The organism is Palleronia sp. LCG004 (assembly GCF_032931615.1).
In the GTDB taxonomy this organism is placed as follows: Bacteria; Pseudomonadota; Alphaproteobacteria; order Rhodobacterales; family Rhodobacteraceae; genus Palleronia.
The window spans coordinates 791,688-847,833 of the sequence record NZ_CP136759.1; the positions used below are offsets into that span (position 1 = coordinate 791,688).

55 protein-coding genes, 1 tRNA gene and 3 pseudogenes (1 of these 59 running past the window's edge) are annotated in these 56,146 nt (G+C 64.3%); 26 read left to right on the forward strand and 33 right to left on the reverse strand.

Annotation, left to right across the window (positions count from 1 at the left end):
* Positions 1-1,436: the 3' portion of an ATP-dependent RecD-like DNA helicase gene (locus tag RVY76_RS03755; protein WP_317375951.1), read on the forward strand. Its footprint begins 100 nt before the window's first position; the window shows 1,436 of its 1,536 coding nt (coding positions 101-1,536); the start codon falls outside the window, past its left edge; its stop codon occupies positions 1,434-1,436.
* Here the strand turns inward: RVY76_RS03755 and RVY76_RS03760 are convergent, their stop codons facing one another.
* From RVY76_RS03760 to trpS, 13 genes are all read right to left on the reverse strand, one after another.
* Entirely contained in the window at positions 1,437-2,234 is a 798-nt protein-coding gene (locus RVY76_RS03760; protein ID WP_317375952.1) for a purine-nucleoside phosphorylase, read from the reverse strand. It lies immediately after the preceding gene.
* A 2-nt stretch (positions 2,235-2,236) separates the two neighbouring features.
* Positions 2,237-3,202, reverse strand: a complete 966-nt coding sequence (locus RVY76_RS03765; RefSeq protein ID WP_317375953.1) for an ABC transporter permease — start codon at positions 3,200-3,202, stop codon at positions 2,237-2,239.
* Positions 3,203-3,286: 84 nt separating this feature from the next.
* Positions 3,287-4,396: an ABC transporter permease gene (locus RVY76_RS03770; protein WP_317375954.1), complete on the reverse strand. Its 1,110-nt coding sequence runs from the start codon at positions 4,394-4,396 to the stop codon at positions 3,287-3,289.
* Positions 4,396-4,686 carry a hypothetical protein gene (locus RVY76_RS03775; protein WP_317375955.1) on the reverse strand — a complete coding sequence of 97 codons (291 nt, stop codon included), beginning with the start codon at positions 4,684-4,686 and terminating at the stop codon, positions 4,396-4,398. Before RVY76_RS03775 ends, RVY76_RS03770 begins: the two co-directional genes overlap by 1 nt.
* On the reverse strand, positions 4,683-6,269 hold the full coding sequence (locus RVY76_RS03780; protein WP_317375957.1) for an ABC transporter ATP-binding protein: 1,587 nt from the start codon (positions 6,267-6,269) through the stop codon (positions 4,683-4,685). Before RVY76_RS03780 ends, RVY76_RS03775 begins: the two co-directional genes overlap by 4 nt.
* A gap of 65 nt (positions 6,270-6,334) precedes the next feature.
* Positions 6,335-7,336, reverse strand: a complete 1,002-nt coding sequence (locus RVY76_RS03785) for a BMP family ABC transporter substrate-binding protein (RefSeq protein WP_317375958.1) — start codon at positions 7,334-7,336, stop codon at positions 6,335-6,337.
* Between the two features lie 163 nt (positions 7,337-7,499).
* Positions 7,500-7,901, reverse strand: a complete 402-nt coding sequence (locus tag RVY76_RS03790) for a GNAT family N-acetyltransferase (protein WP_317375959.1) — start codon at positions 7,899-7,901, stop codon at positions 7,500-7,502.
* 11 nt (positions 7,902-7,912) lie between these two features.
* On the reverse strand, positions 7,913-8,557 hold the full coding sequence (gene tsaB, locus RVY76_RS03795) for a tRNA (adenosine(37)-N6)-threonylcarbamoyltransferase complex dimerization subunit type 1 TsaB (protein WP_317375960.1): 645 nt from the start codon (positions 8,555-8,557) through the stop codon (positions 7,913-7,915).
* Positions 8,550-9,110: a NifU family protein gene (locus RVY76_RS03800; RefSeq protein WP_317375961.1), complete on the reverse strand. Its 561-nt coding sequence runs from the start codon at positions 9,108-9,110 to the stop codon at positions 8,550-8,552. Before RVY76_RS03800 ends, tsaB begins: the two co-directional genes overlap by 8 nt.
* A 76-nt stretch (positions 9,111-9,186) precedes the next feature.
* Positions 9,187-9,873 carry a heparan-alpha-glucosaminide N-acetyltransferase gene (locus RVY76_RS03805; protein ID WP_317375962.1) on the reverse strand — a complete coding sequence of 229 codons (687 nt, stop codon included), beginning with the start codon at positions 9,871-9,873 and terminating at the stop codon, positions 9,187-9,189.
* Entirely contained in the window at positions 9,873-10,328 is a 456-nt protein-coding gene (locus tag RVY76_RS03810) for a universal stress protein (RefSeq protein WP_317375964.1), read from the reverse strand. The genes RVY76_RS03805 and RVY76_RS03810 overlap by 1 nt, the downstream gene beginning before the upstream one ends.
* Positions 10,329-10,403: 75 nt before the next feature.
* Positions 10,404-11,267: a branched-chain amino acid aminotransferase gene (locus RVY76_RS03815; RefSeq protein WP_317375965.1), complete on the reverse strand. Its 864-nt coding sequence runs from the start codon at positions 11,265-11,267 to the stop codon at positions 10,404-10,406.
* A 27-nt stretch (positions 11,268-11,294) separates the two neighbouring features.
* Entirely contained in the window at positions 11,295-12,311 is a 1,017-nt protein-coding gene (gene trpS / locus RVY76_RS03820) for a tryptophan--tRNA ligase (protein ID WP_317375967.1), read from the reverse strand.
* A gap of 77 nt (positions 12,312-12,388) precedes the next feature.
* Between trpS and RVY76_RS03825 the strand changes: the two genes are divergently transcribed.
* Complete coding sequence (locus RVY76_RS03825) at positions 12,389-13,069, forward strand: rhomboid family intramembrane serine protease (RefSeq protein WP_317376704.1); 681 nt, start codon at positions 12,389-12,391, stop codon at positions 13,067-13,069.
* A gap of 90 nt (positions 13,070-13,159) precedes the next feature.
* Here the strand turns inward: RVY76_RS03825 and murJ are convergent, their stop codons facing one another.
* From murJ to RVY76_RS03840, 3 genes are all read right to left on the reverse strand, one after another.
* Positions 13,160-14,704, reverse strand: a complete 1,545-nt coding sequence (murJ, locus tag RVY76_RS03830) for a murein biosynthesis integral membrane protein MurJ (RefSeq protein ID WP_317375969.1) — start codon at positions 14,702-14,704, stop codon at positions 13,160-13,162.
* Between the two features lie 67 nt (positions 14,705-14,771).
* A complete protein-coding gene (locus RVY76_RS03835; protein ID WP_317375970.1) occupies positions 14,772-17,588 on the reverse strand; it encodes a [protein-PII] uridylyltransferase in 2,817 nt (938 codons plus the stop codon).
* Positions 17,548-18,729, reverse strand: a complete 1,182-nt coding sequence (locus RVY76_RS03840) for a penicillin-binding protein activator (RefSeq protein ID WP_317375971.1) — start codon at positions 18,727-18,729, stop codon at positions 17,548-17,550. Before RVY76_RS03840 ends, RVY76_RS03835 begins: the two co-directional genes overlap by 41 nt.
* An 89-nt stretch (positions 18,730-18,818) precedes the next feature.
* On the opposite strand from RVY76_RS03840, the gene rsmI reads away from it, so the two are divergent.
* The 3 genes from rsmI to gshB all read left to right on the forward strand — a co-directional run bounded on the left by rsmI (position 18,819) and on the right by gshB (position 21,044).
* Positions 18,819-19,673, forward strand: coding sequence for a 16S rRNA (cytidine(1402)-2'-O)-methyltransferase (gene rsmI, locus RVY76_RS03845; RefSeq protein ID WP_317375972.1), 855 nt, complete (start codon positions 18,819-18,821; stop codon positions 19,671-19,673).
* A 4-nt stretch (positions 19,674-19,677) separates the two neighbouring features.
* The gene (locus RVY76_RS03850) at positions 19,678-20,028 is read left to right on the forward strand and encodes a YraN family protein (RefSeq protein WP_317375973.1); all 351 of its coding nucleotides are present in this window, start codon (positions 19,678-19,680) and stop codon (positions 20,026-20,028) included.
* Positions 20,029-20,096: 68 nt separating this feature from the next.
* Positions 20,097-21,044, forward strand: coding sequence for a glutathione synthase (gene gshB / locus RVY76_RS03855; protein ID WP_317375974.1), 948 nt, complete (start codon positions 20,097-20,099; stop codon positions 21,042-21,044).
* On the opposite strand, the gene RVY76_RS03860 is transcribed toward gshB, so the two are convergent.
* A complete protein-coding gene (locus tag RVY76_RS03860; RefSeq protein WP_317375975.1) occupies positions 21,041-21,655 on the reverse strand; it encodes a response regulator transcription factor in 615 nt (204 codons plus the stop codon). The genes gshB and RVY76_RS03860 overlap by 4 nt on opposite strands.
* A 181-nt stretch (positions 21,656-21,836) precedes the next feature.
* A complete protein-coding gene (locus RVY76_RS03865) occupies positions 21,837-22,415 on the reverse strand; it encodes a GcrA family cell cycle regulator (RefSeq protein WP_317375977.1) in 579 nt (192 codons plus the stop codon).
* Positions 22,416-22,541: 126 nt separating this feature from the next.
* On the opposite strand from RVY76_RS03865, the gene RVY76_RS03870 reads away from it, so the two are divergent.
* From RVY76_RS03870 to argF, 4 genes are all read left to right on the forward strand, one after another.
* Positions 22,542-23,345: an ABC transporter permease gene (locus tag RVY76_RS03870; protein WP_317375978.1), complete on the forward strand. Its 804-nt coding sequence runs from the start codon at positions 22,542-22,544 to the stop codon at positions 23,343-23,345.
* Positions 23,346-23,449: 104 nt separating this feature from the next.
* The gene (locus tag RVY76_RS03875; protein WP_317375979.1) at positions 23,450-24,325 is read left to right on the forward strand and encodes a DUF2189 domain-containing protein; all 876 of its coding nucleotides are present in this window, start codon (positions 23,450-23,452) and stop codon (positions 24,323-24,325) included.
* Between the two features lie 193 nt (positions 24,326-24,518).
* The gene (locus tag RVY76_RS03880) at positions 24,519-25,691 is read left to right on the forward strand and encodes an aspartate aminotransferase family protein (RefSeq protein ID WP_317375980.1); all 1,173 of its coding nucleotides are present in this window, start codon (positions 24,519-24,521) and stop codon (positions 25,689-25,691) included.
* A 74-nt stretch (positions 25,692-25,765) separates the two neighbouring features.
* Positions 25,766-26,671, forward strand: coding sequence for an ornithine carbamoyltransferase (gene argF / locus RVY76_RS03885; protein ID WP_317375983.1), 906 nt, complete (start codon positions 25,766-25,768; stop codon positions 26,669-26,671).
* A gap of 75 nt (positions 26,672-26,746) precedes the next feature.
* Here the strand turns inward: argF and RVY76_RS03890 are convergent, their stop codons facing one another.
* Positions 26,747-28,417 carry a BCCT family transporter gene (locus RVY76_RS03890; RefSeq protein WP_317375985.1) on the reverse strand — a complete coding sequence of 557 codons (1,671 nt, stop codon included), beginning with the start codon at positions 28,415-28,417 and terminating at the stop codon, positions 26,747-26,749.
* A gap of 135 nt (positions 28,418-28,552) precedes the next feature.
* Entirely contained in the window at positions 28,553-30,937 is a 2,385-nt protein-coding gene (gene hrpB / locus RVY76_RS03895; RefSeq protein WP_317375987.1) for an ATP-dependent helicase HrpB, read from the reverse strand.
* A 63-nt stretch (positions 30,938-31,000) separates the two neighbouring features.
* Between hrpB and meaB the strand changes: the two genes are divergently transcribed.
* Both meaB and rpmB read left to right on the forward strand, forming a co-directional pair.
* On the forward strand, positions 31,001-31,984 hold the full coding sequence (meaB, locus tag RVY76_RS03900; RefSeq protein ID WP_317375988.1) for a methylmalonyl Co-A mutase-associated GTPase MeaB: 984 nt from the start codon (positions 31,001-31,003) through the stop codon (positions 31,982-31,984).
* Between the two features lie 123 nt (positions 31,985-32,107).
* Positions 32,108-32,395 carry a 50S ribosomal protein L28 gene (gene rpmB / locus RVY76_RS03905; protein WP_317375989.1) on the forward strand — a complete coding sequence of 96 codons (288 nt, stop codon included), beginning with the start codon at positions 32,108-32,110 and terminating at the stop codon, positions 32,393-32,395.
* 150 nt (positions 32,396-32,545) lie between these two features.
* Here rpmB and RVY76_RS03910 read toward each other — a convergent pair whose 3' ends face one another.
* Together RVY76_RS03910 and RVY76_RS03915 are read right to left on the reverse strand one after the other, a co-directional pair.
* Positions 32,546-33,679, reverse strand: a complete 1,134-nt coding sequence (locus RVY76_RS03910; protein ID WP_317375990.1) for a DcaP family trimeric outer membrane transporter — start codon at positions 33,677-33,679, stop codon at positions 32,546-32,548.
* 182 nt (positions 33,680-33,861) lie between these two features.
* On the reverse strand, positions 33,862-34,548 hold the full coding sequence (locus RVY76_RS03915) for an NAD-dependent deacylase (protein WP_317375992.1): 687 nt from the start codon (positions 34,546-34,548) through the stop codon (positions 33,862-33,864).
* Between the two features lie 51 nt (positions 34,549-34,599).
* On the opposite strand from RVY76_RS03915, the gene RVY76_RS03920 reads away from it, so the two are divergent.
* Positions 34,600-35,061 (forward strand): low molecular weight protein-tyrosine-phosphatase, encoded by a 462-nt coding sequence (locus RVY76_RS03920; protein ID WP_317375994.1) that lies wholly within the window; start codon positions 34,600-34,602, stop codon positions 35,059-35,061.
* On the opposite strand, the gene RVY76_RS03925 is transcribed toward RVY76_RS03920, so the two are convergent.
* Positions 35,049-35,348, reverse strand: a complete 300-nt coding sequence (locus RVY76_RS03925; protein WP_317375995.1) for a hypothetical protein — start codon at positions 35,346-35,348, stop codon at positions 35,049-35,051. The two genes, RVY76_RS03920 and RVY76_RS03925, sit on opposite strands and share 13 nt — an antisense overlap.
* Before the next feature lie 114 nt (positions 35,349-35,462).
* Positions 35,463-35,729 (reverse strand): acylphosphatase, encoded by a 267-nt coding sequence (locus RVY76_RS03930; protein WP_317375996.1) that lies wholly within the window; start codon positions 35,727-35,729, stop codon positions 35,463-35,465.
* An 85-nt stretch (positions 35,730-35,814) separates the two neighbouring features.
* Here RVY76_RS03930 and lepA point away from each other — a divergent pair, with 85 nt between their 5' ends.
* On the forward strand, positions 35,815-37,617 hold the full coding sequence (lepA, locus tag RVY76_RS03935; protein ID WP_317375997.1) for a translation elongation factor 4: 1,803 nt from the start codon (positions 35,815-35,817) through the stop codon (positions 37,615-37,617).
* 68 nt (positions 37,618-37,685) lie between these two features.
* The gene (locus RVY76_RS03940) at positions 37,686-38,489 is read left to right on the forward strand and encodes a hypothetical protein (protein ID WP_317375998.1); all 804 of its coding nucleotides are present in this window, start codon (positions 37,686-37,688) and stop codon (positions 38,487-38,489) included.
* Between the two features lie 36 nt (positions 38,490-38,525).
* Here RVY76_RS03940 and RVY76_RS18660 read toward each other — a convergent pair whose 3' ends face one another.
* Positions 38,526-38,663 (reverse strand): entericidin A/B family lipoprotein, encoded by a 138-nt coding sequence (locus tag RVY76_RS18660; protein WP_410796009.1) that lies wholly within the window; start codon positions 38,661-38,663, stop codon positions 38,526-38,528.
* 650 nt (positions 38,664-39,313) lie between these two features.
* Between RVY76_RS18660 and RVY76_RS03945 the strand changes: the two genes are divergently transcribed.
* Entirely contained in the window at positions 39,314-39,868 is a 555-nt protein-coding gene (locus RVY76_RS03945) for a VPLPA-CTERM sorting domain-containing protein (RefSeq protein WP_317375999.1), read from the forward strand.
* A gap of 114 nt (positions 39,869-39,982) precedes the next feature.
* On the opposite strand, the gene RVY76_RS03950 is transcribed toward RVY76_RS03945, so the two are convergent.
* The 4 genes from RVY76_RS03950 to glyA form a co-directional block, all read right to left on the reverse strand.
* Entirely contained in the window at positions 39,983-40,168 is a 186-nt protein-coding gene (locus RVY76_RS03950; protein ID WP_317376001.1) for a hypothetical protein, read from the reverse strand.
* 306 nt (positions 40,169-40,474) lie between these two features.
* A complete protein-coding gene (locus RVY76_RS03955; protein ID WP_317376003.1) occupies positions 40,475-40,618 on the reverse strand; it encodes an entericidin A/B family lipoprotein in 144 nt (47 codons plus the stop codon).
* Positions 40,619-40,675: 57 nt separating this feature from the next.
* Complete coding sequence (locus RVY76_RS03960) at positions 40,676-41,428, reverse strand: alpha/beta fold hydrolase (RefSeq protein WP_317376004.1); 753 nt, start codon at positions 41,426-41,428, stop codon at positions 40,676-40,678.
* Positions 41,425-42,720 carry a serine hydroxymethyltransferase gene (glyA, locus tag RVY76_RS03965; RefSeq protein WP_317376005.1) on the reverse strand — a complete coding sequence of 432 codons (1,296 nt, stop codon included), beginning with the start codon at positions 42,718-42,720 and terminating at the stop codon, positions 41,425-41,427. Before glyA ends, RVY76_RS03960 begins: the two co-directional genes overlap by 4 nt.
* 162 nt (positions 42,721-42,882) lie before the next feature.
* Between glyA and RVY76_RS03970 the strand changes: the two genes are divergently transcribed.
* Entirely contained in the window at positions 42,883-43,644 is a 762-nt protein-coding gene (locus RVY76_RS03970) for an NAD kinase (RefSeq protein ID WP_317376007.1), read from the forward strand.
* Between the two features lie 6 nt (positions 43,645-43,650).
* Here the strand turns inward: RVY76_RS03970 and RVY76_RS03975 are convergent, their stop codons facing one another.
* Entirely contained in the window at positions 43,651-44,643 is a 993-nt protein-coding gene (locus RVY76_RS03975) for a DUF2125 domain-containing protein (protein ID WP_317376009.1), read from the reverse strand.
* Positions 44,644-44,700: 57 nt separating this feature from the next.
* On the opposite strand from RVY76_RS03975, the gene RVY76_RS03980 reads away from it, so the two are divergent.
* From RVY76_RS03980 to RVY76_RS04015, 8 genes and pseudogenes are all read left to right on the forward strand, one after another.
* A complete protein-coding gene (locus RVY76_RS03980) occupies positions 44,701-45,243 on the forward strand; it encodes a gamma-glutamylcyclotransferase (RefSeq protein WP_317376011.1) in 543 nt (180 codons plus the stop codon).
* Between the two features lie 68 nt (positions 45,244-45,311).
* Positions 45,312-46,490 carry a biopolymer transporter ExbB gene (locus RVY76_RS03985; RefSeq protein WP_317376705.1) on the forward strand — a complete coding sequence of 393 codons (1,179 nt, stop codon included), beginning with the start codon at positions 45,312-45,314 and terminating at the stop codon, positions 46,488-46,490.
* Positions 46,491-46,494: 4 nt separating this feature from the next.
* A complete protein-coding gene (locus tag RVY76_RS03990; RefSeq protein WP_317376012.1) occupies positions 46,495-48,465 on the forward strand; it encodes a peptidoglycan -binding protein in 1,971 nt (656 codons plus the stop codon).
* A gap of 1,430 nt (positions 48,466-49,895) precedes the next feature.
* Positions 49,896-49,985: transfer RNA gene (locus RVY76_RS03995), tRNA-Ser, on the forward strand.
* Between the two features lie 455 nt (positions 49,986-50,440).
* Positions 50,441-50,683: a hypothetical protein gene (locus RVY76_RS04000; protein ID WP_317376013.1), complete on the forward strand. Its 243-nt coding sequence runs from the start codon at positions 50,441-50,443 to the stop codon at positions 50,681-50,683.
* 79 nt (positions 50,684-50,762) lie between these two features.
* Positions 50,763-51,200 carry a hypothetical protein gene (locus tag RVY76_RS04005; protein WP_317376016.1) on the forward strand — a complete coding sequence of 146 codons (438 nt, stop codon included), beginning with the start codon at positions 50,763-50,765 and terminating at the stop codon, positions 51,198-51,200.
* Positions 51,178-51,429, forward strand: a pseudogene (locus RVY76_RS04010) (P27 family phage terminase small subunit); the annotation flags it as partial. The gene RVY76_RS04005 and the pseudogene RVY76_RS04010, both read left to right, overlap by 23 nt.
* 107 nt (positions 51,430-51,536) lie before the next feature.
* Positions 51,537-51,924, forward strand: a pseudogene (locus RVY76_RS04015) (IS5/IS1182 family transposase); the annotation flags it as partial.
* A gap of 257 nt (positions 51,925-52,181) precedes the next feature.
* Here the strand turns inward: RVY76_RS04015 and RVY76_RS04020 are convergent.
* Positions 52,182-53,240, reverse strand: a complete 1,059-nt coding sequence (locus RVY76_RS04020; protein ID WP_317376017.1) for a fatty acid desaturase — start codon at positions 53,238-53,240, stop codon at positions 52,182-52,184.
* Positions 53,241-54,002: 762 nt separating this feature from the next.
* Here RVY76_RS04020 and RVY76_RS18665 point away from each other — a divergent pair.
* Together RVY76_RS18665 and RVY76_RS18670 are read left to right on the forward strand one after the other, a co-directional pair.
* Positions 54,003-54,215, forward strand: a complete 213-nt coding sequence (locus tag RVY76_RS18665) for an IS3 family transposase (RefSeq protein WP_410796018.1) — start codon at positions 54,003-54,005, stop codon at positions 54,213-54,215.
* Positions 54,216-54,370: 155 nt separating this feature from the next.
* Positions 54,371-54,778, forward strand: a pseudogene (locus tag RVY76_RS18670) (hypothetical protein); the annotation flags it as partial.
* Between the two features lie 271 nt (positions 54,779-55,049).
* Here the strand turns inward: RVY76_RS18670 and RVY76_RS04025 are convergent.
* Both RVY76_RS04025 and RVY76_RS04030 read right to left on the reverse strand, forming a co-directional pair.
* Complete coding sequence (locus tag RVY76_RS04025) at positions 55,050-55,574, reverse strand: DUF421 domain-containing protein (protein ID WP_317376019.1); 525 nt, start codon at positions 55,572-55,574, stop codon at positions 55,050-55,052.
* A gap of 305 nt (positions 55,575-55,879) precedes the next feature.
* Complete coding sequence (locus RVY76_RS04030) at positions 55,880-56,077, reverse strand: hypothetical protein (RefSeq protein WP_317376020.1); 198 nt, start codon at positions 56,075-56,077, stop codon at positions 55,880-55,882.
* Positions 56,078-56,146: the final 69 nt, after the last annotated feature.

A 56,146-nucleotide genomic window follows, 5' to 3' on the forward strand; every position in this document is an offset into this window, starting at 1 on the left:
ATGCCGCGCCGCTCAAGGAAGGCCGCTCTGCCGTCATGGCGATCACCGGCAAGGCCGGATCGGGCAAGACGCTGCTGCTCGCGCAGCTCGCGCAGGCCCTGCGCGATGCCGGGGTCGACGTGATCTCGGGCGATTACGAGGCGCGGCGTCGCAAGGATCGCCGCACGCTCGCCATTCTTGCGCCGACGAACAAGGCGGCGTCGGTTCTGCGCACCCGCGGGGTGCCTGCAACGACGATCCACCGGATTCTCTATACGCCCGTCTACGATCCCGAATACGAACGGATCGCGCAGTGGCTGTCGGGCGAGGGCGAGCGCCCGGTCATCGAAGAGCTGACCGAACTCGCGCTCGACCGCGCGCATGCCTTCTATCAGCAGAACAATTCCATTCCCGGCGCGCTCGCCGCGGCAGGCCTGCGGGGGTCCGATTTCATCACCGGCTGGAAGCGCCGGGAGGAGCCGCTCGATATCGGGATGGTCGACGAATCGTCGATGCTCGACAAGAAGCAGTTCGAGGACCTGCAGGAAATCTTTCCCACGCTCCTGCTCTTCGGTGATCCAGCACAGCTCGCCCCCGTGCAGCAATCGGGCTCCATGGTGTTCGACGATCTTCCCGAGGGCAGCGTCGCGCATCTGGCGCGCGTTCACCGCCAGGACGCCGACAATCCGATCCTCGATCTTGCCCACGCGCTGGCCGACCCGGACCTGACCTTCGAGACGTTCGAACGCATGATCGAGGATGCCGCGGCGCGCGACGACCGCGTCGTGATGGGCAGCCGGGTCGAGGCGGCCAAGATGGCCCGCAGCCCCGTCCTCGTCTGGCGCAACGCGACGCGGATCCGCCTGATCCATGCCTTCCGCGCGGCCTATGGCGCGCCGTCCGATGCGCTGCTGCCGGGCGAGCCGCTCATCTGCGACGGGATCGAACTGCCGCTCAAGCATCGCAAGAAGCGCATCGACCTCGAGGCGCGCGGCCTCATCAAGGGGGCGCAGGTCATCTATCTGGGCGAAGGGACCCGTGCCGGCTTTTCGCGCCTGCATGTGGTGGGCGCACCCGATCCGAGGGTGAATGTCGCCTCCATCGTCAAGATCGAGATGCCGGAGGAGGACGAGCCCTTCATCCCCTTTGCCGCACGGATGGGGGCCACATTCCTGCACGGTGCCGCCGTCACGATCCACAAGGCCCAAGGCTCGCAATGGCCCGAAGTGCAGGTCTTTGCGCCGGACCTCTGGGCTGCCGCGCGGGTCGGCCGGATGGAGGCGGGCGTGCCGCTCTGGAAGCGGCTCGCCTATGTCGCGATCACGCGCGCGGAGGAGCGGCTCTTCTGGGTCATGCGCAACCGCCTTGCCCGGCCGGACGAGCCCCTCGGGATCGAGGATCTGACGACCCCCGCCGCCGCGCTGGAGCTTACCTCCGAGGATCCGCCAAGGGGCTGATTATTGCATGTTGGCGAGGAAGTTCCGCAGGATCGCCTCGAGCTTGGCCGCGCCGAGCGGGGCCATCTCCTTGGTATGGGCGTGGCCGATCTTCTCGTCGCTCATGCCTGCGGCCATGTTGGTGATGGCCGAGATCGCCGAGACGCGCAGCCCCATGAACCGGGCGAGGATCACCTCGGGCACCGTCGACATGCCGACGGCATCCGCGCCGAGCATCCGGATCGCCCTGATCTCGGCCGGTGTCTCGAAGGAGGGGCCGGAATACCAGGCATAAACGCCCTGAGAGAGCGGCGTGCCCGTCGCATCTGCCGCCGCGACAAGCCCGCGCCGCCAGTCCGGATCGTAGGCATCCGTCATCGGAACGAAGCGCGAGTCGTCGGGCTCGCCGATCAGGGGATTCAGGCCCGAAAAGTTGATGTGATCGGTCAGTAGCATCGCGCTGCCGGTCGGCATCTCCGGGTCGAGCGACCCGGCGGCGTTGGTCGCAATCACGCCTTCGGCCCCGAGCGCCTTCAACACTTCGAGCGGCAGACGCATCGCCTTGGGGTCACCGGCCTCGTAGTAATGCGCCCGCCCGCCGAGTACCGCGATCCGCTGCCCTTCGAGCGTACCGATCGTGAGCTTCGGGCTGTGGCCGGACACGCCTGCATGGGGAAAGCCCGGCAGATCGGCATAATCGATCGAGACGCCATCGACCGCGTCCGCGACATGGCCGAGCCCCGATCCGAGGATCAGCCCCAGCCGCACGGGCGCGTCGCCCGCGCGGTCGCGGATCGTGGCGAGAATGTCGTCGGTCATTGTCAGCGTTCCTTTACGTAGGGTTCGCCGCCGGCGCGCGGCGGCACCGCCTTGCCCACGAAGCCCGCGAGGATCACGACCGTCAGGATGTAGGGCAGGGCGAGGACGAATGCGTTGGGGATCTCGATGATGCCGAGATCGATGGAGGAATAGCGGTTCGACACGGCCTGCAGCAGACCGAAGAGCAGGCACGCGCCAAGCGCATGCCACGGCCGCCATTTCGCGAAGATGAGTGCGGCAAGCGCGATGTAACCGCGCCCCGCGCTCATGTTCTGGGTAAAGCTCGCCGCGAGGCCGGTCGCAAGATAGGCCCCCGACAGCCCGCAGAGCACGCCGCAGATCAGCACGGCGGAATAGCGCAGGCGCGTGACGCTGACGCCCGCCGTATCGACCGCGCCCGGATTCTCGCCCACGGCCCTGAGCCGCAGGCCGAACCGCGTGCGAAAGAGAATGTACCACGTCAGCGGAACGGTCAGCAGCCCCGCATAGACGAGGATCGAATGCCCCGAGATCGCCTCCGAATAGAGCGGCCCGAGAAACGGCACGCCCGCAAGCGCATCGGCAAAGGGCAGGTCGATGGTCGCGAACCGCGCCCCGCCCGCAAGTGTCGGCGTCCGGCCCCCCTGGGCGAACCAGTCCTGCGCGATCAGCACGGTGAGGCCCGCGGCCAGGAAGTTGATCGCCACGCCCGAGATGAGCTGATCGCCCCGGAACGTGATCGCGGCGAGGCCGTGGATGCCCGAAAAGACGACCGAAGCGAGGATCCCCGCCATGAGGCCCAGCCACACCGATCCGGTCATCGCGGCGACAGCGGCCGAGAAGAAGGCCGAGATCAGGATCTTTCCCTCGAGCCCGATATCGAAGACGCCCGCGCGCTCGGAGAACAAGCCCGCGAGACAGGCAAAGAGCAGCGGCGTCGCGAGCCGGATCGTACTGTCGAGGATCTGGACGATATCGAGATAGTTCATGCGAGACCGTCCTTCTCGAATGCGTTGATGGCCGGGCGGAACACGAAGGAGGGCCGCGGCACGTTGAGTTCCTGCATCATCCGTCTATTCCGCCGCGATTTCGGGTGCGGGCTTGCGCCGTCCGAACCGCAGGAATGTCCGTTCCAGCGGTGAGCGGACCATTCCGTCGAGCGCGCCGGTGAAGAGGATGACGAGGGCCTGGATCACCACGACCATCTCGCGCGGGACGCTCGTCTCGAATTCGAGTTCGGCCCCGCCCTGATAGAGCGCGCCGAAGAGGATCGCGGCGAGGAACACACCGACCGGATGCGAGCGGCCCATCAGCGCCACGGCGATCCCGACGAAGCCCGCGCCCTGAACGTTGTCCTGCAGAAGGCGTTCCTGTTCGCCCATCACCGCGTTGAGAGCCATCATGCCCGCGAGCGCCCCCGAGATCAGCATGGCGATCATCGTGATCCTGACGGGGTTGATCCCGGCATAGATCGCCGCCGTCTGCGAATGTCCGAAGGCCCGGATCTCGTATCCGAGCCGCGTCCGCCAGAGCAGCAGCCAGAGCCCGAACCCGGCGGCGAGCGCGACGAGGAAGCTGAGGTTCAGGGGCGTCCGTGCGAAATCGACGCCGATCACGGCGAACATGTCGCGTGCCGTGGGCAGGTGGCTTCCGTCCGGAAAGCGCGAGGATTCGGGGGCCATGCCCGGTGCCTTGAGCGCGCCGATCAGAAGATAGACGAGCAGCGCCGAGGCGATGAAATTGAACATGATCGTGGTGATCACGATATGGCTGCCGCGCTTGGCCTGCAGATAGGCCGGGATCGCGGCCCAGGCCGCTCCGAACAGCGCGCCGCCGACGATCGCCACCGGCAGCGCAACGCTCCAATGGGGCCATGGCAGCGCGAGGCAGACGAGCGCCACGCCGAGACTGCCGAGCGTGGCCTGTCCCTCTCCGCCGATATTGAAGAGCTTTGCCTGAAAGGCGATCGCGACGGCGAGGCCCGTGAAGATGAAGTTCGTCGCGTAGTAGAGGGTGTAGCCCCAGCCATAAGTCGATCCGACCGCGCCCTCGACCATGATTGCAAGCGCCTCGAACGGGTTCTGCCCGATGAAGGCCAGCACGATACCCGACACGATCAGGGCAAGCGCCAGGTTGATGAGCGGAATGAGGGCTATGTCGGCCCATCTCGGCAGCTTTTCCATCAGGATTGCCCCATGAAAACGAACATGAAGCCCAGGGCCATGCCAAGCGCCACGCACACGAAGGCCGAGCCGATCCCGTAGAGAAGGTACGAACGTATATCGACGCTCGCCATCAGATCTCCGTCGTTGCGCAACCTTGCTATCGCTTGCTCCACCTTCTTCCAATTGGGGTCTGTGCGATGAGGCTCGCTGGACGCACCCGGCCTGACGCGGTCCCGAGCCACCGGTTCGACGCGTTCCTCGAGCCTTGCGATGCGTTTCTCGAGCGGCGTCATGCGGTCGTCGTTCATCGGGCATCCTCCCGCGATCGGTTCAGGTTCTGCTCGATCTCCTCCGTCGAGGGATTGCGATCGGTGTCGGTGATCCCGGCCATCATCAGTCCCAACTCGCGCTCGTCCGTCTTTTCCGGGCGACGCTCGCCCATGATGCGACCGTCGAAGATCACCGCGATGCGATCCGACAGGGCAAGGATCTCGTCGAGCTCGACCGAGACGAGAAGCACGGCCTTGCCCGCATCGCGCAGGGCGACGATCTGCTCGTGGATGAACTCGATCGCGCCGATATCGACACCGCGCGTGGGCTGGCCGACGAGGAGCAGATCGGGGCTCCGTTCGAGCTCGCGCGCGATGACGATCTTCTGCTGGTTCCCGCCCGAGAAGTTCCGGGCCTTCTGCCAGCAATCGTCGGGCCGGATGTCGAACCGCTCGATCTTGGCACGCGCATCCTCGCGCAGCGCGTCGTTGTCCATGAGGAGCCCGCGCTGGTAGCGCGGATCGTCGTGATAGCCGAAGGCCACGTTCTCCCAGGCGTGGAAGTCGAGGATCAGGCCCTCCTCCTGACGGTCCTCGGGGATGTGCCCGATACCGCTGCGGCGCCGCGCACGGGCATCCGCCCCCTTGCCGCCGATCGGCAGGTCGCGACCGTTGAGCGTCACGCGGCCTTCGCCCGGGCGCATGCCGCCCAGAACCTCGAGCAGCTCCGATTGCCCGTTGCCCGCAACGCCGCAGATGCCGAGGATCTCTCCCGCCCGTACGTCGAGCGAGATGCCGCGAAGCCGCTCCACGCCGGTGCCGTCGACGACACGCAGCTTGTCGACCGCAAGGATCACATCGCCGGGGCGGGCGGGTTCCTTCTCGACACGGAGCAGCACCTTGCGTCCGACCATGAGCTCGGCCAGTTCCTGCGGCGAGGTCTCGGACGTCTTGACGGTCGCGGTCATCTGGCCGCGCCGCATGACGCTGACCGTATCCGTCGCCTCCATGATCTCGCGCAGCTTGTGCGTGATGAGGATGATCGTCTTCCCCTCGCGCTTGAGCCCGTCGAGGATCCGGAAGAGGTGATCGGCCTCGGCGGGCGTCAGCACGCCCGTCGGCTCGTCGAGGATCAGGATATCCGCCTGCCGGTAGAGCGCCTTGAGGATCTCGACCCGCTGCTGCATGCCCACGCCCAGATCCTCGATCCTGGCGTCGGGATCGACGTGCAGCTCGTATTCCTCGGAAAGCTGCTTGAGAAGCTTGCGCGCCCGCCCGAGCGATCCCTTGAGAAGCGCCGCATCCTCCGCGCCCAGCACGATGTTCTCGAGCACGGTGAAGTTCTGGACGAGCTTGAAGTGCTGGAACACCATGCCGATGCCCGCGCGGATCGCGGCCTGGCTGTCGGTGATCTCCGCGCGTTTGCCGTGCACGAAGATCTCGCCGCTATCGGCCTTGTAGAAACCGTAGAGGATCGACATCAGCGTGGACTTGCCCGCGCCGTTCTCGCCGATGATGCCGTGGATCGTTCCGGGCATCACCCGGATCGAGATGTCCTTGTTGGCCTGAACCGGCCCGAACGCCTTCGAGATGCCTTGGAGCTCGATCGCGGGGTCTGTCATGGGGCGTCCGTCTTGTCATCGTAGTGGCCCCCCTGGCGGCGCATGCCGAAAGGGGGGCCGTCATCTCAGAACGTCAGTGCGGGGCAGCTGTCGTCGTCGTAATAGTCGTGGACCTCGATCTCGCCCGCGATGATGGCGTCGCGCGCCTCCTGAACCGCGGTCAGCATCTCTTCGGTCACGAGATCCTCGTTGAACTCGTCCATCGCGACGCCCACGCCGTCATCGGCCAGGCCCTTGGTCTGGAGCCCGGGTTCGATCTGTCCGTCGGTGCCCGCCATGAACGTATCGTAGACCGCGTTGTCCACCCGCTTGACCATCGAGGTCAGCATGGTGCCCGGATGCAGGTAGTTCTGGTTGCTGTCGACGCCGATGGCGAGGATGTCCTCGTCCTCTGCCGCCTGCAGGACACCCACGCCGGTGCCGCCCGCGGCGGAATAGACCACGTCGGAACCCTGACCGATCTGGCTGCGGGTCAGCTCGCCGCCGCGCACGGGATCGTTCCAGGCAGCGGGCGTCGTGCCGGTCATGTTGGCCACGACGTCGATGTTCTCGTCGACCGACTTTGCCCCCTGGGCATAGCCGCAGGCAAAGCGCCGGATGAGCGGCACGTCCATGCCGCCGACGAAGGAGACGGTGCCCGTCTCGGACGCCATTCCGGCCATGATGCCCACGAGGTAGGAACCGGTATGCTCGTCGAACATGATCGACTGGACGTTCGGCTGGTCGACGACCGCATCGATGATGACGAAGGTCGTCTCGGGATAGTCGGGGGCCACCTGTTCGAGCGTCGAGGCGTTCGCAAAGCCCATCGTGACGATCGGGTTCGCCCCGCGATCGGCCATGCGGCGCATGTTCTGCTCGCGCTGCGCCTCGGAGGTCAGCTCGGTTTCCATGTAGTCGCCGCCGGTCTCTTCGGCCCAGCGCTGCGCACCGTTATAGGCACCTTCGTTGAAGGACCGGTCGAACTTGCCACCGAGGTCGATGATGAGGCCCGGTTCGGCAAACGCCGCGCCAGTGGCGAGGGCGCAGACGCCCGCCGCGCCCAGAAATGTCTTGGTCATGCTCATAGGGTCGTTCCCTTCCTGTCTTCGGCGATGACGGATGCGGTCGTGAGGGTGCCGCAATGCGAAGTCGATTAAGGAGGTCCGCGCACCGAAGATCAAGGGCAGACTGGTCGCCGACGGGCCGCTGGTCCGGCCGGTGACGCGCTTTTTCGAGGGTGACGTTCGGTCAGCCCGCGAATTCGTGACGAAGGATCAGCGCATCGACCGCCGGGCCCTCCCCGGGCCTGTAATATCCACGCCGCCGCCCGATCTCGGAATAGCCCGCACCTGCATAAAGCGCACGCGCCGCTGCGTTGTTTTCCGCCACTTCGAGAAAGACCTCCGTCGCGCCCGCTGCCTCTGCCGCGACGTGGAATCGCGCCAGGCAATCGCGTCCGCGACCATGCCCCTGTGCCTCGGGCGCGATGGCGATGGTCAGAAGCTCCGCCTCGCCGGCGATCACCCGGCCAAGCGCGAAGCCCTCGGCGACCGTCACCGAGAACGCGCCTCTGCCCGCGAGGAGGCTCTCGATCTCGGACGCGCTCCAGGGACGGGGCAGGGTCATGGCCCGCGCGTGGATCGCGGCCATCTCGGCCGGTTTCATCTGACGGGCGGGACGGGACGGGCGGGGGCCGCATCGGCCTCCCGGATATAGAGCGGGGCAGGCGGCGCGATGTCCTGCCCGCTGGCCAGGATCGCCTCCGCCCGGCGCGCCATGCGCCGCAGGCGTTCGGGCCAGGGATCCGCGCGATCCGCACCCGCGACGATCCCGGCGGCAAGGTCGTCGGCGATCACGCGACCGGCCGTCTCGACCGCATCGGCATCGCAGATCGTCGCATCGCCGGTCGCAAGGCCATTCCCGAACCGCTGGACGTGGATCTGCCCCCGTGGCGCGCCCAGCAGGACGGTCGCCTCGCCAGTCTCGGCCTCGGGCGGCAGGCAGGCGTGGAACGTGTCGACCCCGATCGCCGGACGGCCCAGCCCCATGGCGAGGCCGCGCGCGGCCGCGACCGCGATGCGGATGCCGGTGAAGTTGCCGGGCCCCACACCGACCGCGATCGCGTCGAGATCGGCGAAGGCGAGGTCGGCACCCTGCATGATCTCTTCGATCAGCGGCATCAGACGCTCGGCCTGACCGCGCGCCATCTCTTCGCGGCGCTCGCCGAGGATACGGTCGCCCGACAGCAAAGCGGCCGCGCAATGCGCGGCCGATGTGTCGAATACGAGGATCCGGGTCTCAGGCAATGGGGCGGACTTCGACCACTTCGGGGATGTAATGGCGCAGCAGGTTCTCGATCCCCATCTTCAGCGTCAGGGTCGAAGACGGGCAGCCCGCGCAGGCCCCCTGCATGTGCAGATAGACGACGCCGCGTTCGAAGCCGTGGAACGTGATGTCGCCGCCATCCTGCGCGACCGCCGGACGTACGCGGGTGTCGAGCAGTTCCTTGATCTGGACGACGATCTCGCCATCCGGCCCGTCATGCGTGGCGTGACCGCCCGCCTGCTGGCCGTTCTCGGCCATGACCGGCTGGCCGGACTGGAAATGTTCCATGATCGCGCCGAGGATCGCGGGCTTGATATGGTCCCAATCGGTGCCGTCATCCTTCGTCACGGTGACGAAGTCGTTGCCGAGGAACACGCCGGTCGCTCCGTCGATCGCGAAGATCCGCGTGGCGAGCGGCGAGGCGTCCGCGGTTTCGGCGCTCGGGAAATCGGCGGTACCGGCTTCCAGGACCGTCTGACCCGGCAGGAACTTCAGTGTCGCCGGATTCGGGGTGGATTCGGTCTGGATGAACATCGCGCGTCTCCCTTGCGTGAAAGGTCCACCCGATATGCCCGCGAGGGCCCGGACTGTCAAGGTTTCTGGAACCATTCTAAACTGCGCGCAGCCACCCGTAGGCCATCAGTCCACCGAACAGGATCGGCTGGTGCAAGAGATAAATGGCGAGCGAATGCCGCCCCATCCGCGCGAGGATGTCGCCCGCCGGCGCTTGGCGCGGCAATGGGACGTGACGCGCCAGGGCAAGCCCCGCGAGCATCGCCGCGAACCACGGGAAGATCGGCTCGTAATCGAGCGATGGTCTGACCTCGGGGGCCAGCCCCAGCGGATAGAGCGCGGGATGCGAGAACATCTCGGAGACGAGGATGAGCGGGGCCGCGAACGTCACGGCCGCGGCCCCAAGCACGATCCATGTCGGTGCTGCAACGAAGGGCAGGGCCATCAGCGAAAAGAGTGCGATGGCGTGGAGGATCCCGAACCAGACCGGCGCGCCCATCGCCCATCCCGTCCCGAGCGTCACGGCGAGTGCCGCGATCGCGAGCACGGCCTCGCGCCGCCAGAACCCGCGCCAGCGGATGCCGTCCCCGTGCGCGATCTGCAACGATACGCCCGCCAGCGCGACGAAGCTCGCCGCGATGGAGATCGCGAAGACGCGCCAGCCCGTCCCGCCCGAAACCGGCCACGTGACGTAGCCCAGAAAACTGAGGTCGTAGGAAAAGTGAAAGACGATCATCGCGCAGAGCGCGAGCCCCCGTGCGCGGTCGATCCAGGCGACGCGCATCAGGTGATCAGCGCCAGCTGATCCTTGCTGAGCTCGCCCGGAACGATCGTCACCGGGACGGGCAGCGTGCCCGCGATCCGCGACAGCTGCGTGACGAGGGGACCGGGGCCGCCCTTTTCGGCGCTCGCCCCCAGGACCAGCACGCCCACATCTTCGTCCTCGCGGATCTGTGCCAGGATCTGCGGAACGGGGTCGCCCTCACGGATGACCAGTTCGGGGTCGATGTCCTGCCGGTCGCGCATCCACTTGGCGAAGACCTCGTAATGCGCGCGGATGCGTTCGCGGGCTTCCTCGCGCATGATCTCGCCCACGCCGATCCAGTGGTTGAACTCGTCCGGCGGAATGATCGACAGGATCTGCACGCCGCCGCCGGTCCGTGCCGCACGCATCGCCGCGAACCGCATCGCGTTGAGGCATTCGCGGCTGTCGTCGAGGATCACCAGGAACTTGCGCATGAACTCCGTCCGTCGCTCGGGCCGGTGGCGATGATGACACCGCGCGGCACCTCTGTCCACATGTCCGAAGCCGCCTCAGCGCGCGCCGGACAGGGCCCAGTCCCAGTACATCTCGCGCACGGCCTTCGCCACGGGGCCGACATCGTAGCGCCGGTCGTCGAAGGCCGTGACCGACTGCACCTTCGACATGTTGCCCGACAGGAAGACCTCGTCGGCCGCGCGCACGTCGTCGAAGCTCAGCACCGCCTCGCGCACGGGCGTGCCGGATGCGGCGAGGTTCGCCATGTGCCGCGCCCGCGTGATCCCGGCCAGGAACGTGCCGTTCGCCACGGGCGTCAGGACCTCGCCGTTGCGCACGATGAAGACGTTGGCCGTCGCGCTTTCGGCCACGTTGCCGAGCGCATCGGCGGCGAGCGCATTGCCGAATCCCTTCGCCTGCGCCTCGCGCAGCATCCGCGCGTTGTTGGGATAGAGGCAGCCCGCCTTGGCGTTCACCACCGCCGATTCCAGCACGGGCCGGCGGAACCGCGTGGTCGTCAGCGTCGTCTCGGACGCGGCCGGCAGCGGGATCGCCTCGAGGCAGATGCAGAAGCCCGTCGTCTCGGCCGAGGGCGCGATGGCACCGGGGCCCGCATCTATGCCCCAGTACATCGGCCGGATATAGACCGCCGCATCGTCGGGATAGCGCTTCAGCCCCTCCCACACGATCGCGACCATCTCCTGCGCCGTCACGGTGGCCCGCAGCATCAGCGCCTCGGCCGAGCGGTTCACCCGCTCGCAATGCGCCAGCAGATCCGGTGCCACGCCATGCGCATACCGCGCCCCGTCGAAGACCGAAGAGCCGAGCCATGCTCCATGATCGGCGGCGCGCATGACCATGACGTCGCCGTCATGCCATTCGCCCTCGAAATAGGTGCGGATATCCTTGCCGACGGCCATGATGCCTCTCCCTCGCGTTTTGGGGCGCTACCGCACCATTCCGACGATCCGGTACGTCTCGTCCAGGATCGGGGCCGCGATCGTCCGCGCGCGCTCCGCCCCGCGGGCGAGGACGCGGTCGATCTCGGCCGGATCGCGCATCAGCCGCGCCATTTCCTCGGTGATGGGCGAGAGCTTCTCGACCGCCAGATCGGCGAGCGCGGGCTTGAAGCGGCCGAATTGCGCGCCGCCCATATCGGCCATCACCTCTTCGACGCTCAGATCCGACAGCGCGGCATAGATGTTGACGAGGTTGCGCGCCTCGGGCCGGTCCGTCAGATCCTCGTAGGCCTCGGGCAGGGGCTCGGGATCGGTCTTGGCCTTGCGGATCTTCTTGGCGATCGTGTCGGCATCGTCGGTCAGATTGATCCGGCTGGCATCCGAAGGGTCGGATTTCGACATCTTCTTCGTGCCGTCGCGCAGGCTCATCACCCGCGTGGCGGCCCCTTCGATCACCGGCTCGGTCAGAGGGAAGAAATCGACGCCGTAATCGTGATTGAACTTGGCCGCGATGTCGCGGGTAAGCTCGATATGCTGCTTCTGATCCTCGCCCACGGGCACATGGGTCGCGTGATAGGTCAGGATGTCCGCGGCCATCAGGGCGGGATAGGCGAACAGCCCCAGCGACGCGGCCTCGGCATTCTTGCCGGCCTTGTCCTTCCACTGCGTCATGCGGCCCATCCAGCCCATCCGCGCCACGCAGTTGAAGATCCAGGCGAGTTGCGCGTGTTCGGGCACCCGGCTCTGGTTCACGAGGATCGAGCGCTCGGGATCTATCCCGCTCGCGATGAAGCCCGCGGCAAGCTCGCGCGTCGAATGGGCAAGGTCGGCGGGCTCCTGCCAGACGGTGATCGCGTGCAAGTCGACCATGCAGAAGATCGTCTCGACGTCGCGGGCCTGCCAGTCGACGAACCGCCTCAGCGCGCCGAGGTAATTGCCCAGATGCAGGTTCCCCGAGGGCTGGATGCCTGAAAAGACGCGCGGGGTGAAAGAGGCCTCGGCCATGGACTTGCCTTCTGGATCATCGGGTCGGTCTCGCTTACCCATAGCGCCGGAAACCGTCAAGGAAGCCGCAGATGGCCATGAGCGACCACAACCAGAACCCCTTCAACGCGTTGCCGCCCGTCGTCGTGGTGCTCGCCGTCGCGATCGCGGGGATCGAGATCGTCTTTCAGGCGGGTGCGCGCGGCTTCGGCGGCGCGGATGCGGTGGGCTGGCGGCTCGAGGCGCTCAACACCTTCGCCTTCTCGCCCCAGCTCTGGGACCGGATGGTCGATACGGGCCAGTATCCGCCCGCGGCGCTTCTCAGGCTCGTCAGCTATTCCTTCGTCCATCTGGGCTTCGGCCACATGCTCTTCGTGCTCGTCTTCCTGCTGGCTCTGGGCAAGATGGTGGCCGAGGCGTTCTCTAGCGTTGCGATGGTCGCGGTCCTCTTCGTCTCCGCGGTCGCGGGCGCACTTGCCTACGGCACGCTGATCGACCCGCAGGTGGCGCTCGTCGGTGGGTATCCGGCCGTCTACGGGCTGATCGGGGCCTATACCTACATCCTCTGGACCGGGCTCGGCGCGATCGGCGAACAGCGGCTCCGGGCCTTCACCCTCATCGCCTTTCTCATGGGGATCCAGCTCGTCTTCGGGCTGCTCTTCGGGGGCGGGCTCGAATGGGTGGCCGATCTGGCGGGCTTCGCAGCGGGCTTCCTGCTGTCGTTCCTGGTCTCGCCGGGCGGCTGGCAGCGGGTCCTCTCCCGGATGCGTCAGCGGTAGTTCGGTGCCTTTAGAGAGCTGAAAGGGGGCGCTGCGGCCCGAGGCCTCACCGCTCCTTAACCGCCCTGCTTCGGAAGGGCGGTCGCGCGATCACCGTCTCATCGACGCGCGGATCTGCTTGACCGACACCGCTCCGACAAGGTTGCCGATCCCGAAATACGAGATCACCCCGATCGCGATCAGCAGCGCCAGTGCCGCGAACTGCCAGGGCCCGCCGAACAGCGACCCGAGCGCGACGGACCCGATCCAGAGCGTGACGCCCATGGCCACGCTCGCGATCAGGATCCTGGGCAGGCGGCGGCGGAACCGTGCATCGACGCGCGCCGTCTCGCCCATGCCGCGTGCCCCGCGGATCAGAAGAATCGCCATGGCCCAGCCGGCGATCGTGGTGCCGAAGGCGGCCGAGACGAAGCCGACATAGGGGGCGAGCCCGATCGCGACGACCACGTTCACGACGAGCGAGACGAGCGCGAAGCGGAACGGCGAGACCGTATCCTCGCGCGCGTAGTAGAGCGGCTGCCAGACCTTCTGCAGCACGAAGGCCGGCAGCCCGAGCCCGTAGATCGCAAGGGCCAGCGCGGTCGCGGCGGCGTCGTCGGGCCCGAAGGCCCCGCGCTGGAACAGCGTCACGACGAGCGGCATGGGAATGACGAGGAACGCCACCGCCGAGGGCACGGCGAGGATCAGGGCGAATTCGGCCGCGCGGCTCAGCGCGTCGCGCCCGCCCGCATCGTCCTCGGCCCTCAGCCTGCGCGAGAGTTCGGGCAGCAGCACCACGCCGATCGCGATGCCGACGACGCCGAGCGGAAGCTGATAGAGCCTGTCGGCATAGTTGAGCCAGGCGATCGCTCCGTCGAAGAAGCTGGCGACCTGCCGTCCCACGAGGAGGTTCACCTGCATGACCCCCCCGGCGAGCGCGGCGGGGGCCGCGATGACCGCGAGCCGCCTGAGTTCCGGCGTCAGGCGCGGCCGGCGCGGAACGAGGGTGAAGCCCGCGCGCGCCGCCGCGATCCAGACGAGCCCGAGTTGCAGCACGCCGCCGAGCGGCACCGTCCAGGAAAGGGTCAGGCCCGGATCCCAGCCCAGCCTGTAGCCGATGATGAGCGGCACGATGAGCGCGACGTTCAGCAGGACCGGGGCCGCCGCCGCCGCGACGAAGCGGCCGACCGAGTTCAGCACGCCGCAAAGAAGCGCCGCGAGCGAGATGAGAAGGATATAGGGAAAGCAGATCCGCCCGTAGAGCACCGCAAGGTCGAACCTCTGATCCTCGACGAAGCCCGCCGCCATCATCAGGACAAGCCATGGCATCGCCACCTGCGCGATGAGCGTGAAGACGATGAGTATGCTCGCGAGCCCCGTAAAGGCGTCGCGGGCGAATTCGCCCGCCCCGTCGCCCGCCTCGACCTTCTTCGAGAACATCGGCACGAAGGCCATGTTGAACGCGCCCTCGGCGAAGAACCTGCGGAACATGTTCGGCAGCGAGAACGCCACGAGGAAGGCTTCGGCCACCGGTCCCGCACCCAGGGTCGCGGCGATCATAACGTCGCGCGCAAAGCCCATGATGCGGCTGAGCAGGGTCCAGCTTCCCACGGTGAGGAAGCCCTTGATGAGGCGAGGTGCGGCGACGATCTTCATGGCGTCTCAATGCGCCCGTCGCAAAGCGGTGACAAGCGGCGGCGGGAGGTTTCGCGGCGAAACCTCCCTATGACCGGGCGCGGGCCGCACCGGTGTCGATCGCGTGGCGCAGCTTGCGTTCGAGGCTTTTCTGCTTGCTGTCGGAATAGATCTTCAGGCCGAACATGTCCTTGACGTAGAACGTGTCGACGACCTGCGCGCCGTAGGTGGCGATCACCGCGCTCGCGATCGAGATGTTGGCCTCGGCCAGGGCGCGGGTGAGGTCGTGCAGGAGGCCCGGACGGTCGCGGGTATCGACCTCGATGATCGTGTAGATCTCGGACCCCTCGTTGTCGAAGGCGATGTTCGTGGGGACGCGGAAATCGCGCTCGCGCTTCTTGATCTTGTCGCGGTCGTCGAGGCCCTGACGTGCGATCACCTCGCCCTTGAGCGTCTTGCCGATCATCGACTTGAGACGGGGGATGCGCGCGGCATCGTAGGGGTGCCCCTCGTGGTCCTGCACCCAGAAGACCGCCGTCGCGTAGCCGTCCTTGGACGTGTAGGTGCGCGCATCGACCACGTTCGCACCGACCAGCGCGAGTGCGCCCGCAAGCCGGGAGAAGATGCCCGGATGATCGGCCATGGCGAAGCAGATCCGCGTCGCGTCGCGATCCTCGTCATCGGTGATGTCGATGCGGATCTGATCGTCCTCGATATCGCGCAGCATCTCTGCGAAGGCGCGGTGCGAGGCGACGCCGAGGCCTTGCCAGTAGGGCGGGTAATGACGCTGCATCTCGGTGCGGAGTGCCTTGCGGTCCCAGTCGGGCAGGGCGTCGCGCAGGCGGGCGCGCGCCTCGTTTCCGCGATTTTCACGATTGAGCGCCTCGAGCCCGTTCTCGAGCGCATGCGCCGTCTCGCGGTAGAGGCTGCGCAGGAGCTGCGCCTTCCAGTTGTTCCAGGTGCCGGGCCCCACGCCCCGGATGTCGCAGACCGTCAGCAGCAGCAGCAGGTCGAGCCGCTTCTTGGTGCGCACGGCCTTGGCGAAGTCGCGAACCGTCCGCGGATCGGCGAGGTCGCGCTTCTGTGCCATGTCGGACATGAGAAGGTGATAGCGCACGAGCCATTCGACCGTGTCCACGTCCTGCCGGTTCAGCCCCAGCCGGGGCGCCACCTTGCGCGCGATGCGCGCGCCCAGCACGGCGTGATCCTCGGGCCGGCCCTTGCCGATGTCGTGCAGGAGCAGGGCGAGATAGAGCACCTTGCGGTTGAACCCCTCCTCGACGATGCGCGAGGCGATCGGGAGTTCGTCCTTGAGGTGGCCCTCCTCGATCTGGCTCATGTGGTGGACGCATTGGATCGTGTGCTCGTCGACGGTGTAGTGATGATACATGTTGAACTGCATCATCGCGACGATGGCTTCGAATTCGGGCAGGAACGCCCCGAGCACGCCCAACTCGTTCATGCGCCTCAGCGCGCGGTCGGGGCCGGGATATTTCAGGAGCAGATCAAAGAAGATCCTGACCGCCTCGGGGTCGCGGCGCATCCCGTCGTCGATGAGCGAGAGATTGGCCGAGATCGTCCGCATCGCGTCGGGATGAAGGAGATAGCCGGTCCTGAGCGCCTCGGCGAAGATGCCGAGCATGTTGAGCTTGTTCGACAGGAATGTGGCCTCGTCGCGATAGCGCAGGCGGTTCTGCACGATCGTGTAGTCGGCCTTGACCTTGCGGCGACGGAAGAAGCCGACGAGCTTCGGCGGCTCTTTCTTGAAGTCGGCCTCGAGCGCGGTCAGCAGGATGCGCGTGAGTTCTCCCACCTTGGTCGCGTGGCGGAAATAGGCCTGCATGAAGTGCTCGACCGCGCGCCGGCCGCCGCGATCGACATATCCCATCCGCTCGGCCACCTCGACCTGGAGGTCGAAGGTGAGCTGATCCATCGCACGGCCCGTCACGAGGTGCAGATGGCAGCGGACGGCGAGGAGGAACGTCTCGGCGCGCACGAAACTCTGGAATTCCGCTTCGCTGAAGGTGCCCTTCTTCTTCACCAGATCGGCAACGTCCTGCACGTTGTTCACGTATTTCGCAATCCAGAACAGCGTCTGGAGATCGCGGAGGCCGCCCTTGCCCTCCTTCACGTTGGGCTCGACCACATAGCGCTGTCCACCCTGGCGCTGATGGCGGGCCGTCCGCTCGTCGAGCTTGGCGCGCACGAAATCGCTGCCCGTCTCGCTGAAGAGGCGGGTCCAGAGCGCGGTCTGCAATTCCTCCGCGAGGGGCGCATGGCCCGTCAGGAAGCGGTGTTCGAGAAGGGCCGTGCGGATCGTGTAATCCTCGCGCCCGAGATGGACGCATTCGTCGATCGTGCGGCTGGCATGGCCCACCTTCAGCCGCAGATCCCAAAGGATGTAGAGCATCGATTCGATGACGCTCTCGGCCCAGCCGGTCAGCTTCCACGGGCTGACGAAAAGCAGATCGACATCGGAATGGGGACACATCTCGGCGCGGCCGTAACCGCCGACGGCGAAGACGCCCACATGCTGACCTTCGGTCGGGTTCGCGAGCGGATGAAGATACGTGACGGCCACGTGATGGACCATCTCGACCAGCCGGTCGGTCAGATAGGAATAGGCCGAGACGGTCTTGCGCGCATCGAGAGGCGCTTCGGCGAAGGCCTCGGCGATCGCGTCGCGGCCGCGCGCGCGCGCCGATTTCAGATGCGCGACGGTGACCTTGCGGATTTCGGCGGGATCGCCCGCATCCTCGATCGCGGTCGTGAGTGCGGCGAGGATACGCGGGCGGTCGAAGATACGCTCGACCGGGCAAATGAGATCGCCCGGATCGCGATGCGTGTCGTCGGGTCCGGCCGGTTCAGAAACCGGCGCGGCCGAGGCGTCTGGGAGCAGGGTCAAGAACCACCACCTGATTGTTCTGGATCTGGGCCACGGTCAGCGCGCGCTGGTTGGTACCGTCGGGCAGCAGGCGGAACACGCCATAGGCCCCCGCAAAGCCCGACCCCTGGGTGAGGGCGGAGGAAGTCAGCGCATCGGAGCGTCCCTCGGCCAGAAGCGATCCGACCGCCTGGACGCCGTCATAGGCGAGACCGGCCAGCGGATGCGGTGCCTCGCCATAGGTCTGGGTATAGCGGGCCTCGAAGGCGTTCAGCACCGACATGTCCGGCATGGTGAAGAGGCCGTTCTGCAGGCCCGGAAGGCTCAGGGCCTGGGGCACGGCGTTCCAGCGGGTCAGACCGAGATAGCGGTATTGCTGCGGGTCGATGCCGTTTTCGGGCAGGACGCTCGCCACGAGGGGAAGGTCGCTGTCGACATTGGCGGTGAGGAAGACCGTGTCGGCCCCGGTCTGGCGGACCGCCTCGGCGATGCGGGGACCGGCGGAGGTGATTCCCTCCTGCGAGAGGGCGTAGGACTGGACGGTGGCGACGCTCATCCCCGCGCGCTGGGCCGCGCCGACGATGGCGTCCCGACCGGCCTGTCCGGCCACGTCGCCCGCATGGACGACCGCGACGCTCGACCGGCCCTGTCCGCGGGCATAGCCGACGAGGCGGTTCGCGACGTTGTCGAAGGTCTGGCCGAGGATATAGACGTTGCCGCCGGCGACGGCGGTGTTGTTGGAGAATGCCAGCACGTTGACGCCGCTTCCGGAGACGGCGGGCACCACGGCCGAGACCGACTGGGTGTAGAGCGGACCGAGGATGATCTGCGCGCCTTCGGCGACGGCGCGGCGCGCGGCACCTCCGGCCCCTTCGGGCGTGCCTTGCGTGTCGTAGACGGCGAGGTCGATCTGCGCGCCGCGCACGTCGGCCACCGCCATCCGTGCCGCGTTCTCGAGCGAGCGGCCGACGACGCCGCCGCCGCCGGAAGCGCCGCTCGGCACCAGAAGGGCCACGCGGACGGGCGCGGAGGTGTCGACGCTCGGCCCCTGATTGCCGCGCGATACCGTTCCGGGCGCGCAGGCGGCGAGCGCCACGCCCGCGAAACAGACCAGCGCCGCGCGCGTGATGGGTTTGCGCATGGCGCGCAGCGAAGCAAACATGGTAGGGAACCCCCGGAAAGATCGACGTGAACTGAACTCGAGGATCACGATATGCTCAACGGCCGGATGTGTAAATCGGCAGCGCCCGCATGAGCGGCGAGACCCGGGCACTGGCACCCGGTCTCTACCTCGTGGCGACGCCGATCGGGACGGCACGCGATATCACGCTGCGCGCGCTCGACGTGCTGCGCGATGCCGACATCCTGCTGGCCGAGGATACCAGGACGCTTCGCAAGCTCATGGAGATCCACGGAATTCCGCTGGGCGGCCGGAGGCTCTGGGCCTATCACGACCATAACGGTGCGTCGGTCCGGCCGAAGATCGTGGAGCTCGTCTCGGAAGGGGCGTCCGCCGCCTTCGCATCGGATGCCGGGATGCCGATGATCGCCGATCCGGGATTCGACCTTGCCCGCGCGATGACCGAGCGGGGGCTTTCGGTCACGACCGCGCCGGGGGCATCGGCCCCGTCGGTCGCGCTGGCGCTTTCGGGGCTGCCGACGGATCGCTATCTTTTCGCGGGGTTCCTGCCCGCAACGGCATCGGCGCGAGAGGCCGCGCTGACCGAGCTTGCCGATGTGCCCGCGACTCTCGTTTTTTTCGAGACGGCAAAGAGATGCGAGGCGATGCTCACGTCGGTTCTCGGCAAGCTCGGCGATCGTGAGGCAGCCCTGTGCCGGGAGTTGACCAAGAGGTTTGAGGAGGTGCGCCGGGGGAGGCTTTCCGAGTTGATCGAAGGGTGCGAGACCGATCCGCCGCGCGGTGAGATCGTCATCGTCGTCGACAGGTCGCGGGAGACGACGACCGAAGCCGACATGGAGGAGGCGTTGCGCCGCGCGCTCGACACGATGGGCGTAAAGGATGCGGCGGCCTTCGTCGCCGAGGGGTACGGCGTGAAGAAACGGGACGCATACCAGATGGCGCTTCGTCTCAAGTCCGGGGAATAAGAGATTGGATCCGCTGAAGAACCACCTTTCAGGAGGAGCGGCGGAAGAGCAGGTGGCCCGCTGGTACGCAGATGCGGGGCACGAGGTTCTGGCACGTCGCTGGCGTGGACGATCGGGCGAGATCGACCTCGTCTGCCGCGTGGGGTCCGCGATCGTCTTCGTCGAGGTCAAGCGTGCGGCGACCCATGCGCGGGCCGCCGAGCGGATCGGACCGCGGCAGATCGCCCGCATCCTGTCTGCCGCCTCGGAATATCTGGAAGGAATGCCGGACGGACAGCGGACCGAGACGCGGTTCGATGCGGCGCTTGTCGACGGGGCGGGACAGATCGAGATCCGCGAGGCGGCCTTTCCCTGACGCCATTGCCCTCGGGGCGGGACTGCGCCATGTAACGGCCCGATCTCCGAGCGAAAGGGTGCCTCGACATGTCATTGAAAGTCGCGATCCAGATGGATCCGATCGGGCCCATCAACATCGACGCCGACAGCACGTTCCGCATCGCGGAAGAGGCGCAGGCCCGCGGCCATGAACTGTTCTACTACACGCCGGACAAGCTTGCCTGGCGGGACGGAAAGGTCACGGCGCGCGGCGCGGACCTGAAGGTGAAGCGGATCAAGGGCGACCATTTCGAGCTGGGCGAGATGCGCGAGGCGGATCTGTCGGAGATGGACGTGGTCTGGCTGAGGCAGGATCCTCCGTTCGACATGGGCTATATCACCAGCACGCATCTGCTGGACCTGATCCGGGACACGACACTCGTCGTCAACGATCCGTTCTGGGTGCGCAACTACCCTGAAAAGCTGCTCGTCCTCCAATTTCCGGATCTCATTCCGCCCACGCTGATCGCGCATGATCTCGAGGCGCTGCGTGCCTTCAAGGCGGAGCATGGCGACGTGATCGTCAAGCCGCTTTACGGCAATGGCGGTGCCGGGGTGTTCCGGCTGCGGGCGGATGACGGAAATCTCGCCTCGCTGCACGAGCTTTTCGCGCTGATGAGTTCAGAGCCGCTTATCGCGCAGAAATTCCTGCCGGCCGTATCGAAGGGCGACAAACGCGTGATCCTCGTGGACGGCGAGGCGGTCGGCGCGATCAACCGCGTGCCGGCCGAGGGGCAGACGCGGTCGAACATGCATGTCGGCGGCCGTCCCGAAAAGGTCGCCTTGACCGATCGCGACCGCGAAATCTGCGCAGCGATCGGCCCGCTCCTCAAGGAACGGGGGCAGGTCTTTGTCGGGATCGACGTGATCGGCGACTACCTGACGGAGATCAACCTGACCTCTCCCACCGGGATCCAGGAACTCGAGCGGTTCGACGGCACGAACGTGACGGAGACGATCTGGAAAGCGATCGAGGGGCGTGTGGCCGCGCGCTAGAGCACCCCGATGTTGCGCGCGCGGATCGCCGCCTGGGTGCGGTTGCTGGCCCCCAGTTTGCGGTAAAGCGCGCCGACATGAAGCTTGACCGTCGAGACGCGAATGCCGAGGACGCGGGCGATTTCCTTGTTGGAACGGCCCGCGCTCAGCTGTTCCAGGACCTGCATCTCGCGCGGCGAGAAGGTGAGGTCCTGCACGGGGGCGTCGGCCGTCTCGGGCTGAATATGTTCCGCGGGGGGATAGTAGGTGCCGCCGTCCGCAATCTCGAGGACCGTCGAGACGATCTCGCTCCCGCCGAGGGTCTGCGGCACGACGCCTGCCGCGCCTGCCTCTCTCGCATGGGTCACGAGGGGTTCGGTGGCTCGTTCGGTGACGAGGACGACCCGACTGGCATTCGGTCGCGCAACGAGCTGTTTCAGCCCGGTAAGACCGAGCATGCCTTCGACAGCGATGTTGAGCATCACCAGATCGTAGACCTTCTCGCCGTCGAGCTTGTCGAGCGCCTGATCGAGCGTGTCGGCACAATCGACGTCGCATTCGTGCTCGGTCACGAGATGATGCGCGAAGAGATCTCTCAGGAGAAGGGCGTTGCAGGCTATCAGGATCTTCATCGTCTCGCTTTCCCGGTTTAGGTGCCGCGAGCCTCCCTGCAGCAACGTAACCTTAGAATTCGAGACAAATTTAATCTATCCGAGTTTGGACTCTTGGCTAATTGGTTAGCGCTCGCGAATGCTGCCACGCGAAGATCCGCCGCAACCGAGGCGGGAGATCGCGTGGCAGTTTCCCGTCGCGTTACCTCTTGCGGTCGCGGCGCGACGACATCGGCTGGAACGCGACGCCTACATGCGCCTCGCAATAGGGCTTTCCGGCCTGGGTGGGCAGACCGCAGAACCAGAAGTTCTCGGTGGCGGGATCGCCGACCGGCCACTTGCAGGTCCTTTCGGTCAGCTCCATCAGGCTGAGTTTCTTGGCGGATTTCTCGACCTCGCGGACGGAGGCCAGCGCTTCGGGGCTGATCTCGTTGGCGGAGGGCTGCGGCGGCAGGGGCTGACCCGCGGGGATGATCGCGCGCCTGTTGGATTGCGGCGGGCTCGCCGACTGGGTCGAGGGCTCCTCGGGTTCGTCCTCCACCTCGGGCTCGGGTTCGGGCTGCGGTTCGGGCGGAGGGGTCGGCGCGACATCCGCGACCTTGGTCTCCTCCTCGATCGCCTTCTCGAGAATGCCATTGCGGTTCGACAGGCCCAGCCGGTGCACCTTGCCGATCACCGCGTTCCGGGTCACGCCGCCCAGTTCCTTGGCGATCTGGCTGGCCGACTGGCCCTCGTTCCACATTCTCTTGAGCGTTTCGACACGTTCGTCGGTCCAGGACATGGTCGGCCCCTCGATTGCAAAGGCGAGGCGCGATTTCTTCGCCTCGCCTTGAGATTTCGTTGGAGCGCCTATTCTAATCACGACCGCGCCAGATACAAGCGACGCTGTCCAAGGGGAAAGATCGACATGGCACAGACCGACGAGATGGGCGTCCGGCGTTTCGGACGCTGGAACAGGACCGGAACCGCGACGCTCGCCCATCGCGAATGCCGACGCTTCATGTCGATCTGGAGCCAGACCGTCATGGGGCCGCTCATCAATGCGGGGCTGCTTCTCGCCGTCTTCGCGATCGCGATCGGGCCAACGCGCGGCGACGTGATGGGGGTGAGCTATGTCCACTTCATCGCGCCGGGCCTGCTGATGATGACCGTCATCCAGAACAGTTTCGCCAACACGTCTTCCTCGCTTCTTGCCGCGAAGGTGCAGGGCAACATCGTGGACACGCTGATGCCGCCGCTGTCGCCGATGGAGCTTCTGGTGGGGTATCTTGCGGGCGGGCTCGCGCGCGGGGCGCTCGTCGGGCTGGTGATCGGGGTGGTGATGCTGGTGCTTCTCGGGACCGGGATGGCCCATCCGCTGTGGTTTCTGGTCTTCCTGACGCTCGGTGGTCTGATGATGGGGGCGCTCGGCATCCTCGCGGGGATCGTTGCCAACAAGTTCGACCAGATGTCGGCGATCACGAATTTCATCATCACGCCGCTGAGTTTCCTGTCGGGCACGTTCTACTCGATCGAGGCGTTGCCGGATGCGTTGACCACCGCCGCGCATTTCGATCCGATCTTCTATCTGATCGACGGCGCGCGCTACGGAACGCTCGGGGTTTCCGATACTTCGCCGTGGCTCGGTCTTGCGGTCTGTCTGGGCGTGACGGCCGCGCTTTCAGGCTTGGCGCTGCGCTGGTTCCGGAGGGGTTACCGCCTGAAATCGTGATCGAACGCCCCTCAAAGGGGCTGTTCAGGGTTTGAGAACGTCCTAAGGTTGAAGGGTTCGGTCGCGTCACGCGGCGCGACCCCCATGCTGGAGGAGGTTCGCGCATGGCAAAGGCAATCGGCAATCCCGGAAGCGTCGCGATCGGGGCAATCGGCTCCGTGTTCGGCATCGTCCCATCGGTCCTGCGCCGGATCGGTGGACGGCGCGAGGCTGTTCCGGATCTCAGACCCCTGACCACGTCGGATCTGCGGCTGGCGCTACGGGCCGGGCTCGACGATTTCATGACGTTCCGGTCCGACATCATCTTCGCATGTCTGCTCTACCCGGTGATCGGCCTGGTCCTCGCGCGGTTCGCGTTCCAGGCGGACCTCATCCCGCTGCTCTTTCCGCTTCTCGCGGGGTTCGCACTGCTGGGCCCCGTCGCGGCGATCGGCCTCTACGAGATGTCGCGGAGGCGGGCGCGGGGGGAAGAGGCGAAGTGGTCCGATGGCTTCTCGGTCCTGTCCTCGCCGTCGCTCGGCGCAATCGTGATGCTGGGGGCGATCCTGTTTGTGCTTTTCGCGGCCTGGATCGGCGCGGCGGGGATGATCTATGCCGCGACGCTCGGCCCCGAGGCACCGGCGGGCCTGGGCGATCTGCTTGCGCGCGCGACGGGAACCGGTGCGGGGTGGACGATGATCGTCGTGGGATTTGCGGTCGGCTTCGTCTTTGCCGCGGTGGTCCTCGCGATCAGCGTGGTCTCCTTTCCGCTGCTCGTCGATCGCGACGTGGGCGTGATGGCCGCCATCGCGACTTCGGTGAGGCTCGCGGCGGCCAATCCCGGGCCGGTCGCGCTCTGGGGGCTGATCGTGGCCGTTTCCCTTGCCATTGCGGCGATCCCGGCGCTACTCGGGCTGGTCGTCGTGATCCCGGTGCTGGGACACGCGACCTGGCATCTCTATCGCAGGGCGGTTCCGCGCGACCCGACGCGAACCCGCTAGACGCGGGCCGGAACACGGGCTAGAGGAGGGCGCATGTCACGCATCTGCGCCCTCCGCCTGCCGCGTCTCCGACGCTGATCGTCGGTTCCGGCGTGCTTGCGCGCGCCATCCTTCCCCATCCTCCGAAGATTGACACCCGGGACCCGCTTTGGCACGTATCGTGCTTTGCCGGTGCCGCCAGGAACGACGCGACATGATCCCTTCGATATTGCCGACCTACAACCGCGCCCCCATTGCGTTCACGCACGGAGAGGGGGCTTGGCTTACCGCCGAAGATGGCAGCCGATACCTCGATTTCGGCGCGGGCATCGCGGTCAACGCGCTTGGCCATGCCAATCCGGAGCTTGTCGAGGCGCTGACGGCCCAGGCCCGGAAGCTCTGGCACGTGTCGAACCTCTACGAGATCCCCGAACAGAAGCGGCTCGCGGATCTGCTGGTCGAGCATACCTTCGCCGATACGGCCTTCTTCACCAATTCCGGAACCGAAGCCTGCGAACTCGCGGTCAAGATGGCACGGAAATACTGGTCCGAAAGCGACGCGCCGCGCCACCGGATCGTGGCGTTCGAGGGCAGCTTCCATGGCCGATCCTCGGCCGGGATCGCCGCCGCGGGATCCGAGAAGATGACCAAGGGTTTCGGTCCGCTGCTGCCCGGGTTCACGCATCTGCGCTGGGGCGATCACGATGCGCTCGAGGCCGCGCTCGATGACAGTGTCGCGGCCGTCATCGTCGAACCGGTGCAGGGCGAGGGCGGCATCCGCCCGATGCCGGATGCCTGTCTCAAGGGTCTGCGCGAGCTCTGCGACCGGCACGGCATCCTGCTTATCTTCGACGAGGTGCAGTGCGGCATGGGCCGGACGGGACGCCTTTTCGCGCATGAATGGGCGGATGTCGCGCCCGACATCATGATGATCGCCAAGGGCATCGGCGGTGGTTTTCCCTTGGGTGCGGTGCTTGCATCCGAGAAGGCGGCCGCCCCCATGTCCGCCGGCAGCCACGGGTCGACTTATGGCGGCAATCCGCTCGCCTGTGCCGTCGGGGCCCGGGTCATGGAGATCATGACCGCGCCCGACTTCCTTCCCGACCTGCGCCGCCGGGCGGCCAATCTGCGCCAATCGCTCGAGGGTCTGGTCGCGACGCATCCCGATATCTTCGACCATGTGCGGGGAACGGGCCTCATGCTCGGGCTCAAGTGCAGGGTGCCGGCCGGCGATTTCGTCAAGGCGGGTTACGGCGAGCATCTGCTGACCGTTCCGGCCGCCGACAACGTCGTGCGCCTGCTGCCGCCGCTGAACATCTCCGAGAGCGACATCGAGGAAGCGCTCAGGCGCCTCGACGCCGCCGCGCGCGCGCTCGAGGCCGCCTGAGCGTCATCCGTCCCGAAAAATTCCCGGGGGTGCGGGGGCTTGCCCCCGTTCTCCGGCCCCAACCGGACCCGAAAATGCCCCATTTTCTCGACATCGACAAAACCGACAAAACCGACCTCAGGGCCGTGATCGACGCGGCGCGCAGTATGAAGACGCGGCGGGGCGATCGATCGAAGGGCGCGCCCGACGACGAGACGCCGCTCGCAGGCCGGATGGTCGCGCTCATCTTCGAGAAGCCCTCGACCCGGACCCGTGTGTCCTTCGACGTGGGCGTGCGGCAGATGGGTGGCGAGACGATGGTCCTGTCGGGGGCGGACATGCAGCTCGGCCATGGCGAGACGATCGCCGACACGGCCCGCGTCATGTCGCGCTACGTGGATCTCATCATGATCCGCACCTTCGAGGAAGCGACGCTTCTGGAGATGGCCGAACATGCGACGGTGCCGGTCATCAACGGGCTCACCAACCGGACGCATCCCTGCCAGATCATGGCCGACATCATGACGTTCGAGGAGCATCGTGGATCGATCGCGGGCCGCAAGGTCGTCTGGTCCGGTGACGGCAACAACGTCTTCGCGAGCTTTGCGCATGCCGCGCGGAAATTCGACTTCGACCTGACGTTCACTGGGCCCCAGCAGCTCGACCCCGAGCCTGCGCTTCACGACCTGATTACGATCGAACGCGATCCGCGGCGTGCGGTCGAGGGTGCGGATCTTGTCGTGACGGATACCTGGGTGTCGATGCATGACCCACAATCCGCCAAGGAGCGGCGCCACAACCAGCTGCGCGGCTATCAGGTCAATGCGGAACTCATGGCCCATGCGAAGCCCGACGCGCTCTTCATGCATTGCCTGCCGGCCCATCGCGAGGACGAGGTTACGTCGGAGATCATGGACGGTCCGAATTCGGTGATCTTCGACGAGGCCGAGAATCGTCTGCATGCCCAGAAGGCGATCATGCGGCACTGCCTCGGCGTCTAGATCCAACCGCACCGTATGAAAAAAGGCCCCGGACGTGATGTCCGGGGCCTTTTTCGTGTTCTGATGTTCAGGCCGTCATTCGGCCGGAGAAGGCTCTCCGCCCGGCGACGGCGAAACGATTTCCGAATCCACCGTATCGAGTGCCGCGGAATGCGGGGCGTTCGGCATGTTGTGATCCGCCTCGACATCGTTGCGGAACCGCTGCCTGTGGCGATGGACCATGAGCTCGTCCCATCTGAGCGCCCGCCAGAGCCCCAGGGCGATGGCCAGGATCACGACGGCGAAGGGGAAGCCCGCGATGACCGCGGCTGCCTGCAGCGCGTCGAGACCGCCCATGATCAGCAGGACGCAGGCGACGGCACCCTCGCTGATCGCCCAAAAGACACGCTGGATCTTGGGCGGATCGGGATCCCCGCCCGCCGTCAGCATGTCGATCACGAACGATCCCGAATCCGACGACGTGACGAACCACATGATGATCAGGATGATCGCGAAGATCGACATGACGGACGAGAAGGGGAAGTAGGAGAGCAGTTCGAACATGGTCTGGGCGTAGTTGTCGCGCGTCGCCTCGACGAGCGCGGTCTCGCCGTCGAGCGACAACTTGATCGCAGTACCGCCGAAGGCCGTGAACCAGAAGAACATGATGGAGCAGGGGATCAGCATGATGCCCATCAGGAACTCGCGGATCGTGCGGCCGCGGCTGATCCGGGCGATGAAGACGCCGACGAAGGGTGCCCAGCTTACCCACCAGGCCCAGTAGAAGATCGTCCAGCTGTTCTGCCAGGTGCCGCCGCTCCAGCCTTCGGTCCAGGTGCCCAGATCCGCGAGGGAGGCGACGTAGTTGCCGTAATTCTCGACGAAGCTGTCGAAGATGAAGAGCGTCGGTCCGACGATCACCATGAAGGTCAGGAACACGAAGCTGAGGCCGATATTGATGTTCGACAGGCGCTTGATCCCCCCGTCGAGACCGGCCAGCACCGACATCGTCGCGGCGCCGGTGATGAGCGCGATGATGATCACCTGCATGAGGGAGGATTCGGGCAGACCGAACACCCGCGAGAGGCCGGTATTGACCTGGATCGCCCCGAGACCCAGCGAGGTCACGATGCCGAACATCGTCCCGAACACGGCGACGACGTCGACGAAGTCACCCCAGCGTCCGTAGATCCGCTCGCCCAGGAGCGGATAGAGGGAGGACCGGATCGTCAGCGGCAAACCCTGACGGTAGTGGAAATACGCCAGAGCAAGCGCGATGACGGCGTAGATCGCCCATGCGTGGAAGCCCCAATGCATGAAGCTGAGGGACATGGCCTGCCGTGCGGAAGCGAGGGTCTCGGCCTCGCCCATCGGCGGCGAGAAAAAGTGGAACATCGGCTCCGCCACGCCCCAGTAGATGAGCCCGATGCCGATGCCCGCCGAAAAGAGCATCGCGGTCCAGCTGATCAGCGGATATTCGGGATCCTCGTCCATCCGTCCCAGACGGATGTCGCCGAAGGGTCCGAGTGCCACGAAGATCACGAAGATGAGGAGAAGGTTTACCTCGATCACGAGGAACCATCCGAAATTCGTGGCGAGGAAGTTTTGCAGCCCGGTGAAGACCGAGCTGGCCGTTTCTGTGAATATCGCCCCGAAGAAGATGAATCCGAGGATGAGGATTGCCGACCCGATGAAGACGGGTCGGTTCACCCTTGGAAAAATCCAGAGCGACGATTGGTCGATCTTTGTATTCTGGTGTTCGTCCATTGAACGCTCCCGTGTGAGGTCCGACGACCAAGACGGAGGTGACCCACCCCGGACGCGCATGGCCACCAAGCTTAACGCATGACAAAATGTTTACAACGCCGTGCAGCGAGATTGAGGCAAGTTCGGCCCGTCGCGTCAGTCGCCGCGCCGTTTCGCACGCAATGTCGGCGGAGCCTCTCGCGGGTCGTCTGGCCAGGGGTGGCGAGGGTAGCGGGCGCGCATGTCCTTGACCACGTCGGCATAGCTTCCGACCCAGAACCCTGGCAGATCGGTCGTGACCTGAACAGGTCGTCCCGCGGGTGAGAGAAGCGATATCTTCAATGGAATTCCAGCCACTTGTGGGTGGGACTTCATTCCGAAGAGTTCCTGGACCCGAACCGAGATCTCGGGCGTCTCGCCGCCGTAATCGATCGGCAACCTGCGCCCCAGCGGCGAGATCACGTGCGGCGGGGCCTCCCGTTCCAGACGCTGCTGCGCGTCGTAATCGAGCCGCGCACGCAGCGCGGGAAGCGTGTCGAATTTCTTCCAGTCCGCCGTGGTTCTGAGGCCACCGATGAACGGCAGGAGCCAATCCTCGGCCGTATCGAGCAGTGCCTGGTCGTTCGTGTCGAACGCCCCGGTCAGCGCGACGCGGGCGAGAAGCCGGCGCGTCGCACCGCTGTGGAAGAACCCGACCTGGCGGATCCCCTCGAGCATGGCCTGTGCCACTGCGTCGTCCGGCGCATCGGGCCAGAGCCGGTCGTCGAGCGCGATCTGCCCGAGCCGTTCCTGCTGGCGTGCGACGACGCGGCCTTCGCGGCGGGACCATTCGCAAACGTTCCGCCAGCCGATCCGGTGACCCAGAACGGCCCGCAGATCGGCCTCCGGGATGGCGATTGCCTGGCGGATGCGGGCTTCGCGGGGATGGCCGTCCGTATCCGTCACGACGAGAAGGCGTTCGGTCGCCAGTGGATCCTCGGCACCCATCGTCGCGCCCTTGCCGCCCGAAAGGAGCCAGCGCGGGGCGTTTCCCTTTCGGCGCAGCGCGATACGGTCGGGATAGGCGAGGGCCGCTTGCTGCGCGGCGCTCAGATCCGCGTCGGGGCCCGCCGCGCGGGCAAGGCGCTTCGCCTCGTCGCGGATCCGGGCGACCGCCCCCTTGCCGAGGCCGAAGCCGTTCGGATTGTCGAGCGCGCGAAGCCGCAAGGTCAGATCCGCACCGCGATCGCGCAGGATGTCGCGATCCGACAGGATGGCGGCGAGCGGTGCGGCTTTCCGACCGGACAGCTGCAACATATGGGCGAGCCGCGGGTGGAGCGGAAGTGCGGCAAGCGCGCGGCCGTGATCGGTGACGAGGCCTTCCTCCAGCGCACCCAGATCTCCGAGCAGCGTGCGTGCTTCGGCCATCGCGCCGTCGGGCGGCTGCGTCAGGAAGGGCAGGTCGGCGGAATCGCGTGCGCCCCAGAGCGCGAGATCCAGCGCGAGGGAGGAAAGGTCGGCCGTCTCGATCTCGGCCGGGGGGAAGGCCGGCAGCGCGCCGTCCTCGCCGCGCGTCCAGAGCTTGTAGGCGATGCCGGGGGCCACGCGGCCGGCGCGGCCGCCGCGCTGCGCGGCCTCCGCATGGCTGACGCGCTCGGTCACGAGCCGCGACATGCCCGATCCGGGATCGAAGCGCGCGCGCCGCGCAAGGCCCGCATCGACCACGACGCGGACATCCTCGATGGTGAGCGACGTCTCGGCGATCGAGGTCGCGAGGACCAGCTTGCGGCCCTTGGAAGGCGCGATCGCGGCGCGCTGATCGGCGAAGGACAGGGCACCGTAGAGGGGCCGGATCTCGATCCCTGGCAGGTCCAGCGCGGCCATGATGCGCCGGATCTCGCCCTCTCCGGGAAGGAAGCAGAGGATGCCGCCCTCGGTCTCGGCCGCGGCGCGAGTGATGAGGCGGGCCATCTCGGTCTCGAGCCGGGATTGCTTCGCGCGCGGAACATCGAGCCAGCGCGTCTCGACCGGATGGGCGCGGCCCGCGCTCGTCACGATGGGGGCATCCAGCAGCTCTGCCACCGGCCCGGCATCGAGGGTCGCGGACATCACGAGGACGGCGAGATCCTCGCGCAGGGCCTGGCGCACCTCCCATGTCAGGGCGAGACCCAGATCGGCGTTGAGCGAGCGTTCGTGGAACTCGTCGAAGATGACGCAACCGATCCCCTCGAGGCCCGGATCGTTCTGCAGGCGGCGGGTCAGAATCCCTTCGGTCACGACCTCGATCCGGGTCTTGCCCGTGACCCTGGCCTCGCCTCGAATGCGGTAGCCCACGGTTTCGCCGACGCTCTCTCCCAGCGTTTCGGCCATGCGCTCGGCCGCGGCCCGCGCGGCGAGGCGGCGCGGCTCGAGCATCACGATCCGACCTTCGATGCGATCGAGCAACGCGAGCGGCACGCGCGTCGTCTTGCCCGCGCCGGGCGGAGCCTGCAGCACCGCGCGGCCATGCGTGGCAAGGGCCGAGAGGAGTTCCGGCAGGACGTCGTCGATCGGAAGGCGCATGGCTTCCGTCTAAGCCCATGGGGGGCACTGGACAATGCCCGCGCGGTCGGGCCAGATCGCCGCATGGATCTCGACGCGATGATCGACGGTGTACGCGGCGGCAAGCGCCGGGCGCTCGCGCGAGCGATCACGCTCGTCGAAAGCGCCCGGTCCGAGGATCGCAAGGCGGCGGCCGCCCTTCTCGACGGTGTGGCCGATCCCCGGCGACAGGCGCTCAGGATCGGGTTGTCGGGCACGCCGGGCGTCGGGAAGTCGACCTTCATCGAGGCGTCGGGGCTGATGCTGATCGGGCAGGGCAGGAGCGTGGCGGTCCTCGCCGTCGATCCGAGCTCGACGCGGTCGGGCGGATCGATCCTGGGCGACAAGACCCGCATGCCGCAGCTCAGCCGCGATCCGCGGGCCTTCATCCGTCCCTCGCCGAGCCAGACCGAGCTCGGCGGCGTGGCGCGGCGCACGCGCGAGGCGATCGCGCTCTGCGAGGCCGCGGGGTTCGACGTGGTCATCGTCGAGACGGTGGGGGTGGGGCAGTCCGAAACGATCGTCGCGCAGATGACAGACATCTTCACGCTGCTTCTGGCCCCCGGCGGCGGCGACGAGCTTCAGGGCGTCAAGCGCGGCATCATGGAGATCGCCGACCTGATTCTCATCAACAAGGCCGATGGCGACATGAAGGCGCAGGCCGAGAGGACACGGGCCGATTACGCGGGTGCGCTGCATCTGCTGCGTCGCCGCGACGGAGATCCGGAGGGTTTCCCGAAGGCGCTGAGCGTCTCGTCGACCGAGGATGCAGGTCTGTCGCAGGCCTGGGAAGAAATGGCCTCTCTCGCCGACTATCGACGAGGGACGGGGCACTGGGACCGGACACGCGCCGCGCAGAGCCGCCACTGGTTCGAGGAGGCGGTGCGCCACGGGATCGTCCGGCATCTGACGGCGGATGCCGCGACCCGCGCGCGGATGGAGGATCTCGGCCGGGCGGTCGCGGCCGGAGAGACCGCACCGTCCGCCGCCGCCGACCGGATGATCGAACACCTGTTCGGGCGTGACTGACGCCGCCGGGACCCCCTTGACGCCCCCCCGTCGATTGCCTATTGGCCTGCAACTCGAACCCATTCCCGTCCGCCGGCCGATTCCGCGGCCTACCCCGGACACGACCAGACGAGGATCAGACCCATGTCTCGCGTTTGCGAATTGACCGGCAAAGGCCCGATGAGCGGCAACAATGTCAGCCACGCTCAGAACAAGACGCGCCGCCGTTTCCTGCCCAACCTCAACGACGTGTCGCTGATGTCGGAAACGCTTGGCCGGACGTTCAAGCTCCGCATCTCGGCTGCGGCGCTGCGCACCGTCGACCATCGTGGCGGGCTTGACGCGTTCATGGACAAGGCGAAGGCCGAAGAGCTGTCGCCCGGCGCGCAGAAAATCAAGAGAGAGATCGAGAAGGCCCGGGCGAACGCCTGAGTCACAACTCCTTTTTATATTCGGCAAGGCCCTGCTTCGGCGGGGCCTTTTCGTGTTTGTCGGTGGCACCGGGTCCGGTGGAACGTCTTGGCGACCTGCTGAGCTGGGTTCGCGGCCGATGCGGGCGGCCAGGGCCGCCCGCGACCGATATCAGAATTCGAATGTCAGCGACGTCTGGATCCGGTCGACGTCGTAGCTGCCGCCGTCGAAGCTGTCGCGCGTGCCGTGAAAATACTCGGCACCGATCGAGGTGTTCTCAAGGATCGAGTATTCCGCGTTGAGATGCAGCGTGCTCAGCCGCTTGGTCGCGTCGGCCGTGCCGGTCTCGTTCTCGCGGTAGCCATAGATCGCCCGCAGCGTCAGATCCTCGCCCACCGTCTGCGAAATGCCGATATAGGCCGACTGGACTTCGATCGCATCGCCGTTCGCATCGAGATCGTCGCCGAGGAAGACGAGATAGCTCGCGATGCCCTCGCCATAGGTATAGGCCGCGTTGAGCTGGGCGCCTTCCCAGAGATCGGCGGTGGTCGAGAGGTTCACGCCGTAGACGTCTTCCGTCCCGCCGGTGGCGTTGTTGACGTTGCCGAAGATCGCCGAAGCGCGGAGCAGAAGCGGATCGGTGTCGTAGCCGAACGCGCCGATCAGGACCGGGTCGTCGCTGTCGCCGTTGCTTTCCTCGACCGCGACCTCACCCACGAAATTGCCCGTGATGTCGAATTCGTAGCTGATCTGTTCCTGGCGGGCGAAGGGAATGCCGGCCACGCCCTGGAAGTCGAGCGTCACGGGATAGGAGGACAGCGGCATGAACGACGTCCAGTACTGACCGACCCGGAGGCCGTTCAGCGTCAGGTTGGCATGACGCAGACGGAAGTCGGCATCGCCCGTCGAGAAGGCGTTGTCGCCGCCATAGAGGTCGACTTCGACCTGACTGCCGAGTTCGCCGAAGGCGGTATCGGTCGTGGTGCGGAAGCCGAGGCGCGTCTGGTTCACGGTCGCGTTGAAGAAGTCGCCGTCATCGTCGCTGTTCATGCCGACGAGACCGAAGGTCGTGTTGCCGAGCTCGTAGCCGAAATCGTAGATGAAGTCGGTCTTGAAATAGCCGTAGAGTTCGACGGTCGTGCCGGACTCGTCGTTGAAGCTGAGCGGTTCGGACGACTGTTCGAGCGTCGCGATCCGCTGTTCGAGGGCTGCGATGCGATCGGCGTCGGATTGGGCGCTGGCCTGTCCTGCGGTCAGAGCGGCGAGCGAGACGGCACCGAGAGCCGCCGGAAATGTCCTGTTCATGATGTGCTTTCGTCTTGGTGTGGCGCGGGCCCACGTGCGACCCACGATCAGGAAGGCCCCCTGGTCGGGAGGAATGAGGAATGATGCCGACGGGGGTGGAGCGAGGTTTGCCTGTGGGTGGCCGCGCCCGCAACGGAATGTCGCGGCTTTCCGACCCCGCTGGGCCGATCTGTGACAAATCATCAACGGATGCGGGACAGAACCTCGTCCACCCAGTCGGGCACGATCCGGCTGGCCCGCCCGTAGCGTCCGGCATCGAAGACGCCGCCCGACGGCTCGAGGTTTAGCTCGAGCGTCGGAACGCCCGCTGAGCGTGCAATATCGACGAATCCCGCTGCGGGATAGACCGTGCCGCTCGTCCCGATGGCGACGAAGAGGGTCGCATCGCCCAACCGTTCCTCGATCAGGTCTAGACCTTTCGGCATCTCGCCGAACCAGACCACGTCGGGCCGCGTGGCGCAGGTGCCGCATCCGGGGCAGGGATCCTCGGGGTGCATCACGTCAGGCGCGTCCCAGGTCTCGCCGCAAGCCGCGCAGGTTGCGCGGTCGAGACGGCCGTGCATGTGAAGAACGTTGCGCGCACCGGCCCGGTCCAGGAGCGCGTCGACATTCTGGGTGACGAGGAAGACATCCCGGGACGATTGGAGCCGCACAAGTGCCTTATGCGCCGGGTTCGGCACGGCGAGAGCTGCATTGGAGCGGCGGGCGTTGTAGAATTCGTGGACTTGTGCCGGGTCGCGGGCGAACCCCTCGGGCGTCGCGACTTCGGAAAGGTCGTAACGGCTCCAGATTCCGCCCTCGTCCCGGAAGGTCCCGAGGCCGCTTTCGGCCGAAAGGCCGGCCCCGCTCAATATGACGATGCGTTCCAATCGGTGTCTCCTCTGCTAGGGTCGGACGGACATATACCGAAAGGACCATCCGTGCCGGACCCGAAACCCGAGAGCATCCTGATCGTCTGTCTGGGAAACATCTGTCGTTCGCCCACGGCCGAAGCGGTGCTGCGTTCGAAGCTGGCCGATGCGGGGCTGGGCATCGAGGTCGACAGCGCCGGGACGGGCGATTGGCATGTCGGAGATCCACCGCATGCCGACATGATCGCCGCGGCATCGCGGGCGGGATACGATCTGAGCCAACTTCGCGCCCGCCAGATCGTCCCGGAGGATTTCGAGCGATTCGATCTGATACTCGCCGCGGATCCCAGTAATCTCGAGGATCTCGAACGGGTACGGCCCGCGGGAAATTCCACGCGGGCCGTACTTTTCGCGCCCTATGCGGGGCGGGGCGTCGATGCGATCCCGGATCCCTATCATACCGGCGATTTCGATGGCGCGCTCGACCTCGTCGAGGCGGCCTGCGACGGATTGCTCTCTCAGCTGCAGTAGTTCTCGGCGGTCGTGCCGAAGCTGCGATACTTGCGCCAGAAGAGCTCGTCGTTCGGATTGTCCGACTGACGGATCTCCTGAGAGCGGTGGGGATCCTTGAAGAATCGCGCCGCAACGCGCTGATCGCGGCGGGTGAGGGTCACGTCGGCAACCTGCTGGATGCAGCCGCAGAGCCCGCGGCTCGCCTGGCTGCGGTCGGATCCGAGACAGGCGCGTTCGATCACGCCCGCATGGGAGGCCCCTCCGGCGCAGATGGCGAGAAGGGTGATGGCCGTCAGTTTCTTCATGATGTCTGCCTCTCGATATGGCCGATGCCGGGGTTGATCCCCGATCTGTCGGCCTCTGCCAATGAGAGGGCCGTAGCACGGAACGGTGCGTCGATAAATCCGCAAGTGCCGCCGTCAGCTTCGAATCTCGAAGGTGTTGCACCGTTCGGTCGGGCGCTCCTCCCGCAGGAGATCGTCGACCCGGCCCGTGGGCGGGCCGTCGCGCAGCACATCGATGAGGCGTTCGCGCGCATCCGCAGAACCTTCGAGATGCGCCTCGACGCGGCCGTCGCCCAGATTGCGCACCCAGCCCGCCACGCCGTGCCGCTGCGCGGCATCCCGCGCGAAGGCGCGAAAGCCCACACCCTGCACGCGTCCCGAAACGAATACCCGTGTCGCCATCCTCCGTTTCCTCCTATGCTGCGTAGGGCCGCGCCTGCTCAGGCGGGCCATTGCCATCGACGGGAATTCTCCGCATATCATGCCCATGACCGAGCTCAAATATATCCGCAATTTCTCCATCGTCGCGCATATCGACCATGGGAAATCCACGCTGGCCGACAGGCTGATCCAGTTGACCGGCACGGTGGCCGAGCGCGACATGAAGGATCAGCTGCTCGACGCGATGGATATCGAGCGCGAGCGCGGCATCACGATCAAGGCCAACACGGTCCGTATCGAGTATCCGGCGAAAGACGGACATACCTATGTCCTGAACCTGATCGATACGCCGGGCCATGTCGACTTCGCCTACGAGGTGAGCCGCTCGATGCAGGCGGTCGAGGGGTCGTTGCTGGTCGTGGATGCCTCGCAAGGGGTCGAGGCGCAGACGCTCGCCAACGTCTATACCGCCATCGACGCCGATCATGAGATCGTCCCGGTCCTCAACAAGGTCGACCTGCCTGCCGCCGACGTGGAGCGCGTTAAGACGCAGATCGAGGACGTGATCGGAATCGAGGCGCATGACGCGGTACAGATCTCGGCCAAGACGGGTGTCGGAATTCCCGACGTGCTCGAGGCGATCGTCACGCGCCTGCCGGCACCAGAGGGCGGCGATGCCAGTGCCCCGCTCAAGGCCATGCTGGTCGATTCGAAATACGACCAGTATCTCGGCGTGATCGTCATCGTGCGGATCATCGACGGCACCCTGAAGAAGGGCGACCGCATCCGCATGATGAAGACGGGCGGAACCTACGACGTCGATGATGTAGGCGTCTACCGACCCGCAATGACCGCGGTCGAGAGTCTCGGGCCGGGCGAGATCGGCTATCTCAACGCATCGATCAAGCAGGTGCGCGACACGCGCGTCGGCGACACGATCACGCACGAAAAGCGGCCTTGCGAAACCGCGCTTCCGGGCTTCAAGCCGTCGGTTCCGGTGGTGTTCTGCGGGCTCTTCCCGGTCGATACCAACGATTTCGACGATATGCGCGATGCGATCGAGAAGCTCGCGCTGAACGACGCGTCCTTCACCTACGAGATGGAGACCTCGGCCGCACTCGGTTTCGGGTTCCGCTGCGGTTTCCTCGGGCTTCTGCATCTGGAGGTCATCCGCGACCGTCTGGAGCGCGAGTACGACATCGACCTCATCACCACGGCCCCGTCTGTGATCTATCACGTCCACATGCGCGACGGGGAGCGGATGGATCTGCATAACCCCGCCGACATGCCCGACATGACCCTCGTCGAGCATATCGAGGAGCCGCGGATTAAGGCGACGATCCTCGTCCCGGACGAGTATCTGGGCGATGTGCTCAAGCTCTGCCAGGATCGGCGGGGCATCCAGATGGACCTGACCTATGCCGGAACGCGGGCAATGGTGGTCTATGACCTTCCGCTCAACGAGGTCGTCTTCGATTTCTACGACCGCCTGAAATCCGTGACGAAGGGCTATGCGAGCTTCGATTACCAGATGATCGGCTATCGCGCCGATGCGCTGGTCAAGATGCAGATCCTCGTCAACGACGAGCCCGTGGATGCGCTGTCGATGATGGTCCACCGCGACCGGGCCGAGGGGCGTGGCCGCGCCATGTGCGAGAAGCTCAAGGACCTGATTCCGCGCCACATGTTCAAGATCCCGATTCAGGCCGCGATCGGGGGCCGCGTCATCGCGCGCGAGACGCTGTCTGCCATGCGCAAGGACGTGACGGCCAAGTGCTACGGCGGCGACGCCACCCGGAAGAAGAAGCTGCTGGAGAAGCAGAAGGCCGGTAAGAAGAAGATGCGCCAGTTCGGGAAGGTCGAGATCCCGCAGGAGGCGTTCATCAATGCGCTGAAGATGGACAATTAAAGTAAAAACATCTTAGGCCCTGAAGGTTGAATATTTTCCAAAGTCTGGGAGACCATGTAAATGAAAGATTGAAATGGTCTTCAATTGGTCGCTTGGGCAATACGAAGCTCAGTCGTATTTCAGTTTTCGTTCCTTTCTTTGCTTATCTATTGTTCTTCGCGGAAGAGTTTAATGGCGCTTTTAACTTTGCGACTCCGCTTGTCATAGATGGCGAGGGAAATCTTATAGGTCTTGTTAATTGGTTATATAGCCATCAAATCGCTCTGCAGTTTCTTGGGTTGACCCTGTTTGCTGCTGGTTCAGCGTCTTACCTGATATTGTCTCCAAGGCATGTACGACTTTTCCCGGACGTAAGTGATCTCATAGCTTACATACAAGGCACGGGATCATCGACGCTGATTAACGAATTTCAAAGGTCTTCGTTGGGCGCATACCGGAGAAGATTTAGAAAAACCTATGATGGGAGAAACCTAAAGGAGCTCGAGCGTCCATCTTACCGATTTTCCTATCCCGGAAGAGCGATTGCCAGCGTAGAGTTCTTGCGGAGTAAAGTTATCAAAAGGCAGAATCCCGGTCTTTTTTCCTCCGAGCCAAATTCTCTCGAAAAGAGACAAAGATGTATTCAGATTATTCTTTTTCATGCTCCGCCTGAGTTAAATTTAAAAATATCTGGTCATGATTGCTGGATAAAGATCCACGATGATTTGGCGAAGGAGGTAAACGATATCGTCTATTCTTATTATTTGTATCGGGATTTTTCGCGGTTTCCGGCGCGGATATTTACTGCTGCTCTTTTCGTGATCGCATTGCTGGTTCTGTTGATTCCACCGATCCTGACTCTAATCCGCCTTTTCGTTTATGAGCCAATTTGAGAGTTTAGCCTGAAAATTGCAGGGTAGCTGAATTACTTAGAAGTCATTCTGCACTTGCTGAGCGGTCCCCTGCACATACCGCCCGGCGGTCTGGATGTCGCGGCCGGCACCTCCGATGGTTTCGCAGGCGGTGAGGAAGAGAAGGCCGCTGAGGGCGAGGAAGAGGGGGCGCATTTTGGGCTCCGGGGCAGGGGTGACGGAGGAACGAGGCGTCCGCCCGTCCCGCCGACAGGATTGCCGGGTCGCGCGGGCGTTCGCAAGACCTCAAGAACACCACGCGGCGTTCTGCGCACCTTGCGTTGCTTATCTAGCCACATCGCCCATTGACTGGATTTGCTGTCCGATTGAACAGGGGGCCGTACGGCGTTAAACTCGATGTGCGAATTTTAACAAGCGCAACTGTGGGGGTCACGTCGGACCCGTTTGCGGGTTTGGAGTGACGAGGGTCGTGGCCAAGCTTCGTGGATCCCCGTTCGGCCTGAGCGTGCGGATCGCGAAGAGCTGATCGGCTCTGACCCGATCACCATCGTGGCGGATGGAACCGCGTTTGTCGCGTCAGGGTCGCGTCGATCGGATGATGGGGGGTGGTCTAGCGGCAGCTTCGTCAGAAGCTTCGTTGTCCGGGATTTCTTCCCGGTCCGTCGCAAGCAGATGCTCCTGCCAACTGTCGAACGATCGGGGTCAATCGACGGAGATGGAGAGGATTGTTTTTAGGTGAGGCGGCAAATCTCGGAAATTAACCGGACCGAAACATTAATCTTGAAAATCTGTCCGGCCCGGCGCTAACAGCATCCTCGGTCTTGGTTCCTATTTGCGAGTTAGAAATGAAAGCTTCCCTCTTCGGCGCTGCCCTCCTGGCCCTCGGCGCATTCGCCACTCCGTCGCTTGCCGTCCCGATCGCCGCTCCCGGTACCGAAGGATATTCGGTCTTCGCGACCGGTGGAAACGTCACCGCGACGTATCATGGCAGCACGGCCGCCTATAACAGCCTCCTGTTCCTGAACGACACGTTCATCTTCGACAACAAGAAGGATCCGCTTTGGGCGACGATGGATCTGGGATCTTTCACGGCCGGTCAGGAACTGGTGTTCCGGCTCTACGTGATCAACACCGATAGCTCATATTTTACCGGGTCGCCGGACCGCAACGCCGATGGCTTCGCGCATGCCCGCGTCGAAAGCGACTGGATGGACAATATGACGTTGGTATCGTTCGAGGATCTCTACGGCGGTCCGTTCGACTACAACGATCTGAGTTTCTCCTTCACCAACACCATGGGTGCCGACAAGATGTCCGCTATTCCGCTTCCCGCCGGTGCGCCGCTGCTGATCGCCGCGCTCGGTGGTTTTGCGGTGATGCGCCGTCGCAAGAAGAACTGAGGCTTTCTACCGGATTGGATGATTACGGCAGTCCTGCTGAGATAACCTGAGTACAGGACAAGGGCCGTTTTGCTTTGCGGATCGGCCCTTTCAATAGCATTCGGATGCGGCGACTTACCTGCCGCGATGCATCCACGGAAACCAGATCTTCATGCAAGTTTGTTGCCAGTCCTGCATCATCTGCATCTGGTTTCGTCTCATCTCTGCCATCATTTGACCGCGCGCGGGGGCGGCGATCTGGTTGGCCGCCGAGAGCCAGGCGCTCATGAACGGATTCTTGGCAAGCATCGGGTTCTTCATAACGGCCTCACGGGTTTCGCGCGATAGTTACGCGAAGATACAAGCTGTGGCTGAACCCATCAGTTCCGCGCAATCGAGTTTGTTTCTCGAGCAAGCGAGATACGCATTGCAGATTCTCGACCAAACCGTCGAGGGCGAGCCACGCTGTCGTGTGGTGTCGTGCTCGTGGCGATTGCGAGCTTATCATGTGAGGCTTCGGACAAGCGGGGGAATAGGGCCGCAAATGTAAAATGGGACAGGAAATCTTCCTGTCCCGCCTCGCATTTCCCGTGGTTTGTGGCGCGGGCCATGAGGCCGAACTTCGCCCTATAGGTCGTTCTGAACGTCCTGCGCGGTGCCCTGAACGGCGCGTCCGGCGCTCTGGATGTCCTGCCCGGCACCACCGACTGTTTCACAGGCGGCAAGGGCGAGCAGGCCGAAGAGGGCGAGGAACTTGGTGGTCGAACTCATTGCAGGTCTCCGTTGAATGATTTCGCACGTTAACCGCAGCGGCGAGGCTCGGGTTCCTCACGCATCGAGGAAGAGGCGGATCGACGCTTCGACGTCACGCGGTTTCTCGGCGTGCAGCCAGTGGCCGGTGCCGGGAATCCAAACGAAGCGTGCTTTCGGGAAAAGTGCGCGGATGTCATCGGAATATTCGGATTTGACGTAGTCGCTGTCGCCGCCTGACAGGAACATGGCCGCGCGGGGGAAGGTCGCGTCGATCGGCTGCCAGCCCGTGATCTCTTCCATCCGGGCCTCAAGGACGTCGAGATTCATCCGCCAACGCCCCTCGCGCACGTCGAGAGACTGGAGAAGAAACGCTCGTACGCCCGCGTCGTGAACATGCACGGCGAAGGCGTCGTCGGCCTCTTTCCTCGTGGAAATCTGCGACAGGTCGAGCGCGCGCATCGCATGAATGAACTGCATCTGCGAATGGCTGTAGGCGACGGGAGCGATATCGGCTACGACGAGGCGGCGTACCTTTTCGGGATGGTGCAACGCAAGCGCCATCGACGCCTTGCCGCCCATCGAATGGCCCAGCACGTCCCATTCCTCTTCACCGATGATTTCGGCCAGATCGCCGGCCATCGCTTTGTAGGAATGGTCGTCGTCCCAGAACGAGTCGCCGTGATTGCGCATGTCGACAGTGACGACGCGGCCGCGATCGGACAGGCGCTTGGCGATCACGCCCCAATTGCGGCCCGTGCCGAACAACCCGTGCGCGACGAGGAGGGGGCGGCCCCCCTCGCCGAAACTCTGCGTGGCGAGGCGGTTCACAGGTCGGGATAGATCGGGAAGCGGGCGCAGAGATCCTCGACCTCGGCCTTCACGCGGGCCTCGACTTCGGAATTGCCGTCGGCACCGTTCTGGGCGAGGCCGTCGACCACCTCGGTGATCCAATCGCCGATCTGGCGGAACTCGGGCTCTCCGAAGCCACGTGTGGTTCCGGCGGGAGAGCCAAGACGGATCCCGCTGGTGATGGTGGGCTTCTCGTCGTCAAAGGGGATGCCGTTCTTGTTGCACGTAATGTGCGCGCGGCCCAGTGCGTCCTCGGTCGCGTTTCCCTTCACGCCCTTGGGGCGGAGATCGACGAGCAGGAGATGCGTGTCGGTCCCACCCGTCACGATGTCGAGCCCGCCCTTCATCAGCTGATCGGCAAGGGCCTGCGCGTTGGCGATGACCTGCGCCTGGTAGGTCTTGAAACCGGGCTCCAATGCCTCGCCGAAGGCCGCGGCCTTGCCTGCGATCACGTGCATGAGCGGCCCGCCCTGGATGCCGGGAAAGATCGCGGAGTTGAATTTCTTGGCCAAGGCCTCGTCGTCGGTGAGGATCATCCCGCCGCGAGGTCCGCGCAGCGTCTTGTGCGTGGTGGTCGTCGCCGCATGGGCATGCGGGAAGGGCGAAGGGTAGTGTCCCGACGCGACGAGGCCGGCGAAATGGGCCATGTCGACGAGGAGGTAGGCCCCGACGCTGTCGGCAATCTCGCGCATGCGGGCGAAGTCGATGATCCGTGGAATGGCCGATCCGCCGGCGATGAGCATCTTGGGCTGATGTTCGGTGGCAAGGGACTGGATCGCGTCATAATCGATCGCCATGTCCTGACGGCGGACACCGTATTGCACTGCGTTGAACCACTTGCCCGACAGGTTCGGCTTGGCACCGTGGGTGAGGTGCCCGCCGGCATCGAGGCTCATCCCCAGGATCGTGTCGCCGGGCTGGAGCAGCGCGGTGAAGACACCCTGGTTGGCCTGCGATCCGCTGTTCGGCTGAACGTTGGCGAAGTTGCAGCCGAAAAGCTTTTTGGCGCGGTCGATCGCGAGGGTTTCGACCACGTCGACATACTGACAACCGCCGTAATAGCGCCGCCCGGGATAGCCTTCGGCGTACTTGTTGGTCAGCACCGAACCCTGCGCTTCCATTACCGCGCGGCTCACGATGTTCTCGGAGGCGATCAGCTCGATCTCGTGCCGCTGACGGCCGAGCTCGTGGTCCATGGCCTCGGCCAAGGCCGGGTCGCGGTCGGAAAGGGCGCTTGTGAAGAAGCCTTCGTCGCGGTGCGGAGCGTTCATGGCAGACATCCTTTCGAGATCGGGCAGGGAATGCTTTCGCCCCATAGCGCAAGGACCCTCGCGACGGAAGAGAAGATGCACGCAGGTCGGATTCGGGGGCGCTTGTCAAACTGTCGTCGCGCCGTCACGTTGAGCGCGACCAGTGGGGGAGAAGATCCCGGGATGTATGAAAAGATCGCCTTCGTCGCGTCGCGCTCGGAGATCGCCCAGAAAGCCATGGAGCGGCTTTGCCTCAGGTATGGCCAGACGGATCCCGACGGGGCCGACGTCATCGTCGCGCTCGGCGGCGACGGCCACATGCTCCACACCCTGCACGCGACCGAAGCATTGCCGGCCCCGGTCTATGGCATGAATTGCGGAACGATCGGCTTTCTGATGAACGAGTTTCAGGAAGACAACCTGATCGACAGGCTCGAGGCGGCGGAAGTCGCGCGGATCAATCCCCTTTCCATGGAGGCCAGGACGACAGGCGGACAGACCTTCAGGGCCCTCGCCATCAACGAGGTCTCTCTTCTCCGGGCCGGGCCGCAGGCCGCGAAGCTCAGGATCAGCGTCGACGGACGCGTCCGGATGGACGAGCTGGTCTGCGACGGTGCGATGGTGGCGACACCCGCAGGGTCGACGGCCTACAATTACTCGGCCAACGGTCCGATCCTCCCGATCGGCGCGGAGGTTCTGGCGCTGACGGCGATGGCGGCATTCCGGCCGCGGCGCTGGCGGGGCGCGCTCCTCCCCAAGAACGCGAGCGTTCGGTTCGACGTGTTGGAGCACGAGAAGCGCCCGGTCATGTCGGATGCGGATGGCCAGTCGGTGCGCGAGGTCGCCAGCGTCACGGTCCAGAGTGAACCTTCGATCACGCATCGCATCCTCTTCGACCCGGGACACGGGCTCGAAGAGCGGTTGATCCAGGAGCAGTTCACCTGAACCGCGTCAGCGTCCGACCCCGATGCGCGGCGCGGGACCCAGCGGTATGGGCCCAAGCATCATGTCGCCGTCGGCGAAGCGAAGGGGCAAGGTCACGCGGCCTTCGGTGCCCGATCCGCCGAGAAACGAGAGTCCCTGAGTGATCATCGCGGCGCGGTTCCCGGGAATGAGGCCGGCGGCGACCGCGACCTCGATCGCGCGATCGACATTCTCGAGGGTCAGGTCGATATCGCCCATGGGCAAGCCGTCGGCACCGATCTCGATCAGGCCCTCTCCGTCCAGCCCGATCCCGCCCCAGTCGAGGGCGAGGTCGTGTAGGTCGATCTTATCGATCCGAGGCTGATTGCCGAGCGCGTGACGGTCGATCGGGGCCGCGAAGTCGAGCGTCGCATCGACACGGAGGACCTCGATCGGGCCCAGTCCCGTCGCTTCGATCCGGCGACCGATCTGTTCGGGCAGGACAATGCCGGTCGCACTGAGACCGATGTTCTGGTGACGTGCATCCGGCGCACCCGGCGGGATCCGGGTCGCAAAACGCAACTCGTCCATGGAAAAGTCGATGCCGTCGCTTTCGATCAGCAGATCCTCGATCACGAAGGCCGAATGGTCGAGTGGCAGGTCGGGCGAGGTCCGGAAAGTGACCGATCCACGGGCATCCTCGTTCGTCAGCCTTACAACCTGACCGCCGCGATCCAGGGAGATCTCCGGCGGGAATATCGCGATGATCTCGTTCGGCTTGTAGCTGAGGGCGAGGATCTGGAAGAATGGCATCGTCAGGCGATCGCCATCGGGGGCTTGGATCTCGAGTGCGTCGAAGCTCGTGTCGAAGCGATTGGGAAATCCGCTGATGCCCCTATCCGCCGCCTCGATGCGCCATCCCTCGGCGCGAAGTTCGTCCAGGGCGGCGTCGATCCCCCGATCCAGAGCCGCCGCGCCAACGAACCAGTAGCCCGACCAGACGATCGCGGCCGCGACCACCACCAGGATCACCTTGCGCATGAAAACCGTCCTCTTTTCAATGGGCCGCGCATCGTGTCTATAGGCGGTATGGAACGCATGCCAGAGAAGATGAATGGTCCGATCTGGGTCTTCGGCTACGGCTCGCTGATCTGGAATCCCGAATTCCCGGTAGCCGAACGCGTCGTCGCGACGCTTGCCGGGTATCGCCGCACGTTCTGCATGCGCTCGATCCACCACCGCGGAAGCGTGGCGAAACCCGGCCTTGTCCTCGCGCTCGACGAAGATGCAGGGGCATCCTGCCTCGGCGTGGCCTTTCGGGTGGAGGGCGGCCACGAGACGGAAACGCTCGCAGCGCTTCGGGCACGTGAGTTGATCTCCTCGGCCTATCTCGAGCGGGTGGCACCTGTGACATTGTCCGACGGACGGCGCGTCGAGGCGCTGGTCTACGTGATCGATCCCGACCACGAGCAATATTGCGACCTGCCGCTCGAAGAGCAGGCCCGCATCATCGCCGGGGCCACCGGCGATCGGGGACCCAATGACGAGTATCTCCTGAACACCGCATCGCATCTCTCGGAGCTTGGGATAGGAGATGCCGAACTCGACTGGCTGGTAGAGCGGGTCAAAGCGCTGGGCTAGGTATCTTTCCCTCGGGATGGCAATGGCTTATGCTGCGAGGTTATGATCAGGATCGGAACGTTTCGATGATGCCAGAGCCGGACCGCGCGGCCGAGCCGAATTTCTCGCAACCCGTGCGTCAGATCGTAAGCATGATCGTCGTGCTGATCCTCGTGGCGATCGGCACCTATTTCGCCTATCCCCGGGTTGCTCCGGTCTTTCTCGCCAACCCGCTGCTGAACGGGTTCATCCTGATCGTTTTCCTGATCGGGGTGTTCACATGCTTCTGGCAGGAGTTGCAGCTGATCCAGTCGGTCAACTGGATCGAGGGATTCGCACGCGACACGCCCGGTCATCAGGCGACGCGCGCGCCGCGGCTGCTGGCACCCCTGGCCGCGCTGCTGCGTACGCGGCGCAACCTGCAGATATCGCCGACCTCGGCGCGCTCCATCCTCGAATCGGTCGCCACGCGGATCGACGAGGCGCGCGACATCACACGATACATCGTGAGCCTGTTGATCTTCCTGGGGCTCCTCGGGACATTCTATGGCCTTGCCACGACGGTTCCCGCCATCGTCGAGACGATCCGCGCACTCGCCCCGGTTGACGGAGAGGACGGGATGGACGTCTTCGGGCGGCTGATGGGAGGGCTCGAATCGCAGCTGGGCGGAATGGGAGTGGCCTTCGCCTCGTCGCTTCTTGGGCTTGCCGGATCGCTTGTCGTCGGACTTCTGGAACTCTTCGCGAGCCATGGCCAGAACCGGTTCTATCGCGAACTCGAGGAATGGCTGAGCCTGATCACCCGGTTGGGTTTCGCCGGGCCCGAGATCGATGGAACCCCCGGAAATGCCGGCGTCGTGGCCGCTGCGATGGAGCATATGTCAGGGCAGATGGACCGGCTCGAGGCACTCTTCGCGCGGTCGGACCAGGCCCGATCTGAGGTCGATGCCCGGCTGGGGGAGCTCTCCTCCGGTATTTCCCGGCTCGCCGACCGGTTGGAGGCCGAGGCAGCGCTCGGCCCGGCAATGGAGCGTCTGGGACAGGGACAGGATCGTCTTGCAGAAGCTCTCGAGACGGCGGGCGAGGGGGGACCTATCGATGCGGAAAGCCGGATGCGGTTGCGGTCCATCGATGTGCAGCTTTTGCGTATCTCCGAGGAACTCGCTGCAGGTCGGCAGGAGGCGACGGCCGAACTAAGGCAGGAATTGAGGCAGATGACGCGGGCGATCGCGCGCGGCGGGCGATCCGAGACCAGCATGAGGGAATGACCCCATGGCGCTGAGCAGACGTGCCACGCGCAGCGTGAACGCCGCGATCTGGCCGGGCTTCGTCGACGCGATGACGGCGCTCCTTCTCGTGATGATGTTCCTCCTTACGATCTTCATGGTCGTGCAATTCGTCCTGCGGGAGGAAATATCGGGCCAGCGCAGCCAGCTTGACACTTTGGCGAGCGAGGTATCGGGACTGAGCGCTGCGCTCGGACGGGCGGAGGAGCGGGCGCAGGCCCTCACAGACGAACGAGATGCGCTGAGGTCGAGGTCCGAGGCGCAGTCGCAGAGGATCGAGGAGCAGGGGGGGCGGATCGCGAGCTTCGAGGAGCAGGTTGCGTCGCTCCTGACCGCGCGGGACACTGCGCGCCAGCAGGCCGCGAGCCTCGCCGAAAGCGAGGCTCGCCTTATTTCCGACCAAGAAGCGTTGAACCTCGCGCTTGCGCAGGCCCGCGACGAGATCGACGCCGCTGCAGAAGAGGCTCGCTTGGCTGCCGCCCGGCGTGAAGCACTGGAAGCATTGACAGCTGATCTGCGCGCGGATCTGGGAGAAGCCGAGGGGGAAGCGGCGGAACTCGTTCAACGGGTCAATAGTCTCGAGACATCGCTGTCCGACGAGGAAGCGCGGCGTGTGGTCGAAGCCGCCGCGGCCGATGCGCTGCGCGAACGGCTTGCGAATTCAGAAGCCGAACTGTCGGCGATGACCCTCGCGCTCGAGGAAGAGCGTGCGAGGGCGGAGGAAACTCTGACGCTGCTTGCTGCGGCGCGAAGGGCCGAAGAGGATCTCGACGAACGGCTGACTGCTGCGTTGATCGCGCGAGATGGCGCGCGGAGCGCCCAATCCGAGGCCGAGGAAGAGCGGGACCGCAGCGCGGAATTGCTCGCTGCGGCTTTGTCGCGAGAGACGGAGCAGGACCGGGAGCTTGCCTCGATTGCCGATGCGCTTGATCAAGCCCGTGCAGCTAGGCTGAGCTTCGAAGGTGATCTGGAGGCCGCACGGGCCGCACTTGCCGAGACCGAGGCCCGGGTCGAAGCCTTGCGCGAGGATGCCGGCCGCGAGGCCGATGAGCGCGATCGTCTTGCGGCCGCGTTGGTCGAAGCGCGCGAGGAAGCCGCCGCGCTCGACGCGGCAGCGGAAAGCCGTGCGAGCGATCTGCGCGCGCAGCTCGAAGAGGCGTTGGCTCTGAAGCTCGCGGCCGAGAACCGCGCTGCCGAGCGGATGAGCGACGCCGAGCGTCAGGCGGCTCTGCTCGCGACCGCGAATGCCGAACTTCGTAACGCCGAGACTGCGGGTGCCCTTGCGGAGCGGGAGATGGAAGCGCTGAATCAGCAGGTCGCGCGGTTGCGGGAAGACGTGGCGACGCTGAGTGAACTTCTCGATCTGGCCGAGACCGAACGGGAGGCGCAGGATATCGAGATCGACACGCTCGGGGAAAGGCTCAATGCGGCGCTCGTCCGGGAGGCCGAGGAACAGCGTCGACGTGCCGAACTCGAAGCAGCGGAGCGCGAAAGGCTCGAAGGGTACCAATCGGAATTCTTCGGACGGCTGAGAGGCCTCCTTGAGGATCGCGACGGGGTGGAGATCGTCGGCGACCGCTTCGTGTTCGATAGCGAAGTCCTGTTCCCGTCAGGCTCGGCTGACCTTTCGGCGGCGGGCGAGGGGCAGGTCGCGCAGGTGGCCGCTCTGCTCGAGGACGTCGCAGGCGAGATCCCGGATGGCATCGACTGGGTCATCCGCGTGGACGGCCATACCGACGATGTGCCACTGCGCGGCAGCGCCTCGTTCGCCGACAATTGGGAATTGAGCCAGGCACGGGCCCTTTCGGTCGTGCGCTTCATGTCCGATGAGTTGGGCTTTCCGGCGGATCGACTGGCTCCGACGGGTTTCGGAGAATTCCAGCCCATCGACACGGCAGGAACTGCCGAAGCCCGTGCGCGAAACCGCCGGATCGAGCTGAAGCTGACCGAGCGCTAAGGTTCGAGACTCTGCGTCTCACGCTTCCCGGAGAATTCACACGACTCACCGACTTGTTCGCAGACGCAAAGGTACGATTGCTGCCTTTGGAACTGGGCTCTCTCTGCGTCCGTTCGGACTGAAACGCAGCAGGGCTCAAATGTCCCAACTGTTCGTCTCTATTTTGCATACAAGTGGCGGCTTCCTGCTGCCATGAAAGATGCCGTTAGATCGAGAACGACTGGAGATGCGTCACCATGCGTGACGCCGAGCGAAGGGTCCATCTAGCCAATGAATGTTTGAAACCTAACTCATGCAATCTGGGTGCGTATTTTCAACGACAACGCCCGACTTAGTTTGCCTAGCTTCGCGATCTATCACGGTAATTGCCGAACTGTGGCCTTCAGAATCACAGAGATCGACGAACCGAAAAGGGGGGTCATTTCGTTTATCTACATATTTCGAGGTACTTCCTTGTTGGGCCTCTGTCCTCGCTCGGTCAAGTTCGATGGTGCTAGGCACCAATCAGAACTAAATAGGGTCTCGGTGCCCAACAGGTAACTGCAACTTCGCGAATTTCTGCGCGCAGATGATGGCGGACCTGACTGCCCAATCGAGTGAGAAGACCATCACTATTTGAGTCTTGAGATCCGCGGCAAGCGTTCGGGTAAACCTGTTCGGTATCGAAAGGACCTTTGCTACGCATCCAGCCTCGGCGCAGAATTAGGTGCTTGTCGTCTCCCTGAAGGATAGGTCAACTCGGGGGAGGCTTTGCAGCTGGGTGGGGAATTTAAAAATGCCCGGCTCAAGATGGATCGTGTATCTGCCTGCGGCAAGCACGTTGCAGTAAAATCTAGCCTAGCGACGTCGTCGGATGCCGGACCCACGATCGAAGAAAGTCCCAGCATATTGAACGTCCCGAGCGGGCTCACTTGCGAGTATCCAGCGATCCGGGCCGCCCGCGAGCCGAACTCCGCCAAGGTCGTCGCGCCATATCAGGTCTGACAAGGGGCGGAAGTTCAGGGTGACTATAGTCAGGATCTAAATCGCGGCTATCGGCATCCGACGCGCGTTCATTGAGCCTGGAGTCTTTGGGGAACCGGCTAGCGCAAGAGCCACGATACGATGTTCTGCCATGCGCGGCTGAACGGCGAGATATTGTACAGCTGAGCAGTAGTTGCAATCGGGATCGAATCCTGACGCGTTACGACGGAAGATACTTGTATTGCCGCTTGGCTACGAGCCCTCTCGGACCACCACTTGGGCAGGGGCCGGATCCGCCATCCCCATCCGCGCCGCAGTCCAACCTGACCATGGTGCCAAAACTGCAATGCACCGAGATCAAAACCGGGCTATCCAATGAGGGCAGTTTGAAAAGCCGGGTATTTCCGTGGATCAGCCCTCATCCGTGCCTTGCATGAGCGACGGAACTTCGCTACGCGGTCCCTCACGGAGCGGTGGCCGAGTGGTCGAAGGCGCACGCCTGGAAAGTGTGTAGGCGGGAAACCGTCTCCAGGGTTCGAATCCCTGTCGCTCCGCCACTTGCCCGCGCGAAAGCGTTCTCCCGATCCGGCCGCAGCCGGAATTTTTCTCTTGTTTTCGAGGGTTATGCAGGAGGGGCTAAACACCACCATTGCTTCACGAGGCCCGAAATCGGTCTCTCCAGGCGGATATTCTCTCGACCCGATGACTTTGCTGATTTGGTGAAGTCTTTCTAAGTGCCTGTTCGGCGTAGTGTTTTCGACTGGCCAACCTAAACACTTCGATGGGGGTCGCTTTCGACCTGATGGAACGTGGCTCCAGCCTTCTCCAGCGATCAAGCAAGTCGCAGTAATTGATTCCTTCGCTCATCGGAGATCGTATGATCCCAGCTTGAGCCTCATACTTCATCTGCGGCAAAGTGAGCGGGAACCGGTTTGGTTCAGTCTCATCCAGCGTTCCGAGACCGGTGAGGCCCGCCATGTGCAATCTTTACAGCACGAGCAAAGGTCAGGCGGTGATCCGCGATATCGCCGGGGCGATGACGGATCATACGGGCAACCTCGCGTCCATGCCGGCATTCTTCCCCGACCAGTCCGCCCCGGCGGTGCGCCAGGGCAAGCACGGTCGCGAGCTTGCGAAGATGCACATCCCCGGCGACGTGGCCTATGTCTGGCACGGGGCGCTGCATGCCGGAACCATGGCCGAGAGGCTTATAACGACCGGCTTCGAGATCCGGGCGCAGATCGTCTGGCCCTGATCTTCACGCTTGTCTCTCTCGTGCGCAGCTATGTCCTGCGGCACATCTTCGACGCCGTGACCCGCGGGCAGCGTGGCTGATGGGCCGGCCGCTGATCAGCCTGACCTCGGAGCAGGCTCGCGAGGTCGAGACGCTGGCGGTCCTTCTGAGCCAGGACCAGATCGCCGATTACTTCGGCATCTCCCGCAGCACCTTCCACGCAATCTGCTCGCGGGAGCCGGAGGTTCTCAAGCGGTATAAAAGAGGAAAGGCCAAGGCCATCGCGCATGTCGCGAACGGGCTGCTGCAGAAGGCGCGGGCGGGCTGCATGACCTCGTCGATCTTCTATCTCAAGACGCCGGCCGGGTGGCGCGAGACCGCGGAGATCCACCACAGACCAGCAGGCCCGTCCTTCGAAGAGCTGAGCGATGCGGAACTTTTCGCGCGCTTTGCCGAACTGATGGAAGAGGTGGAAGGATTGCTGGTCGAAGCCTCCATCGTGCAGCATGATCCCGATGGATGGGAGGAGGACCCGTGAGACGAGGTCGCAAGCCGACCCCCGGGCCTCGCCGGAGCTGAGAGAGGGCGGGTTATCGCGATGTCCCGACCATCTCGATGCCACGGCGCGCAAGGAATGGCGCAGGCTTGCCAGGCCGCTCTTCGAGGCGGGCATCCTCACGGTGGCCGACCGGGCGGCCTTCGCGGCCTATTGCCAGTCTTGGAGCCATTGGGTGGAGGCCACGCGGAAGCTCGGGGAGACGCCACGGCTCATCCGGACCCCGTCGGGCTACGTGCAGCAGAGCCCGTGGATCGGCATCGCCAACAGGCAGCTGGAGCTGACACCAATACGGCGAGAAGAGCGAGCAGTCGGAGCATGCTCGACCAGATTCCCAACGACGAGCGGATCGACACGGTTGCGGCCGACGGTGCCTGTGACACCCGCCGCCGTCAGACGGCCATCACCGAACGGCGGGCCATCCCGATCCGGAAGGACGGCGCGCCTGGAAAGCAGACGCCCCGGCGGCGAAGTTTCGGAACGAAAGGCTACGCGCCAAATAGCGCTTCGATCGCGCATTCCGGAAGCATTGGACCGGATACCACGCTCGAAGCCGCGACGAAGCAAAGATGCGAGGTATAAAGGCCTCCGGCGAACGCATCGTCGCCGAGACCCTGACCGCCAGACAATCGAAAGCCACATCCGCATCGCACTCGTCAACCGCGCCAACGTCTCCAGTACCGCCAGCATCGTCCGCGCGGCATGACGTCAGCGGGGAAAGAGGACCCCTGCTTCAGGCGTGGGGTCCGCAACAATGCATACGCGATCACTTAGGATGGCTGCTTCTGTGCGGAGCGCGTCACTAGATTGATCGGTCGCACTGCACCGTATGCCAAAATTACTCTGTGACGCTGGCCCATATCGTCGTCATCGCCACAGTACTTGTCGCACCACGAACTGCAGTAGAGTCTAGGTTTCACTCGCGGCGGGATCGGCCGCAAAGTCAAAGCTACTAACGTAGCATTACGAAAACGCCGCTGGGTCGCTGACGCTCTGGCTAGGTGAAGCTGTGAACGCGTCGCTCAGCGTTACCAAGCGGCGGCGGTCTTCATCCCAAAGTTTGAGGCGTACGCTGCGCAGGCTCTCGAAAACTGTCAAACGCTGTGATTGGTCTAGATCCGGATGGTCGCGCAAGACCGACGGAAGACGATAGAATGGGATACGGCTGTTGAGATGGTGAATATGATGCAGTCCAATATTGGCGGTCAGCCAGTGCAGCGGTGCCGGAAGATCGTAGTGTGAGCTGCCGTGCAGCGCCACTTCGTGCAAGTCCCAGTCTGGCTCATGTTGGTAGAGCGTGTCCTCGAACTGATGTTGGACGTAAAACAGCCAGATGCCCACTGTCGCGGCAAAGAGGGTCGTCGGAAGGAATAGGAGAAGAACCGGTTCGAGGCCTCCAAAGGCAACCATGACCCCCAGGGAAAGGGCCACCGCGAGGTTCGTTCCCATCGCGCTGACCCAGTACTGCCAGCCGGCAGTCATCAGTCCGAGCGGCAAGCGGTTCTGGAAAAGGAACACCCAAGCCGGGCCTAGACCGAATAGGACGACGGGATGACGGTAAAGACGGTAACGCAGGCGGCCGAGAGGGGACTGCTCGCGATATTCTGCCGCCGTCATCGTGTAAACTTCGCCCGGTCCCCGTCGCTCGAGATTGCCAGCAGCTCCGTGGTGCACGGCGTGGATACGACGCCAGACGTCATAGGGCGTCACGGTGAGCACCCCGAGCGCGCGACCGACCCAGTCGCCAAGCGTCTTGTCGCGGAAGAGGGAGCCGTGACCGCAATCATGCTGGATTACAAAGATCCGCACGAGGAATGCACCATTGAGAATCGCGATCGCAAAAGCGAGCCAGTGGTTGATCGACAGCGCCCACCAGCCAAGAGCCCAGAGCAGGACGAATGGTCCCATTGTCAGGGCAATCTCTGCGAGACTGCGGCTGTCCGAAGGTTCGCGGTATTTTGCGAGTATCGGAACCCATCGCCGGGCTTCCCCAGTTGCATCGGTACGGTTGTGACTGGTCATGAAAATGGACTCCGATAAGGGCCTCGAGGCTGCTGGGCCCAAACGGCAACGGGAAAGACAGCCTGAGCCGCGCATCCTCAATCGTGCGAAGCTTAGGCTCGAGGAACTCTGTTACCCTGTATCAAGGGCGGGTCGATACCGCAGGAGATAACAACGGAGCAGCAAAATCGAAAGGGAACTGCCGACGATCAAGTCGAACCGCGTTCCAGCTCCGGCGAACGGATTGCCGACATTGACCTACTGCACAAGCACTCTCTGGGAAGTTTGGTTCAAAATTCTGAAATCCGCTGCTCCGAGGCGGCCATGTCGGCTCGGTGTAGGAAGCGAGAAGCACGGGGGGCCTATACCGCTGATCTAAGAGCCGATCGTATTTAGAACCTCCTGTTCAACATTTTAGACCGTTAAGTGGATCTAGACCGGATCAACTATATCTGTTTCGAACGGTAGCGGAGGCTGGACGTACCTGCTCTAGATACCCCCACGCTCCGCTTGGAGAGGAGGAGCAAACGGGAGGAGATCTTATCCATGTCTCGGCAGGTTGACATGCTGGTATCGCCGGGCCGATCGGCATCGGATGCGGTTCGGTTAATCGGGTGAACGGAGTTCGCCTGTTATCGATGGCGCAAAGCGTTCATGGGCTGAAGACCAGTGAAGTGAAGCGTTTGAGGGGCCTTGAGAAGGAGAACGCACGTCCGCGAAAGGCGGGTTCGGATCTGACGCCTGAGAATCTGAGCCTGCCGGGGGTGGGGAGGCCCACGGCCGATCGCCTTAGGAAGCTTCCAAGCTCCGCTCGCCAGCCAGTCCGGGCGCTACGGCTATCGCTGGATCGCGGCAATGTTGCGAGATACCGGTTGGGCATTGAGCGTGAAACGGATCGAGCGGACATGGCGGCAGGACGTCGGCGGATCAGGAAAGGCCGCTGTGGGGCGTTTCCCCGATGAAGCTGAAGTGCCTGCAAAACGCTATCTTGGCTGAACGAGGGGCCGTGCAAACGTTTTCGCTCCGAGCGGTCGAACCACGTCCCCCTTTTGGGGATCTTCGCTCGCGCAGGACTCCGCCGGGCTGCGGGATACTTCGACCTCGCTGAGAGCCGGAAGCGCAAGGGAAGGACGTTCTGAGTACTTACCGTCGTCGACGAATTCACCCGGAAGCGCGTGGTCATCAGGATCGACCGCAAGTTGAAACCGACTGACGTAATCGATGTCCTGACCCACCTGTTTATCCTGCAAGATGTGCCGGGTCATAATCGTTCGGACGATAGTCCGGAGTTCATCGCCAGGGCAGTTCGGGACTGGACTGGCGCAGTGGGGGTGAAAGCGGTGTTCGCCGATTCGGGCAGTCCGTGGGAGACTGGCGAATGCGGAGCTTCGACGCGAAATTCCATGAAGCGTTGCTCAATGACGGAACCGACTATTCCCTTGCCAAGGCCCTGTGGAAATCGACGCGCGGAAGGTCCATCGAAACGTCGCCCGGCCTCGCTTGTTGTTGGACTATCGACCACCAGCTCCGACGACAGAGCAATGATCTTTACGCGATGATAGACCTGCACAGTATCTATGTCATTATGTAGTCAATCATCTAACGAGATGTTTTAGCGGGGATCTCTCTAGAACATTTAGTGGCTATTCGGCGGTTTTGCCTGTTTAGTTCCATGCTTTGGGTTGATCCAGTGCCCTTTAAAGCAAGGATCAAGGGTCGTCTGTTCTCAGAGGTGCGACCCCCGCGTAGTTCAAGGCGGCACTTCGACGGGTCGTCGGCGTCCGTCTTTCGCAATCATACTAACCGCAAAAGATATGGATGATCTTTCGTTCAGTTCGAAATTTCTACCCCCGAGCGGCGCAAAGCGTGGGCGGTACCGTTACTTTCACCGGTGAACACTGCAATGTCTCCGGAGGGTTCGAGCACCATTGCGGTAATGTCATCCAGTCGCTCGATCCCATGCTGACGCATTAGCATCAAGATCTCGTCGCGGACGATACGCTCGCGACGCATGTTCGCGCCCTGCAATTCGCCCTTGAAGACCAGAAGCGTGGGAGACGACTTGACCATATTCCGGATCGTTTGAGAGCGGATGACGGCGAGCGAAATAAGATAATCGATGCCGATAATAGAGGTAAGGCCAAGCGCTGCATCGACGAACTTTACCCGTTCCAAAACGATGAACGACGCGAGGACCGAGCCGACGGTGAAGGTAAGGATCATGTCATACATGTTGAACTTCGCAACCGTTCGCTTGCCCGCGACGCGCAAAAGGAACAGAAGAAGGGCGAAGCCGAGGGCGGCAGAAGCCGGAATATGCCAAAGGGGTCGGTCCCCATCGAGAAAGAAGTTCATTTCCGCTTATCCTATTGAACCAACTGAGTTTCCCGAAATGTAATGCCGACAGCGGCAATGGCCTGCAAATTGCAAAGGTTGTCGCACCAGACCTCACGGATGGGTATCACAGCAAGGTCGAAGCAATTGAGGGCCCGGTAAGCCAATCGGGTCCTTAGTGGTGCGTTCGTTCATTTTGGGGGCACGGTTGCTCCCGGGGTATTCTGAGTTCTGGAACGTGTGCCTAAGGATCGGCTGAGTCGCGAGCACTTGAATACTACGGCGGCCCATTGTTGGACCGCCATTCGTCAACACCGTCTTCGGTGTCAGCTCGGCGAGTAGCGTGTTACGGAATTTTGGGAGCGGGTACAGTTGTCGTGCCTCTTGCGTTTTAAGGACGGTACCGCCATACCGGCTTCTATCCCGTCCAGTTCCTTAATAACAGGAACCCATTGCTGCCGGTGCGTCGTATTGCGCGCGGTCAGATTAGAAAGTACGTTCTGCATTCCGGCAACGTCGGTCATCTTCTGCAACTTCCATGACAAGACTTAGCCGGGAAATCAGTTATTGCATTCGCAAGCAGGTCGGCGGCA

Coding starts and splice junctions, on each gene's coding strand:
- RVY76_RS03875 (WP_317375979.1), top strand. CDS start 23,450: ATGGCAAAGGCAATCGGCAATCCCGGAAGCGTCGCGATCGGGGCAATC.
- lepA (WP_317375997.1), top strand. CDS start 35,815: ATGACCGAGCTCAAATATATCCGCAATTTCTCCATCGTCGCGCATATC.
- RVY76_RS03980 (WP_317376011.1), top strand. CDS start 44,701: ATGCCAGAGAAGATGAATGGTCCGATCTGGGTCTTCGGCTACGGCTCG.
- RVY76_RS03990 (WP_317376012.1), top strand. CDS start 46,495: ATGGCGCTGAGCAGACGTGCCACGCGCAGCGTGAACGCCGCGATCTGG.
- RVY76_RS04005 (WP_317376016.1), top strand. CDS start 50,763: ATGGGCCGGCCGCTGATCAGCCTGACCTCGGAGCAGGCTCGCGAGGTC.
- RVY76_RS03860 (WP_317375975.1), bottom strand. CDS start 21,655: ATGAAGATCCTGATAGCCTGCAACGCCCTTCTCCTGAGAGATCTCTTC.
- RVY76_RS04025 (WP_317376019.1), bottom strand. CDS start 55,574: ATGAACTTCTTTCTCGATGGGGACCGACCCCTTTGGCATATTCCGGCT.
- RVY76_RS03805 (WP_317375962.1), bottom strand. CDS start 9,873: ATGCGCGTCGCCTGGATCGACCGCGCACGGGGGCTCGCGCTCTGCGCG.
- meaB (WP_317375988.1), top strand. CDS start 31,001: ATGGATCTCGACGCGATGATCGACGGTGTACGCGGCGGCAAGCGCCGG.
- trpS (WP_317375967.1), bottom strand. CDS start 12,311: ATGGCCGAGGCCTCTTTCACCCCGCGCGTCTTTTCAGGCATCCAGCCC.
- RVY76_RS03970 (WP_317376007.1), top strand. CDS start 42,883: ATGTATGAAAAGATCGCCTTCGTCGCGTCGCGCTCGGAGATCGCCCAG.
- RVY76_RS03975 (WP_317376009.1), bottom strand. CDS start 44,643: ATGCGCAAGGTGATCCTGGTGGTGGTCGCGGCCGCGATCGTCTGGTCG.
- RVY76_RS03925 (WP_317375995.1), bottom strand. CDS start 35,348: ATGAAGAAACTGACGGCCATCACCCTTCTCGCCATCTGCGCCGGAGGG.
- RVY76_RS03780 (WP_317375957.1), bottom strand. CDS start 6,269: ATGACAGACCCCGCGATCGAGCTCCAAGGCATCTCGAAGGCGTTCGGG.
- gshB (WP_317375974.1), top strand. CDS start 20,097: ATGTCATTGAAAGTCGCGATCCAGATGGATCCGATCGGGCCCATCAAC.
- RVY76_RS03770 (WP_317375954.1), bottom strand. CDS start 4,396: ATGGAAAAGCTGCCGAGATGGGCCGACATAGCCCTCATTCCGCTCATC.
- RVY76_RS03815 (WP_317375965.1), bottom strand. CDS start 11,267: ATGGCCGTCGGCAAGGATATCCGCACCTATTTCGAGGGCGAATGGCAT.
- RVY76_RS03810 (WP_317375964.1), bottom strand. CDS start 10,328: ATGCGCAAGTTCCTGGTGATCCTCGACGACAGCCGCGAATGCCTCAAC.
- murJ (WP_317375969.1), bottom strand. CDS start 14,704: ATGAAGATCGTCGCCGCACCTCGCCTCATCAAGGGCTTCCTCACCGTG.
- RVY76_RS03950 (WP_317376001.1), bottom strand. CDS start 40,168: ATGAAGAACCCGATGCTTGCCAAGAATCCGTTCATGAGCGCCTGGCTC.
- RVY76_RS03800 (WP_317375961.1), bottom strand. CDS start 9,110: ATGTTCATCCAGACCGAATCCACCCCGAATCCGGCGACACTGAAGTTC.
- RVY76_RS04030 (WP_317376020.1), bottom strand. CDS start 56,077: ATGACCGACGTTGCCGGAATGCAGAACGTACTTTCTAATCTGACCGCG.
- RVY76_RS03775 (WP_317375955.1), bottom strand. CDS start 4,686: ATGAACGACGACCGCATGACGCCGCTCGAGAAACGCATCGCAAGGCTC.
- RVY76_RS03785 (WP_317375958.1), bottom strand. CDS start 7,336: ATGAGCATGACCAAGACATTTCTGGGCGCGGCGGGCGTCTGCGCCCTC.
- RVY76_RS03985 (WP_317376705.1), top strand. CDS start 45,312: ATGCCAGAGCCGGACCGCGCGGCCGAGCCGAATTTCTCGCAACCCGTG.
- RVY76_RS03825 (WP_317376704.1), top strand. CDS start 12,389: ATGAGCGACCACAACCAGAACCCCTTCAACGCGTTGCCGCCCGTCGTC.
- RVY76_RS03890 (WP_317375985.1), bottom strand. CDS start 28,417: ATGGACGAACACCAGAATACAAAGATCGACCAATCGTCGCTCTGGATT.
- RVY76_RS18660 (WP_410796009.1), bottom strand. CDS start 38,663: ATGCGCCCCCTCTTCCTCGCCCTCAGCGGCCTTCTCTTCCTCACCGCC.
- RVY76_RS03760 (WP_317375952.1), bottom strand. CDS start 2,234: ATGACCGACGACATTCTCGCCACGATCCGCGACCGCGCGGGCGACGCG.
- RVY76_RS03790 (WP_317375959.1), bottom strand. CDS start 7,901: ATGGCCGCGATCCACGCGCGGGCCATGACCCTGCCCCGTCCCTGGAGC.
- RVY76_RS03765 (WP_317375953.1), bottom strand. CDS start 3,202: ATGAACTATCTCGATATCGTCCAGATCCTCGACAGTACGATCCGGCTC.
- RVY76_RS03840 (WP_317375971.1), bottom strand. CDS start 18,729: ATGTTTGCTTCGCTGCGCGCCATGCGCAAACCCATCACGCGCGCGGCG.
- rsmI (WP_317375972.1), top strand. CDS start 18,819: ATGAGCGGCGAGACCCGGGCACTGGCACCCGGTCTCTACCTCGTGGCG.
- RVY76_RS03945 (WP_317375999.1), top strand. CDS start 39,314: ATGAAAGCTTCCCTCTTCGGCGCTGCCCTCCTGGCCCTCGGCGCATTC.
- RVY76_RS03865 (WP_317375977.1), bottom strand. CDS start 22,415: ATGTCCTGGACCGACGAACGTGTCGAAACGCTCAAGAGAATGTGGAAC.
- RVY76_RS03955 (WP_317376003.1), bottom strand. CDS start 40,618: ATGAGTTCGACCACCAAGTTCCTCGCCCTCTTCGGCCTGCTCGCCCTT.
- argF (WP_317375983.1), top strand. CDS start 25,766: ATGCCCCATTTTCTCGACATCGACAAAACCGACAAAACCGACCTCAGG.
- rpmB (WP_317375989.1), top strand. CDS start 32,108: ATGTCTCGCGTTTGCGAATTGACCGGCAAAGGCCCGATGAGCGGCAAC.
- RVY76_RS03880 (WP_317375980.1), top strand. CDS start 24,519: ATGATCCCTTCGATATTGCCGACCTACAACCGCGCCCCCATTGCGTTC.
- hrpB (WP_317375987.1), bottom strand. CDS start 30,937: ATGCGCCTTCCGATCGACGACGTCCTGCCGGAACTCCTCTCGGCCCTT.
- RVY76_RS03910 (WP_317375990.1), bottom strand. CDS start 33,679: ATGAACAGGACATTTCCGGCGGCTCTCGGTGCCGTCTCGCTCGCCGCT.
- RVY76_RS03930 (WP_317375996.1), bottom strand. CDS start 35,729: ATGGCGACACGGGTATTCGTTTCGGGACGCGTGCAGGGTGTGGGCTTT.
- RVY76_RS04020 (WP_317376017.1), bottom strand. CDS start 53,240: ATGACCAGTCACAACCGTACCGATGCAACTGGGGAAGCCCGGCGATGG.
- RVY76_RS03870 (WP_317375978.1), top strand. CDS start 22,542: ATGGCACAGACCGACGAGATGGGCGTCCGGCGTTTCGGACGCTGGAAC.
- glyA (WP_317376005.1), bottom strand. CDS start 42,720: ATGAACGCTCCGCACCGCGACGAAGGCTTCTTCACAAGCGCCCTTTCC.